The sequence below is a fragment of the Cerasicoccus sp. TK19100 genome (assembly GCF_027257155.1).
GTDB lineage: Bacteria > Verrucomicrobiota > Verrucomicrobiia > Opitutales > Cerasicoccaceae > Cerasicoccus > Cerasicoccus fimbriatus.
The window spans coordinates 114,983-172,653 of record NZ_JAPWDU010000007.1 but is presented as its reverse complement, the minus strand read 5'-3'; the positions used below and the strand labels follow the sequence as shown (position 1 = coordinate 172,653).

Genomic DNA, 57,671 nt, shown 5'->3' with positions numbered 1-57,671 from the left:
CACAGAAGCCGAAATCCCTTATCGCGCCCCAATACATGATCCGCGACAATAGCGATTCCATCACACATCAGCACCATCTATGTCCACGGGTTAAGAAAGCCTACGGAGGTCGCTGTGCATGCAAAAAAAACTCATTTGCCAATACAATCGTAGTAAAAGTGGATATTCTATTCTCTACGTTTGACCGTCTGTGTCCTGCTCTGTGTCCTTGCTTTTGGGAATCGTAGAAAATGCGAGTGCTGCTGGAAAGGCGGCGAAACAGCGCCTTAGCCTGTCACGCTCAATCCGCCTTGCTGGACACAACAAATCACTGCGGCAAGATCGGCCAGGTTAGATGAAAAGTGCTTAGCATGGGGGCTGGATCCGACTATTGAGTGGCAGACCACTTAAAGAAACCAGATTGTCGATCGGGCAGTTCGATGCGTAGAACTTTGTCACTCCGATTCTGGGTGCTGGTTTCCAAATTTCGGTGCTCGATCACGTTGGGATACTCGCTGTCTTCTTCGCTGTACCAATGAGCTAAATCGGGAGACCAAAGGAGTTTCAAATCACTGGTATCCTTCGGATCCAATGAATAGTAAACATGCGCTTGGCCATTCTCAATAGAAGGGAGCGGCAGTTTGTGGGCATCCTGTTCTGTGGGGACCATTCCATTGCGAGCGAATATTGATTCGATGAAGTTCGGGACTCCATCTTTGTCGAGGTCGCCATTTGCGCCAGTTTCGCTCTCGAATGATTGTGGGACGAGCGGATCCATGCCGTATTGCCATTCCCAGCCATTTGGCAACCAATCGGAGTCATCGTCTCCGTGAATATCGTTAACAATGAGGACGGCATTAGTCAGCCAATAGGGTTCGGAATTTGGCGAGGTCACCCAGATGTCGTGCCAGCCTTCCCTTAGCCCGCTTGGTATGGTGATTTGGAGTCCACTCCCAGAAAGGTATTCTGTCTCGCTCTGAATGCTTCCGATCCTTGCAGTCGACCCGGCGAGCAAGCCATAGCCACTGACATCGATCGAGGTGCCGCCTTCAATATCGCCAAGAAATTGCTGCCCGTTCGCAATGACACCCGGTAAAACATATAGGCAGGTATTAGCGGGATTGGCATGCATATGATTGAAGGATGGCGCACTGGGATTTGCGATGGCGCTGGTATTAATGACCTCCAGGTTATCGCCATAGACAGTGACCTCCAAGACGCCATCGCCATCCAAGTCTTTGACGACTGGAGGCGTATAGCATCCAAATTTACCAGGAAGCAGAAATGGGAAGCCCAAGTGTGCAAAGTCGCTTCCATCAACCTGCCACGCATGCACCAGGCGATGTCCGTCGGAGGCGATAATATCGAGTGCACCATCTTGGTTCAAATCCGCCAGACTCGGCGAGTATATGCGGCTGGAAACTGTTTTGGGCCAATTCGGTAACGAAGATCCGTCATGGTGGAGCAAGTGTAATTCACCCGCGAGGGTGCCGATTGCGATTTCCAAGTCGCCGTCACCATCCAAATCAGCGATAGAAGGTGATCTTGGCAGGCTTCCTAAGTGCTTCGGCCAGCCTTGGTGAGCCACGCCGTGAATGTCCAGCACCGTAGTGTAACCATCATAAAACGAAACGATGATATCTAATCGACCATCGCGATTCAAATCCGATAGCGCTACTTCTTGACTAATAGAGGTCCCAGAATTCACCAGGATCGGCCATCCAGGTTTATAACTCCCATCTAGGCTCAGCGCATGCACATAGCCTGCTGAATCCGCAACGACGAAATCTATCTCTCCATCACCATCGATATCGCCTGCAGCAGTTGTGGCGTGGATGAATGCGCCATTGGCAGACGAAGTGAGCAGCTTGGGCCAACCAGGAAGGTTGACACCTGCTCCGTCCACCAAATGCAGTCGTGGCGCGCTCCCTTTATAAGGGTTTGAGGGAAACAGCACTTCCGCACTTCCGTCTCCATTCACATCGACGACAGTGGGCGCCAAAGAGGATGGCACGAAGTCATTGTTCCGCGGGGTGGTCAGCGGCCAGCCTTCACAGGTGCTGCCATCCAGGTTCCAGAAGCGAATTTCGCGAAATTCAGGGTAAGCGAAACTGGTGCCGCTCTTTGAAATAAATCCAACTTCCAGTTCGCCATCACCGTCGATGTCACCGGCGCTGGCAGGGCCCGACGGCCAGACAAGGCTACCTTTAAATAAGCCGCTTTGAATGGGCGATCCATCGGGGCGATACATCCTGAGACCATACCCAGTTGGCAGAAAAATCTCTTGCTCCCCGTCATCATCAAGATCCATGACCGTAATCGCTTCCGCGTTGACTAGACTGATACTCCACCCCGGGCGTAGGGCCGACTCGTTATACCCTATTAAAAGCACGATTCGGTGCTCAACTACAGGTAAGCCATCCGCGAAGGTGGATAGACGTATCGTGTAGTCGCCTGCAGAAAAATTACTGACGTCCAAACTCCCGATCAGGCTGTTGGCGTGAGGCTCACTACCAGTAGAAATTTCTATCCAATTATCTGGGACGCGTCCGACTCCATATTCGAGCAGGTAGTGAAAATCACTCTCGGCTCCGACGTTGCCATAGATGCGCACGGTACCGAAGGCTGGAGTGCCTGTAGCGGGACTCGTGATTCGAGCTGTTGCCGATTTAGGACGCGTATTATACCCAAGCAGTGCCGCATTTAAATTCAGTCTTCCATGGGAGCTCAGTTGATCCCACCCCGGTTGCTCAATGTCATCAGCGGTCTGTTGTAGCGTCAGGCGAATAGTTTCAGGTTTGGAGTCAGGGTTCATTTGCAGGAGCATCGCGGCAGCAGCAGTCACCAGCGGCGCGGAGAATGACGTGCCTGCTGACCTCGTGTGCTTGGCATCCACGATGGTGCCCATGCTTGTCCCGTTGGCCCGGGGGCCGAGCATGGAATTTGCAAAACCCCCGGCGCCACCGCCCGGTGCGACCAAGTCCACCGTGGCGCCATAGTTGGAGAAATAGAGGACCTCATCATTATTGTCTGACGCACCGACCGATATGACTTCTGGATAGGCCGAAGGGTAATGCCCAACCGCATCGAGGCCCGAGTTGCCCGAACTGGCGATGAGAACGACGCCATTGGAGTTTGCATAGCGTATTGCTTGGGCAAACGAATCCGAGTAATGCTTGCCCCCAAAACTCATGTTAACCACTTGCGCCCCATTACGGACTGCATAGTAGAGGGCTTCAATCGAATCAGAGATGTAGCTGGTGCCAGAATTGCCATTTTTGAGCGCCATGATTTGGACATTTGAGGCAATGCCAGCGATGCCATAATCATTGCCTCGCTTCGCGCCAATCAAACCGGCAATCAAGGTGCCGTGGCCATGGTTGTCGGATGAATCCGCATTGTTGCTGGCGAAATTCCAGCCATAAATATCGTCCACGTAGCCGTTCCCATCGTCATCCACACCGTTATTAGGAATTTCGTATGAGTTGGCCCATGCAACCTGACTTAAATCGGGGTGCGAGAAGTCGACTCCGGAATCGATGACTGCGACAATGACCTCGTTCGAGTTCCCATTCAGTTGATCCCAAGCCCCGGGGGCCTGAATAAGGTCCAAATACCATTGATCCCGAAAAGGCTGCCCCCAGGTTCCATAACTGGAGTAAAATGGGTCCCCGCCAATATCCTCAGTCTGGATGTAGTCAGGCTCTGCAATCAATACATCCGGATCCGCCTGCATCTGCTGAATCGCTTCCTCTAATGTAATTTCATCTAGATTGATTTGCTGTCTAAAAAAGGTTTTCAGATATTTATTATCATCCGAATCCTTTAAGCTGACGCCTGCCAGAAGTCGTAGGCTTTGCTGTCCATGTTTCTTCTGCGCACGGTCAATGAATTTCGATAATTTGTCGCCCTTCAATGCTTTTTGCAGCTTTGTGGATGCGCTCGACTCCTCCGCCAAGCCCTCCTCTTCGCTGGTGTCTTCCGTCACTGTGACGACTATGATTGAGTCCGTTGCAAAGTTGTCCGGGATGCCATCATGATTAATATCAACCGTTTCCTGTGCAAAGGAGCTAAGCGGTAGCAATGAAAGAGCTGCGTAGATCGCGAGTCGTACGATGGGAAACACCGGGTAACGTAGGAAACTTGAAGTAATCATTTCAGTATAGGGCACATTGACAATATTAGCCCCAAGATGAGTTTATCCAGAATAAATGTAATAAAATTAGCCAAAACGCTCCTCGAATTGCTTCCAATTGACCACTTAAAACACAAACATGTGTCATGCATTAGCCCTGCTTCTGGTGATCTTCGATAAAGTTTTGTACCAAGCGCGGCCCATATTGCTGCGAAGCCAGCGTCACCACCACCACCATCGTGGAGAGCAGCACGCCCGTCACCGTGATGATCGAGCCCGAGATCGTCGAAATAATCGTCCGCGCCCCCTCGGGTGTTTGCATGAACCAGGCAAGCTTGCTGCTGGTGTTAAACCCGATGGCGTGATCGAGCGCATTCATGCCAACGGCCGCCACAATCGCCGCCCCCGCCAAGAGCGCCGGGATAAACCAAAACGATTGCAGAATGCGTAGCAAGAGTGCCGGTAGTGAAAAGTTCATCATGGAGATTCTACAGAAAGACTATCCAAAAAATGAGCATTGTCAGGCAGGCTCACAAAACCCGCCACCACAATGAATATCGCACAGATAAACGCTACTCCGACCTAGTATGACCCAGCCTATTAAAGAGCTCACAGAAGCCGAAATCCCTTATCGCGCCCCAATACATGATCCGCGACAATAGCGATTCCATCGACACCAAGAAAGCCTATGGATTAAGAAAGTCTGCGTGGATCGCTGAAAGGGCCACGGTGTGCCAACACTATTAAACGCTCATTTCCTGTCATTACATCGGCTTCTTTTCATGGCATATATGCCAAGATTAGTGTTACCGATGTCCTTTAAAATCTTTCACCTATACATTTGGTTCATAGACACATACATACTCGCGCTATAAAATACCTTCATCTTTCAATTCAGTAATAAATTCATAATTAGCCACTTTTCTCAATGCACCTAACAAACCAGAAGTTGATGCGCCCACTGCTATACAAGCTTTAACCATATCCATATCAGATCCCATCGCTGCGATTGTTATTACTGTTTCACCCTGAGATGTCTTTTGATCTATATTATTGCCATCCAAAACAAACTGCTTGAGTCTGTCTATATCTCCTGAGGAAGCTATCTGCGAAATTTTTTCAGGCTCGGGGAGCAATTCACCATAGGAATAGGAAAATAATTTCATAATATCATTCGCTAAAAAGCACAATTCAACGTCATTATATAAATAGATTTTTCCATCTCGTGCGTTGGCGCATAAATCACAGTTATTGATAATTCCAATAATCAAAATCGATTTCTTAAGCAGTTTATCTTCAGTTCGTTCAAGCACATTGGGTTTGACTGTATTAGATATCGGGAAAAAAATCTGCAAATAGTATTTTGAGCCATTTACATTAAGCATTTCCTGCTTGGGCGCCCCCCCCATTATTCTCTGTATAGAACTTCAGCAAAGAGCTATTCAAACCGCATCCCACAGCTCTCATTAAACTTTCAACCTCTGAAGAACAAGGTGCCCTCCTGCTACCGTTCAAGTATTTATTCATCGTTACTAATGTTGCGGAGGGGATGAAGAGGTCAAACGTAGACTTTTGACATAATATTTTATATTTTGGTGACTATGCCTCATCATGCATCACTTTCCTAAGCCAAATACCGGACGAGGAAACCGCTACGATTCAGTTTGCCCATAGGGAAACTCCAGCTTTGTCTGTGTGCGAAAAATGCGCTCGGCCTTGAGCTAGTGGCTGCGGAGTTGGTCTGTTTCGGAGAAGTGTTTGCGCAGCTTTAGCTGGTAGCATGCGCCCGTGGCAGGTCCGCCCCAACAAGGAACGTTGCCACTACAACCAGCTGCCTGAATTTGAAAAACGGCGCTACCCCTGCGCCTCCGCCTCAGACTCGATGCGCTCGATGTATTCGCTGACGTTGCAGGTCAGCAAGCGGCTGCCGGTGGGGCTGATTTCGAGCACCTTGTTGACCACCGGGTCCAGGAAGTCACGGTCGTGGCTGACGAGGATCATCGTGCCCGGGAAGAGCTTGATCGCGTCTTGGAGCACTTCCTTACTGCGCAGGTCCAGGTGGTTCGTCGGCTCGTCGAGAATGATGAAATTCGCCGGCTTCATGAGCATTTTCGCCAGGGCAACACGGTTGCGCTCACCACCGGAAAGCACGCTGATGGACTTCTGCTGCGCCTGCCCGCTGAAGAGCATCGCGCCAAGGGCCGCGCGGGGATTCGCATCGGGATTCGTCGCGTGGTCGATGGATTTCTCCACCTCTTCCTGCACGGTGTTAGCGGGGTTGAGTTCCTCGGCCTGCTGCTGCGCGAAGTAGCCGGTGACGGTGTTAACGCCGCGGTCGATTTCGCCGGAGTCAATCGGCTCAACACCGGCCAAGATGCGAGCGAGGGTCGACTTACCCGCGCCGTTAACGCCGACCACCGCAATGCGGTCGCCCTTGTCGATGCGCAGGCTGAGGCCCTTGAAGACCTGTAGGTCACCGTAGGACTTAAAAACGTCGTGAATTTCGACCACCTTCTGGCTCGCTGCGGGCGGCTCCGGGAAGCGGAAGAACATCTTCTTTTCCTCGCGCTCCACCTCGACGCGCTCGATTTTGTCGAGCTGCTTCAAGCGGCTCTGGACCATGCTCGCCTTCTTTTGGTTGGAGCGGAAGCGGTTGATAAATTCCTTTTGACGGGCGATGTCCTTCTTCTGGTTATCGGCCTTTTTGCGCTGCGTGGCCAAGCGCGAGGCGCTCTCCTTCAGGTAGAAATCGTAGTTACCGGAATAGGTGTTCAGGTTGCCAAACTTCAGCTCGTAGGTGTTGTTCGTGACGGTGTTGAGGAACGCCTTGTCGTGCGAAATCACCATCAGCGCGCCATGGTAGCCGATCAGGTATTTTTCCAGCCAGTTCTGCGAAATGATGTCCAAGTGGTTCGTCGGCTCGTCCAACAGCAAGAGCGACGGGCGTTTGAGGAGCAGCTTAGCCAGGGCGATACGCATTTGCCAACCGCCGGAAAACTCGTCGGTCTGGCGCTGCATGTCCTTCATCGAAAATCCAAGGCCCTGCAGAATGCGCTCGATCTGGGACTTGATCTTGGCCGGCTCAGCGTCTTCGAGCTGCTGCTCCCACTCGCCAATCGCATCAATCAGCTCGTAGTAGGCCGGGTCCTCGGTGTCCATGGTATACATCTGCTCCTCGGCTTCGCTGATCTTGTCCTGCAGCTTGAGGATGTCGGCAAAGGCCGTTTCGACCTCTTCGTAGAGCGTCTTGCCGCGGGCCTCGATGCCGTCTTGTGGCAGGTAGCCCAGGGACACGAAACCGGGCTTTTCAATGGAGCCGCTGTCGTACTCCGCCTGGTCCAGAAGCACCTTAATAAAGGTGGATTTGCCCGACCCGTTCACCCCGACCAGCGCAATGCGGTCGCGCGTCCCAATGGTCGCGTTGATTTCGTTGAAAATAACTTTTTCGCCGTAGGCGAGTTTCAGGTCTTGAATGACGATCATGTTGCTCCTTTTCGATGCGGAGCAAGAAGCCTGCACGCATTACGGCGCTTGGCCAGCATGGAATTCAAGAACCTGCCTCACCTTTGCTAAAGACCTTCTTCACGGCCTCCAAATATTGGTAGCCCCAACGCACGTCGGGAAGCAGATAGCTGTCTTCCGTCCACTCGTTCCAGGAGTTGACCGTGACCAGTGGCGTGCGCTCTGGCCGCGCATCGAGGAAGGCCTTGGCGCGGTGCAGGCTGGCTTCGAACGTCCACGGATTGCGATTCGTGACGCCCTTGTCTTCGCCGGGATTGCGATGCGTGTTGTCCCAACCAATCGAGACATGCGGGAAAAAGCACGGCATGTCCTCATCGGACTTGTCCCACCAGCGCATGGCCTCGGCGGCCCACTGCGCGTAGTCCCCCCACCCCGGCGCGCACTGCACCATTTGGTAATTCGTGCAGCTGTCGAACTGGCAGCCGTTGATGATGTCTGTGATTTCCAAGCCCTTCAGGCGGTCGGCATTGGGGCCGACTTCATGTGGCACCGTCTGCCAATGAATCGCCTGCAGATGCACCCCGGGCAGTCCCGCCTCTTGCGCCGCGGCCTGCAACCATGCAAATGCAGCCAGCGCTTCCTCCACCCCGCCGAGGTCGGCGATCAAGCGCGGCACGAGAAAGATGCTCAGCACCGGTTTGCCATCGATGCAGTAGTAGTTCGGGTGCTTGAAGTATTTCTCGATGTTGCGACGCCAAATCTTTTCAAACTCAGCGCGGTCGACGCCGGCGCTGTAGAGCACGTCGTTATCATCGGTGTGCATGTTCCACAGCGAGGTCGCGTCATGGTTGGCCCACATCAGACAAAAGCGCATATCGGTGCCCTCGACCGCCGGCATGATACCGTCGTTCAACTGCCGCTCAAAGCACGGTCCGCCGTCATACCAATACCAGTCGACGATAAAAACATTTACCGCGTGATCGAGCGCCAGTTGCACATGTTGGCGCATGACGTCCGGGCTCGCCTCATCCTGGAAGCCCAGCAGTGGATGCTTCGGCATGTCGTGCCCGGGCCAGCGTGCATTCGCCCGGCGCACGGTATACCACTCGCCGTCCTTTTCCGGCCACCAATGCTCCAGCCGGGGTTCATAGTGATAGGAGGGCCAAATGTAGGCCGCGACGTCGTAGGGTTTCATAGGGGGTAGTTTGAAGGCTTGGTGTTAGCGGGCTTTTAAAAGCGTAGGAAGTATTCGCTCGGCGGCCCGCCTTCCTATCAGCTCGTAGCCCTCGCCATTCGGGTGCAGGTTATCCGGCAGGAGATTCGCGTCTTCTTCCCAAAGCAAATCGCGACCTTCGAAAATGAATAACTTTGCATCGCAAAGTGAAGTCAGCGCTTCGTGCGCCGCGCGTAATTCTTCACGATAGTTTTCTAGCGTCATGCCAAGGGCATTGGCCTTCGTCTCGCGCTCGCAACCATAGATCGGGGTGATCAAACCAATCGGCGCATCGGGGTTTTTCTCGCGGATAAGTTTCACCAAGCCGATTGCGTTGTGCCGGAATGTGCGACGGCCCAGCGACGCGCCACCATAAACATTGATTCCGAGCTTGAGCGTTATGATATCCGCACCGCGGTCACGAATCATGCGCCCGACCATCGGCTCCAGGTGGCAGTTGCCGCCGTAGCCGAGACAGGTTAGATTCAGGTCCAGCGCCCGCGCGGCCGTAGCTGGCCAAGCACGTGCCGGGGTATGGCTGGCGCGACATTGCGAGATCGAGCTGCCATAGGTCAGCCAGTGAACCCGCTCGTCTTGCGCCGGTTCAAGCGTCGCACCATCGGCTACGCCCAGGGTCTTGATATAAGAATAGGCAAAGGTCGGCAGCCAAATTTCGTAGGTGCGCAGTTCATTGCCGAGATCGGAAAAACGATAAACTTCGGAGTCACCGACGGGTCCATGACTGGCCAAAATTTTGTTTTCGCAAACGAGGTCCACCAACGGAAAGGCTACAGTTTGCAGCTTGGCCTCCAACTCGATGAACGGGCTATTCGTCGTGAACCGCAAGCGCACGCCAGCACTGCGGCCAGCCTTGTCCGGCACCTGATCAAACGGCTCGAACAGCGGCAGCTCCTCGTAGTTTAAGCGCCAGGGGCGGATGTAACCCTCGCCCTTCTCGAAGCTGATGGCACCTTGAAAGTAAGACTCGTCGGGGGATATTTTTTGCATGATAAACTAGAAGCAGTAGGTTTCATCCAGGTCAACCTCTACGCCCGCCGGAGCGGATACCTCGACCACCATGCGACCTTCGCGGCGCTGACCGGTCACGACGATTTCGCCGCACGGATGCGGCATCTCGGCACGGAAATTTTCGAGCGGCCCAGGCATCGGCTGCACACGGATTTTCGCAAACCCAGGTGCCCCGGGGCGCACGCCTGCCACCGACGCATAGCTGTGGAACATCGGGTGCGCGCCCCAGCCATGGCAATCGCTGCGCGACGGCTCCGGTGCCTCGGGCAGCGACACAAAGCCCTGCGCCGGCAAGCCGCGCCAGAACTTGAGCTTTTCAAAGTACGCCTCGCTCTGGCCGTAGCGCGCGAGCACTTCGAGCAGATAATGCGAGAAGTAGATCGTGCAATGCGCGTCGAAATCCGCGTTGAGCAACGCTTCCAAACACGCTGCCTCGTGGTCCTCGCTGAGTAATTCCGTGAGTAACGCCAGGGCATGCGCGTGCTCGCTGGTCGCGCTCGACATACGCGAGTCGAGCAACAGGTTGCGGTCGCTGTCCCAATAGACGCGGATTGTGGCGTCCATGAGTTCCTTGGCTTTTTCCAAATAGCGCTGCTGCATCAGCGGCTCTCCGACGGCGGCTTCGATCTCGGCCGCAGCCTTAAGCGTCAGCACCAAGTGGAGGCTAAGGATCGATGAGTCGCCCTCGCGCACACCCGGACCACAACCGGTGTCCCAGCCACGATCCCAGTCGACAAAAGGCCAACCCGGAATCGGCCCCAGCACGCCTTCGTTCGTAATCAGCGGGAACATCGTTTCGAGGAAACTCCGTATGCCGATCAAGCGCGCGCGGACGAAGTCGAAATCGTCACGCCACATGAGGAAGTCGTGCACCATCCACACCCACATCATTGCATAGGTGCAGCTTTCCTGACGCAGGTGGCAGGGGTAACGTTCGGAAATCAGTTCGCCCACCGAGCCAAGGCGCGACCAGTCAAAGAGCTCAATCGCGCGGCGCGTCAAACGGTCGTCCTCATAGCACGCATAGTTGGACAAGCCGTGCAGCCGCGTATCGCCGACATACATCATCTGTTCGTAGTAGGGGCAGTCCGTCCAGGTCTCGTGCGCGGCGGCTTCGAGCCCGGTTGCCATGAGCTGCATGACGTCGTTCCACTCGGCGTCGCTGGAGTCCCACTTGGCATCAATCTGATACGGGTAACCCGTTGTCACGACCTCCAGGCGCGTCAGCGTTAGCGGCTCACTACCGGTCTTAATCCGCAAGCGAATGTAGCGCCCCGAGCGCCACCACAGCAGCGGGCTCACCACGCTGCCCACCGACTTGGGCAAAGTAAACACATCGCCAAAGCCCAGCCAGAACTTGCCAGCGATCTCACTGCGATTGCCCTTCATGCAATGCGCGTTAAACGCCTTACCTTCTTCGCGATGGTAAAGCGATTCCGCCCATTCGATGTCGATGCTCGCGTCCCCACCCTGTCCTTCAAAGTACGGGTAGCCACAGCGGTATTCCTCGAAATCCCAGAGCACGTCGACTTCGCTGTTGGCCGGAACCACAACTGACTTTGCATCGCAAAGTAACCCTTGCCAATCAGCAGTCGCGTCATCTCCGCCCTCTTGCCAGGCATCATCCGAGGCACCACGCACAGCGCGTATTTTGCCACCGCTCAGGCGTTCGCGTTTTTGCTCAGGCAGGTAAGTCGCATCCAAGACCCAGCCATCGCGAAGCACGCCGGTCTTTTGGTTCTGCAGCGGACTCCGAATGACCACAGCTGGCTTGGGCTCTTGATCGCTCGCCCACGCATCGAGATCCACCGTAAACGATGGCCCAATGTCGTGGTAGCTCAGCCCTTCGACGCGTTTCATCGAAACAGCGGGCGTTACATCGCGGCACAGCCAGTTGGCCTCACCGGTATTGAGAAGCGCGAAATCCTCTAACTCTGCGGCGCAAAGTAAAAAGCCACCACGGTAAGACATCTGTGCCATCGGCGCGATTGCCAGCGGCTTGCCGAGTGGATTCAATTCATCGGGGCTCGGGGTTGGGTCGGACGCCAATGGCAAAGTCCAAACCAACACTTTGAGCACATGACGCCCGGGCTCGACGGGGATGCTTAGCGAAGAGACCGGCCAGTGCGCGACATCACTGCGATCCGGACCAAAGGCGACATCCTTGCCGTCTAAATAAAGCTGGAAGCGCTGGTCTGCCGTTACGTGAAATTCCAGAGGACGGTCGTGCGCCCAATCGAACTCCAGAGAAAATTCAATGAAGGCGGTTTCGCGCCCGGTTTTGCCCGAGGCCCACACCCAGGATGATTGATCAGCCGGATGGCCAATCTGTAAATTGGCGTCTCCAGCCAAGCGCTTGATGGGAGGGATCGTGAAGCGAAAATCGGGGTGGCTCATAGAAAACCTATTCAAACCATTTGCGTTAGATTGCCAGCGAAAAGAACGCTTTCACTCGATTGATGCGAAAAAAGTTTCTGCACCAGTAACGTGTTTACCGTTTTCCAAACTGGTAGAAAAACCAACAGAATCAGCATTATCACTTGTGTGATTATTGAAATCTGTTCATTTTAAGCGGAATTCAACTAAGCACATACGGAGCAACTTGCCCCAAACCAACCCCATGAAGATTCTCCCAACCCTCCTGACTTCCGTGGCAATTGCCACCAGCTTGAATGCCGCCGACGCGGGCGAGCCCTACATCGCACCTTACTTTAACGACAAGCAGGCTGCCATGAGCTTTACCTTCGACGACGGCTTCAAAGGGCAAGTCGATAACACATTGGAGATCATTGACCCGCTCGGCATCAGGGGGACGTTTTTCGTGATCCCCAGCCGCATGGATCAAAACAAGGGCTCAATCAATTGGGAGCAGGCCAAAGCGATGCAGGCCACCGGTCACGAGATTGGCACCCACGATGCCATTAAGCCGCGCCTGCACGAGCTGACGCAGGACGAAGTGCGCCAAAAGGTCAACGGCGGTGCTGACCTAATCGAGCAAAACACGGGCGTGCGCTCGGTCTCCTTTGCCATGCCGGGCGGCTCCAAGGACACCGACGAGGTGATGGCCGTCATCAATGAGCAGCATTATTTTGTCCGCAAATCGGCTTACTTACCCAACGCAAAAACCGCTGGCTACGGCAATGCCGGCAATCGCAAGTGGGAAGATGAAAAGACGCGCAAGGAGATCGAAGATGTCATTGCCAATGGCCAGTGGTATATCCCCGTCGTACACGCTATCGTGAATGGCTACTCGCCGTTTAAGAGCAAGGAAGAGTTTAAGGCGCACTGCGAGTGGGTCGTCTCGCAGGAAGACGTTCTGTGGGTCGCGCCAATGGGCCAAGTCGGTCGTTATGTTTTTGAGCGCGACGCGGCGCAGTTGGAGATCGTTGAAAAAAGCAGCGACAAACTCGCCTTCAAGCTCACGCATACTTTGCCGGACAAAGTTGTTTTCGATCATCCGCTCACGGTGGTGATTCCCGTGGATGGCGTGACCAGCGCCGAAGTCATGGAAGCCAACCGCAACCCCGTGGAGGCATCGGTGAAAGACGGCAAAGTGCTCGTCAACGCCAAGCCAAACGGCGAGGTCATCTGGGTGCGCTGGCAGTAACTAGAGCTTTTTCGGCGCGTAGCCTTCGGGCAAATTCACCGCGTGTTGCGGCGGGTCCTGGTAGATCAGGCCGGCGTCTGGGTTGGCCGGCAATTGCTTGGGCGGCTGCCGCAGAAACTCATCGTTATCGTCGAGAATATCTCCCGCGTGATTTCCGTCGCGAATGTGGGCAACGAGGCGCTGTTTCAGGTTGGTTAGTGGCGCGGCGTATCCCGGCACACCGGCCAGGTCTTTGGTTTCCGGCGAGTCACTGCGCGCGAATAAATACTCCCGCTGATCCGGCGCGCTCCAGGTGTATTTGTAGTCCTCGCCCACGGCGCTGATCAGCGTATCGGAGCCGCGTTGGTACTGCATGAAGACGGTATCACGCGTGCTATTGCCCGTGGCTAAATCAGCCAAGTCCACGCCGTCAAACTGGTCGATTGGCGACTCACCCGCAGCCGCACATGCGGTCGTGGCGATGTCGATCAGGCTGGCCGGTTTGTCGCATTGTTCGCCTGCTTGAAAACGCTCCGGCAAGCGCGCGATGAGTGGCACCTTCGCGGCGGCGTCGTGAAAACTGCGTTTACCGAAGCTGCCGAAATCGCCGAGCAGCTCGCCATGGTCTGACGAATAAAGAATCAGCGTATTGTCGAGCTCCCCACTGGCTTCGAGCGAGGCCACGATGCGGCCCACCTGATAATCGATGAAGCTCACGCACGCATTGTAATACGCGCGCATGCAGCGCAGCAGGTTGAGATCGTAGCCGCGGTCGCGATATTTGTAGCGGTTCTGGAAGCGGTTAATGAAGCACTGCATCGACTCGAAATCCGCCGGCATGTGCGGCAGCGGCATGTCGGGCGCGCGGTAAAGTTTGTGCCACGGATTGGGTGGGTTAAACGGCGGATGCGGGTGAATAAAGCCCGCGTAGCACAGCCAGGGTTGATCGTCGTTGGCTTGGCCGTTGATGAAATTAATCGTGCGGTCGGCGACCCAATGCGAATGGCAAAGCTCGGCGGGTTGCTGCGCAGGCTGCGGCACGTAATACATTTCGCCGCGAATGCCAAGGGGCTCCATCACGTGCCCGTGGCCCTCGTTTTTCACGTAATCAAAGTAGTCGCTTTGGCCGTCGGCATCGATGACTTCTTCCGACGTCTCCCGGGTCTGAAAACCGCGCATCGCCGTGCTGTCCGGCGTGAAGTGGCACTTGCCAATGCCGTGCGTGCGGTAGCCGGCGTCGGTGAGGATGGACATAAACGTGGGCGTCGAATCCTCCGGCGGCATCGCCTGCGCGTTGGACGCGCACCCGGTGTGGTTCACGTAGGCGCCCGTGATTAAGCTGCAGCGCGCCGGCACGCATTCGGGCGACGGGCTGTAGGCCGAGGTAAACGCCGTGCCCTCCCGGCAAAGCCGGTCTAGGTGCGGAGTCTGCATCACGGAATTGCCCAGCGCGCCGATGCTATCTGCGCGTTGTTGATCCGTGAAAAGGAAAAGGATGTTGGGGCGCTTAGGGGCAGTCATTGGATTGATCAAGAGGAAAAGAAAGCCCGGTTTCGATCAAAAAACCGAAACCGGACTAAAGATTAAGCGTTTGCCATCGCCTCAATTAATGAGCGGCAGCGATCTCCAGATGCTTCCACATGATGCAGTTGCTGGAGTCGTCCACGGTGAAGGGGAACCCGATCTTGTCGCCCGATTCGCGCTCCACGGTGATGGTCGAAGCGGTCTCGTTGTCCTTGGCGGCTTCCCAGGTCCACACGTCCTTGAAGTCCTTGCCGGTCACGGTGACCGTGGCCTTGTCCGGACCGTTCGCAGCGAACTCAACGCTGACGTTTTTCTTCCACGGATCATAGACGCTGGTGTAGCGAGTCTGCTCGGCACTGGTCGAGGCCATGAGTTGACGATACCCAAGGAGCTTGCCGCCGTCGTCGGCGGGAGAATCGCGCAGTGAGTTGTCGAGCTCGGTTTCGCAGAACAGTTGCATGTCCATCGTCTGGCCTTCGCTGACGAACTGGAAGCGCCCCTCGGATTCCTCCAGCGGGGTGATGTCATCACCCTGCACAAGCCAGTCGATTTCGACGCGTTCCGGCGAGCGAATGTCGTCGAGCACCAGAATGTAATCACCCTCCACCCAGAGGAAACTGCGGCGGAAACGCTCCAAATCCGGGCGCGACTGGCCTTGCTTGCTGTAGGACAAATATGAACCGGACGACTCGCCCTCGATGGCGGCAATCTTGTCCGTCGTCTTCCACGAAGTCACGTAGGCCATCTGGGTCATTTCCGTGCCCTTGGAGGTCGATGGTTGCGACCAAACGGTGCCTTCCGGGCGGCCCCGAGTCATCTGGCCCATGCCGTTGATGAGGATCGTGTTGTGGTTCTTCGACGCCTTTTTCTTGGAGTAACCGTCGGTCTTAACGAAGGTCACGCCGCCCTTGGCGATCAGGAACTCACCCGCATCGGGATCATCGTGGGCGACGTTCACATAGTCGCGACCACCGTTGGCGAACTTAAGCAAATCGTAGCCACCGAAGGGGCCGCAAATGAAGGATGCCGCGACGACGTCCTGCTCCCAGCTTTCGCGCATGGAAGCAAAGCCGACGTCTTCCCAAAGCGTGTCCGTGGGGAGTTTTTTGAAGTCGCCTCGTTTGAGATCGGGGTCGTCCCAAAGCAGGGAAAACCAGCCGAACATGAAGGCATCGGGCTGGCGTTCCTGCAGGGTCAACAGGCCATCTTTGATGTCAGCTTGCTGGTTGTGAGAAGCACCGGCAAAGAGGAAGTTATTATAGGTGCCGAGCGATCCCTTGCCGCCGTCGCCAAAAGAGAAAATGCCGTCCATCGAAGGCAGCAGCGTGCCCATGCGGAACTGGCCAGCCGCCTTGAAATACTCGGCCGACATGAGGTCGGTGCCCAGGGCGATATCCGCCGCATCAAAGGCGCACGTCAAGTGGTTGCCGCCAAAGGTGAAGTAGTTCGGCCCTTCGTGGCAGGAACCGTCGGTGGGGAGCCACTTTTGAATAAAGTGCAGCTCTTCAACGGTCTTTTGGAGAATCCATTGCTGATCTTCACGCCCCTCATAAACGGCCAAAATGCAGAGCGTCATACCGGCGTTGCGGTGCCAGCGGTGGTTATTAGCCGGGTCGTTCTGCCAGTAATGCAGCGGGGGATTCCCCTTCAGATGCCCGCCGTAATACATCGCGCGGGCGTGCCAGAGGAGCTTCTCGCCGAACTCCTTGCGGAATTCCGGCTCCAACTCATCAAAAATCCAGTCATAGGCCAGCGCCGCACCAACCATGATGTTCGCGGCAGACATTCCGCTATCGCGCTCGTTCCCCAACTCCCAATGTGGCTGCGCGTTAAAATCTCTCAGATGCTGCTTAGTGGCTTCGAGCGATTCTTTGTCTCCGGTCATCAGATAATGCAGAGCCACGGTCGGCACGCGCCAAAACCCCTGACGCTGGCTATCAGTTGGATTTTTGAGCCATTTATCGCCGACACTGACACGGGAGGCACCGACATAGCCCTCGATCTTCTCGCGGTAAACGGCCCCCTCCGGGCTGTTATAAAATTTGCGCAGCTTGGGCAGCTCTTCGGCGGTAAGCATGAGGCGCGGGTGCTTGCCCTGTAGCTCGAGCTTGAGGGAGTAAACCTTCGTCGCCTTCGGATCGCTGTCCGGAACAACCGGCGGCGGGGGCGGTGGAGGCGTCGGCTTGGCGACCATCGCCGGGCCGACAGTATATTGAATGTCGCCCACGTAGAGCGTTTGCGCATTGGGCTTACCGGTCTCATCACCGTAGATGACGATGCCGTCCATGCCGTCGAGTTGCGTGGTATTCCAGTCGAAGCGCTTTTCCTCGACGGGCTTGCCGTTAAAGTCGATATGCAGGCCGGTTTGCGCGTTGAAGTCGAACTTCCAGGTCTGCCAAGCGTTGGTTTCCTTGCGCGCGCCCAAGTAGTTGAGGCTATACCAGCTGCCAGGTTCGCTGGGCTTCGCGTCGATGATACACAGCGAGCCGCCCTCGGCCAGATAGCGCGCATACATGATGCCGCCAACGATTACCTGGCCATTGCTGCTGCTGACGCCCCAACGGGGGCCTATGCCACTGGGGCCCTTTTCTTTGATGACTTTCGTGCCGTCGTCCCAAACCGCCATGCTCACAGAGCCCGAGGTGGTTGAGTCGCTTAGCTTGAGGATGGCGCTGCCGCCCGGTTCGATTTTCAAAGCAGGTTTGCCATCGGGGCCGAGCTTGGAGTCGTCAAACGACGCCTTGTTCAGCTGCCACTCAAGATCGGCCGACAAAGCCGGACTGAGCAGCGCCGCGCCTAGGAAAGCGGCGGTGGTTAAGATCTTCGCTGATAGGTTTCTCATGGTGTCACAGGGGGATTGGGTTGTCGTAAAGTTAATTCAGTGGAGACAGGACTGGGTTCCAATTATCGCAGATCCAACAAGAGGGTGCGACACAGACGCCGGCGGTTATTGGGGCAACTCTTCATGATGGGAGATCACTCGAAATATCTAATATGAACAATCGTTAATCAAGCAAGTTAGGTTATTAGCTTTGAATTTATCACCTCCCGGGCAGATAGCCAGACCTTGACAGATGAAAAGATTAGATAACTATAACACGTATGCCCCTATCAAGCCATAGATTTTTGCTTACAATAATTGTTCTTTGCGCAGCAAGCACGCTGTCGGCCTTTACCGTTAAGCGAAACGTAAACGACCCGACGCCGCCGGAAGAAGTGGTCGTCATTTTCGATAAAGACGCCAGCCACGATCACATTGAGTTGATCCCCAACGGCAAGGAGTGCCGCATGGACTTCGCGGAGGACGGCGCAATCCAGATCCATTTTGACGGCAACGCCGAGGCCAATCCAGAAATCCGCTGGGAAGCCGGTGAAAACCGACCCTCGCCCTTCAACGCGCGCGACTACAATTACGTCATTCTCCGCTGCCAGTGGAGCGGCCAGCAAACGCGCACCTTTCCCAATGGACGCACCCGTGAGGAGCAACCCGACAACCCGTGGTTTACCACGACGCTGCTCGACACCGAAGGCGTTCGCACGAGCGGGCTGAACATTGCATCCATCACCGGCAATGAGGCCGTTCCGCGCGAGATGGTCACTCTCAAAATCCCCATGGCGCTCTACCTCCAAACCGCTTTCAACGACCCGAGCCAATTGGAGGCCGTAGCCTTCAAAATGGCCAAGACCCACGATTACAATCAACGCGATTATACCTTCACCATCGAGCGCATTGCCCTCGCCAACTAAGCACCCCCGTATGAAAACGCTATCCGCCATGACCGTCGGCGCGGCTCTGTTTGCCGCCGCTTTTACCGCCCAAGCTGCGCCCAAGGGCGGCGACATTGACTACGAGGGCAACCTCGCCTTCGTGCCCGCAAGCGACCCTGCCCCCGCTGGCACGATCAAGCTGAAGCCAGACCTCGTCGGCGTGCACCCGCGCCTCGTCCACACCAAGGAATCCCTGCTGGCCCTCAAGCAATTCCTTCCCGACAACGACATTCTCCGTGTCAACTGGGAGGGAGTCCTGGACCAGGGCAAAAAACAAAAGGCAGACAAAAGCGATCCGCCCAAGGTCGTCACCAACGACACCCCGGCCCTGGTCACCGCCGGTGGCCGCTATCCGACGCTTGCCTACGCCTACACGATGGAGCCATCGCCGGAACTGAAGCAGCAGATCGTCGAAATTCTGGAAATGTATCATGAGCAGGAGTTCTGGAATCGCGCCAAAGAAGTGGACAGCAACATGGGCGCGGCCAACAACATGATCGCCGCCGCCCTGCTTTTTGACGCCGTCGCCAACGACCTCGACCCGGAATTCAAGAAAGCCTTCGCCGAAACCCTGCTCGAAAAAGCCCGTCGCATGTACTACATCGGCCACAAGCAGAACGCGCTCGATGTCCATAAATACTGGCAGCAGGACCCAGCCAATAACCACCGCTGGCACCGCGCCGCCGGCACCATCGCTTGCCTGCTCTCCATCCAGGATATCGAGGGCATTGAGGCCGAGTGGATGCTCGAGCAAATGAAGGCCGAAATGGACTTTCTCGTCAAATGGTTCCCCCACGATGGCGACTGCCACGAGGGCACCGGCTACCAGGTGTTTGGCTTCCACTTCCTCGCGCTGGCCGCAACCATGATGGACCGCTGCACCGGCACGGATTACCTCTCGGCACCCGGCTTCAAAAACGCCTGGACGCAGCAGATTTACTCCAACATCCCCGGTGCCAAGGGCTTCATGACTTATGGGGACAACCCGAACCGCGTCGGTGGCAAGCCCGGCTTTGGCAGCTACCAACCGGCGTTTTTCCTTTGCCCGCGCCTGAGCCGCGACGCCGACGTGCAAGCGATGCTTGAAGCCTGGTATTACCGTGACGCCATGAGCGACAACGGCCTCGTGGCTTCGGACTATCCGTGGATGATGCTCCTTTACTACGACCCGACGCTCAAGCCGGGGGCCTACAAAAACCTGCCCACGCACAAATTGCTCGCCGACATGGGCGTGGCCTACATCCGCGAATCGTGGGACCCCGATGCGACATTGCTCCTCTTCAAGTGCGGCCCCTACGGCGGTTACACGCTCAACCAATACCGTAACGAAAACGACTTTCACTACGTCAACATCGCCCACGACGACCCCGACGCGAATTCCATCTCCATCGCCAAAGGAGACGACATCGTCCTCCACCCGGGTGTGTATTTTACCAACAAAGTCACGGCCAACCACAACACCATCCTCGTCGACGGCAAGGGCCAGATCAACGAAGGCTCCAGCTTCACCCAGCCCGTCCCCAATGTGGACATGACTACCCTCTCCTACCTCACTGGTTGGAAAGTCGGCCCGAAAAACCGTATCATCGTCGAAGGCGAGGCGGGCAATGCCTACGAAGGTCTCAAGCAATACCGCCGGAGCGCCGTGTGGATGCCCGGCGAATACGTTCTCCTGCTCGATAACGTCGTGGCCGAGAAAAAGTCCAACCTCGCCTTCCAGCTCTTTTCAGAGGACGCCAATTTCGAGAACCCGACCACTGGCCAAGGCTTCATCGCCACCGACAAGGGCAACCGCATTGACTACCAAATCTCAGCTGACCAGCCCTTTGCCGGCGCGATCGACAATTACATGTTCTACGGACGCTGGGGCCACAAGCTGATGGACCGCACCACGTTCGACGTCGACGCCGAAAAGGTGAAATTCGCCACCGTCCTCGATCCGTGGGGAAAGCAGGCCACCGCCACGCTCAAGGAAAACGCCGATGGCACGTGCACCATCTCCGTCACCGGCCAGGGCATTAGCGATACCTGGACCTGGACCCCCTCCCAGGACCTCGAGACGCCGTCCGAAATCAGCGGCCAGCGCGGCAGCGAAAAGCTGATTGCCTTGACCGCCAGCGATAAGGCACCACACGGTGATGCGTAATTCCAAACGATGATTTAAATAAGGTAGGGCGCAGTCTCCAGACAAGCCGCCAGCATCCTGCCCTGGGCTGAGCACGTCGAAGCCTGGACCGTTAGATTTGCACACTGTGCAAATACCACTCCTCGGTGGCGGCTTGTCTGGAGACTGCGCCCTACCACCACCAACGACCAGCCCCCATGCAAACCGCCTTCCAATTCCACCCCACCAGCCGCGCCGGGGCTCTGCGTCAGCCTGACTACTGGGTGTGGGGCAGCAGCGCCATCAAAGGCGAGGACGGCCGTTACCACCTATTCACCGCTCGCTGGTCGAAGCAAGTCAGCTTCCTGCACTGGGCAGCGAACTCGGAAATCATTCGCTCCGTCGCCGACCAGCCGGAGGGCCCTTATAAGTTTGAGGAGGTCGTCTTCGGTCATGAACCGGACTCCGGGCGCTGGGATGCCGGTGCCGTGCATAACCCCAACATCCACTACCACGACGGCACTTACATCCTGTTTTACATTGGCGTAAATTACCCGGGGCCACGCCCGTCCACGCCGGACAACCCCATGACCCAGCAGTGGGCCGACGCCTGGAACACCAAGCGCACCGGCATCGCCACGTCGAAGTCCATCTATGGCCCGTGGAAACGCCTGGATGCCCCGATCATGCAGCCGCGCGCTGGCCAGTGGGATGCCGCCATCATTTCCAACCCCGCTGCCTGCGTTCGCGAGGATGGCAGCGTGACCGTGCTTTACAAAAGCGCCGATGTGCTCCACCCGGTGGGCCAGTTCCCCGGTCGCTTCCGCCTGGGCGTCGCCCATGCGCCGCACTGGAGCCAGCCTTTTACCCGCCTGAGCGACCAGCCTATTCAGGTCGTTGGCTACCCCGATCAACACATCGAAGACCCCTACCTGTGGCACACCGGCGAGCGTTACGAAATGGTCTGTAAAGACATGGGCGGCGAAGTCGTTGGCCAGCCCCAGGCCGGCATTTTCATGCACTCGGAGGACGCCATTCACTGGCATCTCGGCGAACCGCCGATGTCCTACTCCCGCACGGTGGACTTCGACGACGGCACCCAAACGACGTTCCCCAAGCGTGAACGTCCGCAAATGCTCATTGAAAACGGCAAACCCACCCACCTCTTCAATGCCATCCTCGAAAAAGACGCCAACGGCAACATCGCCGACAGCTGGAACTTGGTCTGCCGCATACGGTAGGCAATTTTCATTGGCAGATGCTGGCGGATCGCGAATGCTGGCGGAACGCGAACCTCTGTGTTCGCATACTGTCTATCTGAATAAAAGTGATGGATTAATATGCGAACACAGAGGTTCGCGTTCCGCCAGCATCCGCATTCCTATCTTCCAACTATAAATCCCGTCGCCGATTATAATTCCCATCGCGGGCGTGGTTTGCTAATTTAGCCAACGAACCTCTACACAGGCATTTCATATGATAGGATGGATTATTCTTGGTGTTATCGTGCTGATCGCAATCGGCGTGGTATTTTTTGTCATCGGGCTTTACAACAAGCTCGTTCAACTTCGTAACCGCTTCAAAAATGCGTTTGCGCAAATCGACGTACAGCTCAAGCGCCGCTACGACCTGATCCCAAATCTGGTCGAAACCGCTAAAGGCTACCTCAAGCATGAGCGCGAAACGCTGGAGGCCGTCATTGCCGCGCGTAATACCGCCCAGAACGCCAATCAGAAGGCCGCCGCCAATCCCGACGACCCCAGCGCCATGAAGGGCCTGATCGGCGCGGAAGCCATGCTCGGCGGTGCCATGGGCAAACTCTTCGCCCTGGTCGAAAGCTACCCGGACCTGAAGGCTAACCAGAACATGATGCAGCTCACTGAGGAGCTGACCTCCACGGAAAACAAGATCGCCTTCGCCCGCCAGGCTTACAATGACTCCGTCATGGTCTATAACACCGAGCGCGAATCGTTCCCGACGGTGATGATTGCCGGCACCTTTGGCTTCCAGCAGGCCGAACTGTTCGAGATCACCAACCCGACCGAGCGCGAAGCGGTGAAGGTGGAATTCTGATTCGAATCCCGTGCACTCGTTCTTGGTGCCTGGTGCTTAGTTATTGCCAGTAACGGCACACCGCACTTTCAACCAAGAACCAAGCACTAAGAACCAGAAAACAACATACGCATGGACTTTTTCTCGGCCCAGGACGAGGCACACTCGCGCACCAAGCTGCTGGTGATCTACTTCATCATGGCAGTGCTGTGCATTATCGCGGCGCTCTACGCGCTCTGCATGGTGTTTTACAGCTATGGCACCACTCCGGAAAATCAGCCCGTGCAATGGGTGCTGTGGCAACCCGCAGTCTTGGCCGGAGTCGGCGGCTTCGTGGTCCTGCTTGTTGGTGGTGCCAGCCTGGGCAAAATCGCCGAGCTTAAGGGCGGCGGCGGCGTGGTCGCAAAAAGCGTCGGCGGGCGGAAAGTCGACCCCGGCACGAGCGACCCCGACGAACGCAAGCTAATGAACGTCATCGAGGAAATGGCCATCGCCTCGGGTACGCCAGTGCCGGAAGTTTACCTGCTCGACCGCGAGGACGGCATCAACGGTTTTGCCGCCGGCTACACGCCGGACGACGCCGCCATTGCCGTGACCCGTGGCTGCGTGCAACGCCTCTCGCGTGACGAGCTGCAGGGCGTGATCGCCCACGAATTCAGCCACATTCTCAACGGCGACATGCGCATGAACATCAAGCTCATGGGCGTGCTGTTCGGCATTTTGCTGATCTCCATCATTGGTGAGGGCATCATGCGCGCGGGCTTCTGGTCGAACGTCGGTCGCCGCCGTGATGACAAAGGCGGCAACGCAATCATGCTGTTCGGCATCGGCATGATGGCCATTGGCTGGATCGGCGTGTTCTTTGGTCGGCTGATCCAAAGTGCGATTTCCCGTCAACGTGAATATCTGGCAGACGCCTCCGCGGTGCAGTTTACGCGCAACCCGAACGGCATTGGCGGCGCGCTGATGAAGATCGGTGGCGCGGGTTCCGTCGTCAACCACCACCATACTTCAGAGACCGCTCACTTCTTTTTCGCCAATGCGCTCAAGAGCAGCTTCGGCGGTGCTTTTGCCACGCACCCGCCACTGCCGGACCGTATCAAGCGCGTCATGCCAAATTGGGATGGCAAATTCGGCTCAGTTGCTGCCGCGCCCAAGCGCGAGGCAACCAAACCGCCCCCCATCCCCTCCGGCCAAGGCAAACACAAGGTCAACCCGGCGGAATGGGTTGCCGGCGTTGGCGTGATTGGTGCCTCGCAGCTTGCCTACGCCCAGCAGTCCCGCGCACAGGCCGAGGAATCGCTCGGTGAGCAAATCCACGACTCAAGCCAAGCCGGCGCACTGGTCCTCGCCCTACTGCTCGACCGCAATAGCGAAGTCCGCCAAAAGCAACTCAACTGGCTGGAGCAAGACGGCGGCAAAGAGCTGGCCGATGCCGTCGCAGAAAACTTCCCGAAGGCGCAGGCCCAAGGCATCCGCCAACGTATTCCGCTCATCGAAATGACGCTGCCCGCGCTGGCGCAGATTTCCCGGCAAGACTACGACGCCCTGCTCAAGCGCATCGTTAAGCTGTCGGAGGCCGATCAGGAAATTTCCTTTTTCGAGTTTGCCGTGATGCGCTTGGTAAAGCGCCATCTGGGACGCAAATTTGAAGGTGCCCACGCCAAGACAAACGTCATCACTTCCACCGGTCCGCTACGCGAGCATTTCTCCATGCTGCTGAGCACGATGATCTGGGCGGGCGAACCGGCCAACGACGCCGAAGCAAAGCAAATCTTCGATCAGGCGATCCAACAGGCACCGCTTTTCCATGGCCAAATCCAGCTCAAGCCAGTGGACCAGCTTAGCTTCAACGACCTCGATAAAGCCCTCGATGTGCTGGCCGACGCGCGCTTCGGCACCAAGCGCCAAATGCTCGCCGCCTGCGCCACCGCCGTCGGCCACGATGGCGAAGTCACGACCGACGAGGCCGAGCTAATCCGCGCCGTCGCCGTGACACTCGATTGCCCCATGCCGCCACTCGTTTAAGCCCTTCCCCTTGGACTATCTCCGGATCCGGAGCTCTTCAAACCAGACTTTTTAGAGCGATTTTAATGCCGCCTGCAGGAAGCATTCGCGCCCGCTATTTCCTCATAATTATTGGCTTGTAAAGCAGCACGAGTCAGCGATGGTTCTGCACAATGGAGTACTCCACGAAAGTCAAATCTCCCTCCAAGACCAAGTGCCGCATGTGTCATGGCGACACTTTTGAGCTGGCCCAGATCAAATCCCGTGACGAGAAGCCAGACCTCGATTTGGTTCAGTGCAAAGACTGCGGCACCATTACCTACGAAGGCGATGACCCTGTTTTTGGTTACACGAGCGATAAATTTATCCACGAGTACTGGATCCATTACGCACAGTGCGGTGCCGGCATTAGCAGCATGGCCGAGCCCCTTCACCAGGCCAATTGCGCGGGCAGCTTCCTGGACGTTGGTTGCGGGTTTGGCTTCATGGTGGACTATTGGCAGACGACCACCGGCGCATCCAGCGACGGCATGGAGCTCTCGAAATATGGCCACATCGGCAAAGAAAAGCTGAATATCACGATCCACCATGCTCTCCTGGGAGAATGCCCAGAGGTGGATAACCGCTATTTCGACATTGTTTACGCCTCCGAGGTTATTGAGCACGTAACCGACCCGAAAGCTTTCGTGATGGCGCTAAAGGAGCGACTGGCTCCGGGTGGCAGAGTTGTGCTGACGACCCCCTCCTCCAATGCGGTAACCGATAGCGAGGTCAACGACACCACACGCATCGCCGCGCTGAGCCCATATTTCCACTACTTCATTGCCAGTCGAAAGAGCCTGGAAGACCTCCTCAAAGCCGCTGGCTTCGCACATGTAATCGTGCAGGACTCCGGCACCCGGCTGTTTGCATGGGCTTCCGATGAGCCGATCGAGCTACAGCCCGACTACTCCTTTAATTGGGACGTCTATCTGGATTACCTCGATAAGCTGAGCCAAAACCCCGACCGGCACATTCGCTCCGGGGCGCTCTATCGACGTTTCAAGGACATGTGGAACCTCGGCAAGCATGAGCAGGCACGTGAATGCTTTGCGCGATTCGAGCAAGTATGCGCGGATGAATATCAGATCGACTTACGCTCATTCACGATCCCCAGCGATATCAGTAGCTTCACCTCAGACAGCTACGACACCCATCCCGCCTGGCTGCCGATGAGCCTGTATATGGGCGCTCAGATTATCGAAAAATACGAGAAGGACTCGTTTACCCCGCTAAAGATGCTGATCAATAGCTACGAGCTTGGTCAAATGCACCTGAGCAACCAAAACTTCCGCCAGTTTTCACAGGAAATTGAGCACTTCCTACCCGTCATTAAAATCAGGCTCCATGAAACGCTCAAACTCAAAGCCGCGGAAATCGAGCCTCCCAAAGAATACGATGAGCCGGAACCGGACTTCTTTGGCCGGATCGTCAAGCACCTCAAGGAATCCTTAAGCTAATTCTCTTCGCGGAATATGATCTCCATGTCGGTTTTGCCCGGAATCGCCTTTTCGGAAATGTAGCTGGACACCCAGTCACACTTCATCTCCGAAAGGTATTTTTCCAACCGAGCCAACGTCACCGCCCGGCATCGTTGCTTGGTCACGATTTCCTTTTTCACGAAGGGGAATTTCAGCACATAAAATAACTGATGCCAGCAGTGAATGCTGGGATTATACTTCCAGCGGTGCGCCATATCGATCTCACTGATCTGCGAATAACTAACCGACAATAGCCGATCAAAGCTGTATAAGGCGCGAATACTGAAGCCTGACTTCACCACTAAACGGGAAAAGCCCACTTCGTAACGCTGGATGAGACCAGGCTTACCCCGCATACAGCGAATATTTTTCCAGAAGCCCTTGATCTCGGGGTGGCGGTAAATGCCGATTGGCATAAACAGAAAGTAGCTTTGCAAATGATGAAAATGCAAGTAGCAGTCCGTCAGCCCCAGAACTGTGTTCACTGGACAACGATCTACCTCTGCAAAGATTTCCGCCAGTGAAGGTGCGGGCCCGAGCACGCTGTCATTGGCAAACAATACCCCTTTGGCCCAACCCGAGATATCCTCATCCACCGACACCGCAGCGCCCCAGGAGCCAAAATCCAGACCTGAATTCTTGCGGAACACGATTTTACAGCAGCGCTGCTTTAACTGCTCCAAGACCGGCGAGGGAAACATGCCCGACGTTGTTGAGAATACGATCTCACCGCCATAAGCCAGCAGCTCATCCAAATAGCGAAACACGTACGGCTGCACGGTATCTTCCGGATCGAAGTGCGCAAAATACACCCGATACCGCGCGGTTCGACGAGAGCCATCGACCACCTGCTTGACAGTAGCATCCGCCCTCCCGGAAAAAAAGTAATCGAAATCCAGGTGCTTCGTAATCGGATTGTTCAGGACCAGGTTACGATAGGGCCAGCGTAAGGTATATTTGTATAGCACCCACACCAAAAAGTGCGGCCAGCTCAATGATCTCAAATATGGCGTCGTTCGTAGCTCCATGAGTAGACGGCGGCCAGTGGGCATTCCGACCAGCCTTGCGAAAATTCCTATAATCCTGGTTTGAGTGCACTTCGTTAAAAATGCAGCCCTGAAACTGATCAAAAAACGCCAGCCGGATCAAGTCGGGATTTCTCCTCTCTCCGCGTCGCCTGTGCCAGTCTGACACGATTAAACTAAGAGCGCCCAAATGTTGTAGATCATCAACGCTCAGTTTTTTGAGCCACTTATGACCTTCATGCATAAATTAAATTACCAATTACACTTGAATATTTATAACGACCTTCTCAGGATAAGGAAAATACTGGGGAGGGAGACTAATATCCATTACGAAGTAATGGGCCTCAATTACTCATCCCAATACAGATATCAAATGTGCGACTTCTCGAGTTTATCATTTTTAGGAAATATTATCGCCAAAACTTGCTCTCATATAAAACCACCACATCCCATAGCTGGCATTATTTTCAAATAAACAGAGCTTGCTTATATAAAGATCATACCCATGATTAAACAAACAGTTCGCCGTAAAGTCATTTTTCTACTTAATAGAGAATGACTCAAATCAACACTTGATTCAATTCTCGACCAAACTTCTTCCACGACGAGCACTGAAATTTATAGAAATCCAACCTGCCTTTTAAACAACCAACCCATTACCACACCTCGCCTTGAAAACATCAAAAACACCATCTCTTAAAGGCTCCATCCTCGCCAGTGCGCTGGCCCTCGGCAGCCCCATGCTAACAGCTCAAGTTGGCTCCGTTGGCATTAATCCAGACGGCGGCATCACCGTTCAACCGATAGCACCGCCGGTGGTCGTAGAAGACTTTGGCGCAGTCGACCTCCTACTTGGCGAGACCAGCTACTTTGTAGGCAATGAAAGCCGCGCGCTCACCTACCAGGGAGCCCTAATGGCCGAAGTTGCCGGTTGGACTTATATCGGTGTTGAAACCGGCCAATCATTCGCTTTCGAGCTCATCCTGCGCAATGAAGTCACCGGAGAATATGTCCTCTGGGGCATCAACAACAGCGGCCAGATCATTCACGGCGAATACCTTACGCTGACTCAGGTCCGCAATCGCGAAGCTCAGTTCCAGCAAGACCTTGACGGCGATGGCGAGATGGGCAACCCGCCGGCGCAAATCGTGGAGTCCTTCGGCGTAACCTCGCTGCTACTCGGCACCGATGGCTACTATGTGGACAACGAAAACCGCCCCCTCACCTACCTGGGCACACGCATGGCGGAAGTGGCCGGATGGACCTATCTGGGCGCAGAAGCGGGCCAGGCCTACCCATTCAACGTTATTTTGCGCAACGACATTACCGGAGAGTATGCCCTCTGGGGCGTCGATGACAGCGGAGCAATCATCTACGGTGAGTTTTTGATCCCGGCTCAATTGCGCGGCCGCGAAACACAATTCCAACAGGACTTGAATGGCGACGGCACAATCGGCAACCCACCGGCTCAAGTCGTGGAATCCTTCGGATCGACCAATCTCTTGCTCGGGGCTGAAGGCTACTATGTCGGCGACGAAGGACGTCCAATTATCTACCAGGGCAATCAAATGATGGAAGTTGCCGGCTGGACTTACCTCGGAGCCGAAGCAGACCAGACATATGCCTATGCGGTCATCCTCCGCAACGATGTCACCGGAGAATACGCCCTCTGGGGTATCGACGACAGCGGCAACATTGTCTACGGTGAATTCCTGAGCTCCGTTCAACTGCGCGGGCGTGAAAGCCAATTCCAACAAGATCTGGATGGCGATCAAACCATCGGATTTCCTCCCGCTCAGACCATTGAATCGTTTGGCCAAACCACTCTTCTCCTTGGCGAAACCGGTTATTTCATTGGCGACACCAGCCGCCCCGTCACCTACCAAGGCAGCCAAATTAATGAATCCAATGGTTGGAGCTATCTCGGTGTCGAAGCCGGGCAAGACTACGCCTTCAACTTCATTTTGCGCAACGAAACGACCGGTCAGTATGTGCGTTGGGGCATAAACAGCAGCGGCGCGATCATACACGGCGAATACCTGACAAGCATTGTTCAGGTTCGCAGCTATGAGGCACAATTCCAACAGGACTTTGATACCGATGGCTATATCGGCACCAATCCCAATGACCACGCCTTAGAAGTGGTACCGGTAGGCACCATGCTTGTAAATGGCTACGGAGAAGAACACACATTCATCCGGCATAACGGCCAAATGATTACTTTTAATGAAGATTATGAAACGGTAGAATTTGGTAGCTACGGCTACGCACGCCAAGGCGTCAACCAAGGTCTGCTCTATCGGGGCGCAAGCTCATGGTTCAGCCCAACCTCCGTAGGCACCGAACAAGCTGAGTATGTCACGGTCAATTACACCTCAAGCTATACGTTCAAACTGAGCGATAGCAACGCAACCTTCGAGATATACCCGAGCGAGGATACAGCCCCAAATGCGATTGGCAACGCATTTATCTGGTTCCCCAGCATGGAAGGCTACAACACTAGTAGCGGCCATTTCAGCGACTCAGTCGAGATAAACCTCGGTTATTCCAGTAACGAAATCCCCCACTACTGGGGTAACGAGCTGTACTCTTATACCAGCTATAGCTACCAAAAAGTGGGCCCGAGAGAAGCGGTTATCAGCACTCAAGGCATCAGTATCTTTGGCCAAGTAAGCTCACAAGTGCTACTCTTCTTTGTCGAAGACTACTGGGGCTACGGCTTGATCGTTGAAAGCTTTCCGGGTGTCGGAGCTACGGAATACGAATGGGGCTATTTCTACCTGTATTGATAGCCACGTATAGATATTGACAAAAAAATATCCTGTAAGCAAAACCACCCAATGCTTCAAAACGATCCGGCACAAGCCTACCTGACACTTCTCAAGCGCACATTAATCGACCTGATTTACGCCGATAACGAACTAAGGATCTACTACTTGATCGATTGCATTCGCAACGGCAAGAAAGTCGATCCGTCGGTATTGCACAGTCCGGTCGAGCGCCTGCAGAGCGAGTATGAAGAGCTGGTAAAAACGAAGACCGAGGGTCAGTTCTATGGAGAGGTAAACAACTTTCCCCACTCCATGATCGGGCAAAAGCGCTTGGACAACATCCAGTTCTGCGCTGAGCAGATCTTTCAGGATGGCATCACGGGTGATTTTGTAGAAACCGGCGTATGGAACGGAGGCGCGTGCATCTTCATGCGCGGCCTCCAAAACATCTACAACCAGCGTGAGCGAAAGGTATGGGTTTGTGACTCCTTTGAGGGCCTTCCCGTCCCCACGCACCATGAGGATGAAGGCATCGATCTCAGCAAAGGGAACTTCCCCATGCTGGCGATCTCCCAGGAAGCCGTCATGCGAAATTTTTCGCAATACGGCTTGCTCGATGAAGGCGTAAAATTCCTCAAGGGCTGGTTCAAGGATACACTTCCGAACGCGCCTATTGAAGAGATTGCGCTGCTGCGTCTGGATGGCGACCTATACGAATCCACCATGGATGCCATGAAAGCTTTGTATCACAAAGTTCCCTCGGGTGGTTATGTGATCGTGGACGATTATTACGCCGTGAAAGGCTGTGAAAAAGCCGTGCAGGACTACTTGCGTGAAAATAATGCCAAGGCCGAAATCCATCAAATTGATTGGACCGGCGTCTATTGGCGCAAACCGTAAGTCACGCCCCTTTGATACGCGGCCCGGTGGCTCGTTGCCACCTGCCGTATTTCATCCGCCAGGCGACTGCCTTTAGCACTAGCCCGGGGTGCAGTTTCCACCAGTGCCGAGCATATCGCTGGAAATATTCGCCCGGCCATTCAACCTGAGCCCATTCCGCAATCTGCGTCCCCCACTGCTCTCGCAAGCGGCTCTCGTTAGCGGAAACATGGTTGCCACGCCCCGGCGCGGAGCTGACGTGGTGCGTGATCACCGATTCATTGGCCACAAAATGCCGATAGCCCGCCAACTTTAGACGCACGGCTAAATCCGCATCTTCTGAACCATTGCGGTAGGCTTCATCAAAACCGCCCACCGATAAAAACACCTCGCGCTTGACCAACACGCAGGCTGCGGTCACGCAACTCCACTCCAGCCAGGCCTCGCGCGGAGCATGCAGGCGGTTCTTTCGTGCTTGCCGGATCGAGCCATCCGGCCAGCAGACCATGCCGGCGTGATCAACCAACCCCGTCGCGGGGTTGACCTGAACATTCCCCACCAAACCGGCTTGGGGCTGCGACTCCATCAGCGAGACCATCGGCGCGAGCCAGCCGGGAGTCAGCTCCACGTCGTTATTTATCAAACAAAGCAACGGCGCGCTCGCTTCGCGAGCCGCCTGGTTGTTATTGATCGCAAAACTACCTTTCTCGGACCGAAGGATCACCTTGAAACCCGGCCGGTCCTTGAGCGACGCCACGTATTCACGCGCGCCGTCAGTGCTAAGGTCGTCAACGAGTATTACCTCCAGCGGCAAATCGTCGCTCGAGGTGGCCAGAAGGCTATCCACACACTTCCGGGTCAGCTCAAGGCTGTTATAAACCGGAATAATGATCGAAACCCTGCTCGCTGGTCGATCCACCGCCAGCCTCGCTTATGCGGAAACGGCAGGCCCTTTGAGGCTCGCCTTTTTGGCAACCGACAAAAGGTATTTCCCGTAAGGCGTCTTGGCCAGTGCCTCGCCCGCCTCGTTCAGCTGCTCACGGTTGATCCAGCCAGCGCGGAACGCGATCTCTTCGAGGCAGGAAATTTGCAGCCCCTGCCGCGACTGGATGACCTTCACGTATTGCGCTGCTTCCAGCAGTGCGTCGGGGTTACCTGTGTCAAGCCAGGCGACACCACGCCCCATGACTTCCACCTTCAGCTCACCCTCCTCTTGATAGCGGCTAATGAGATCAGTGATCTCCAATTCGCCGCGCTTGGACGGCTTTTGCGCGCGGGCAAAACCAGATGCGCGTTCGTCGAAGAAGTAAATGCCAGGAATCGCGAAATTGCTCTTTGGCTCGGTCGGCTTTTCTTCGATGGAGACCACGTTGCCCTCCGCGTCGAACTCAACCACGCCGTATTCGGACGGGTTGCTGACTTCGTAGCCAAAGACCGTGCCACCACTCTCGCGCGCATTGGCGCGGCGAAGGTTTTCCGGCAGGCTGTGGCCATAGAAAAGATTGTCGCCGAGGATCAGCGCAGACGGACCGCCAGCCAGGAAATCTTCCGCGATGATAAATGCCTCCGCCAAACCGCGGGGCGCATCCTGAATCGCATACTCCAGCTTCAGCCCGTATTGCGAGCCGTCGCCAAGCAAGGCGCGAAATGCCGCCTGATCATGCGGCGTGGTGATGATCATGATTTCGCGAATGCCGGCCAGCATGAGGACCGACAGCGGGTAGTAAATCATCGGCTTGTCATAGACCGGCATCAGTTGCTTGCTGACCGAAATTGTCAGCGGATAAAGCCGGGTGCCACTGCCGCCAGCGAGCACAATCCCTTTGCGGTTCTTACTCATAGCGTATCGAGTCCCAGGCGTTGGCGTTGATAGTTGCCACTGGTGATTGCGTCACACCAAGCGCGGTTTTGCAAATACCAGTCAATGGTTGAGGCAATGCCGGCCTCGAAGGCCATTTCGGCGCGCCAGCCCAAGTCACGCTCTGCCTTGTCGCAATCGATGGCGTAGCGGCGGTCATGGCCCGGGCGATCCTTAACAAAGGTTATTTGCTCGCGGTAAGATTTGCCGTCCTCGCGGGGGCGCAACTCATTGAGCGAGTCGCACATGGTGTGCACCAAGTCCAGGTTGCGCTTTTCGCTGCGTCCGCCAAAGAGGTAACTTTCGCCCGGCTTTCCGCGGAGAGCCGCAGCAATAATGCCCCTGGCGTGGTCGTCAACATAGAGCCAATCGCGGATATTCGCGCCGTCGCCATAGACTGGCAGCGGTTTTCCCTCCATTGCATTGAGCAGCATCAGAGGGATCAGTTTTTCCGGGAATTGGCGTGGGCCGTAGTTGTTCGAGCAATTGGTAATGATCGCCGGCAGCTTGAACGTCTCGATAAAAGCGCGCACGAACATATCCGACGCCGCCTTGGAAGCTGCATAGGGGCTGTTGGGCGCATAGGGCGTGGTTTCGCAGAATTTCGGGTCTTCCCAATCCAGAGAACCGAAAACTTCGTCCGTCGAGACGTGAACAAAGCGGAAGGCCTGGCGGGCCTCTTCCGTCAGTTCACGCAGATGATTGCGCACCGCCTCCAGCAACGCCACCGTCCCGCGCACATTGGCGTCGACAAAGGGCAGCGCCGAGTCAATCGAGCGGTCTACGTGGGATTCCGCAGCCAGATTGAGCACCCAATCCACCGACTCCTTGGCCAGAAGCTCGGCCACGAGCTTTCCATCGCCAATATCGCCCTGGACGAACTGATAGTTGGAGGACTCCGGGAGCGCCTCCAAGTTCTGCGGGTTGCCCGCGTAAGTTAGCGAATCCAGGTTGATTATACGCGCCCCGGGGAACGCCTCAACCAGCTGATAAATTAACGCCGAGCCTATAAAGCCACAGCCGCCGGTAACGAGGACCGTCTTGGGCGCCGGGTTTTCGGGTAGGATACTGCTCATCTTTAAACGAGGGTTTGGGATGTCCAATTAAGCAGGCAATCACGCAATGCGTCGTGCACCAGCGGAAGCTCAATCCCGACGGATGTCAGCTTGTCGCTGCTCATGACGCAGTTCGATCGGGGCGTCTTCGCCGCGATTTGCATAAACTCTGCCTCATCGGCGAAAAACTCGTATTCACGCACCGGCAAACCAGTCTCTGGGTGCTCGCGCGCAATTTCCTGCATCAGCGAAACCACCTCACGGGTCGTCACCGAGCCGGGGTTCGTAACGTTGTAAACGCCATACGGCACGCGTTTTTCCCAGCAAGCAAAGCAGCCGGCCACGAAATCTTCGAGTCGCGAAATGGAATTTTCGGCCTCCAGCAGGCTGGCGTAGCGCTGGAGCTTCGTCAGGTAATTGCGCGGGCAGTCAACGTTACTAAAGGGAATGCGCAAACGCCAGATGTAGACCGGATCGTTCGATTCGAATGACCAAACGCGCTGACCATCCTCACCCACGATTTCCTCGCAGCCGAGCGCTTCTTCCCCCAGCGCCTTGGTGCCGCTGTAGAAACTGCTCGGGCCATCCCGGAAGGTAAAGTTCGGCACGTCGGTCTCAAGGAAACCCTCACCCTTCTCGTTGCGACCTGAATAGATGCAACCGCTGGAAACATGGCCCCAAGGGATACCCGCAGCGGCGCACTCTTTGGCAATCAGGCCCGGCAGGACCGCATTGCCCAGGAGCGTATCGGCCTTGGCCAACTCACACGCATCGACATTGGGCTTACCGGTGTAGCCTGCGCAATTGATCAGGAATTCCGCCTTGGATCGCTCGATCAGCTGCCGCAACTCGCCTTCAAGGTAGTAGTTACAGTCGCTTCGCGACACTGTTTCAAATGCGACGCCGCGTTTCTGGAGATACGATGAAAACGCAGCTCCCACATAGCCAGTAGCTCCTAGCAGTAAAACCATTACAATTTTTAAAGGGTTATTAAAAAGTCAGGTGTTTATCTCTCGGCGAAGCAGGTATTTTGCAATAGTGAAATTCCCCACCGCCCGCTACACCAACGACCAACCCAAGTGCGGCGCACACATGCCCCCACGACGCTGGGTCCAGTAAGGCGAGTCCGATAATCCACCCGCGACTTCAAATTTAATGGTGGCCGGGCACGTGCCGACCTCGGTGATATTGGGCCCCTGGTGGATTCGTGCAATGAACTCCACGCGGTGGGTCCGCTCGTTCAGAAGATGAGGCGGGATCTCGCAAACCAGCGTCTGAATGCCCTCCTGCATGCGCGACGGCAACTCCGGGTCGACATCCGTGCCGAACGAAATTGCGATAAGCGCATTCTCATCGTTGAAAATGGCGATTCCGATCATCAGCCGCGGATCCGGCTTGATCAGGTTCAGCTCTATCTCGATGCGGATGGGGTGATTGTTCGGGAAGCGCCGCTTGGCACCGACCGTCCGCAAATACTGTAATTCAAAGAACTCGTTTTGAACCTCTTCCCCCGAATTACGCCACTCGGCATTGATCAGCATCTGATCCACCGTCGATTCCAGGTAATTGTGGACGATGTTTTGCACATCGTAGCTGTCCGCTTTGAGCTCTCCACCTTCGAGCAACAGGGCGCGATTACAGAGCGCCTCCACAAAGCCCATCGAGTGCGTCACGAAGATGATTGTGCGATTGGAAGAGTTCGCGACCTCGTTCATCTTGCCGATGCACTTCTTTTGAAAGCGCGCATCGCCAACGGCCAGCACCTCATCGATGATCATGATTTCCGGGTCCAGGTGCGCGGCAACCGAGAACGCCAGGCGGACCTGCATGCCCGATGAATACCGCTTAACCGGCGTATCCAAAAAACGCTCTACCCCGGAAAATTCCACAATCTCGTCGTACTTCTCCAGGATCTGATAACGCTTGAGCCCAAAGACGGAACCGTTGAGGAAAATATTTTCGCGGCCGGTCAGCTCCGGGTGAAAGCCGGTCCCCACTTCCAGCAGGCTGGCCATCTTACCGGTTATCGAAAACCTTCCGGTGCTAGGTGAAATCGTCCGGCTAATCAGCTTGAGAAAGGTGGACTTCCCTGCGCCATTGCGGCCGATCAACCCGACTCGCTCACCACGCTTGATGTCGAGGCTGACATTTTTTAGCGCCCAAAATTCCTCGGTCGTCGTGTGGGAGCCGATTGGTGGCTTTCCCATCACCCGGCGGATCGGGTTCATGATCATCCGGCCTAGCTCTTCATTCACGCGGCTGTATTGCGCGGCATTCAGCCCGGAGCCCTGATGAACGAGCTTATAGCACTTCCCCAGGTCTTCGATGGTAATTACAGTGTCACTCATTGCGCAAAATTAGATAACGTCGTTGAGCCACTTCTCCGAACGACGGAAAAAACGGCTGCCGGTATATAATACGGCAATAATGAAGGCCAGGCTCACGAAAATACTCGGGCCAAAAAATTCATAATCCGGAATGACGGCCCAGCGGCACCCCTCGACAATTCCGGTTAATGGATTCAGCGAAAGTAAGGCCTTGATCGTCCAATCCTTATCCGCCAACTGGAAGCCCACGGGAGTTACCAGCAGACCGATTTTCAAGACAAACGGCAGGATAATCTTAAAGTCGCGGTATTTCACGTAGAGGCAGGAGACGAAAAGCCCAATGCCGAAGGCCACCATCATGCCAAGGAGCGCAATCGGCACCACCAGCAAGAACTTCCACGAAAAAGAGTAGTCGTAGATAAGCATGAGCACGGCCAAGATCACGTAATTAATAAGCAGATCCACAACGTTCACCGTCACCGAGCTCGTGGGCAGGATAATGCGCGGGAAGTAAATTTTCGATAAGATCGCCGCATTATTCATCAGGGAGAAAGAGGAGTTCGTCAGCCCGAGATTAAACATCTGCCAAGGCAACATCCCGGCGAACACGACCACAGGGGTACTCCCGGGCATCTTGGCGATCACCCCAAAGACCAGCACCAGCACCAGCATGCTAAGCAAGGGGTCAAGTATCGCCCACATCACGCCTACCGCGGTTTGCTTGTAGCGCACTAATAAATCACGCCAAGCCAGAGCCAGAAAAAGCTCCCGAAACCGCCACATGTCCGCCCAATCAATCGCGCCCATGCGGTCAGCTTCTACGGTAACGGTGTTGTCACCCTTGAGCCCTTCAAAGAATTTCATAAAAAAACCTTTACCCAGTTTGAAAACCAATGCCCTGTCAAGCATCCGATGCCATGGCCCCATTGCTCGCAATCTACGAGGCGTGACATTGCTCTATTTGGCCGTATCACGCTGCCGCAGAAAGGCCTCATGCTGGCGGAGCATTTCCAACTGATCCAGATCACCAGAGCAGGAGTTATCCAAGGCCTCCACCAAAGACTTAGCCTCCGCGATCCGGTTCATCAACAGGAAATACGGAATCACCACCCGCACATAGAATCGGCATTCCTCGGCAGGGTGCGGCTCCATGCTCAGCAATTGCGTCAATAGCGGGTCCAACTGCTCCATGTTTCGCTCGATTAGATATACCTCCGCCATTCGTTCACCAATGACCCAGCTTAGATAACCATTGGCCTCCGTGTGCTGCAGCAGCACCTCGATGGCTTTGTCATTCTGCCCCTGCACACGGTAGCTATAGGCAGCGTAGGTATAAGGCTTCAAAGTCCATGGAGCCAACTGCTGCGCTTGCTTCAACTGCTCGGTCCCCGCGTCATGCTGCCCATTCTTAATCCAGCGAATCGCCTGCAGCGTCAGCGCATGATAATTATCTGGGTAATTTTGAACCGAAAAATCAATGAGTGAGGCCTCGTTTTCCCAGGCAAATACACGCACCCGCGTTTCCCACAAACCACCGACCAAAACGCCCATCAGCACAACGCCAATGAGGCCGCGCACCCAGGCTGCCCGCATATTCCAAAGTATCCGTAAAAGCTCAATGACGGCGATCACCAAGCCAAGCCCGGGTATCAACAGATAGTAGTTGCAAATCGGCCCGTTCCCCAGAGCGAGGAAATTGCACAAAGGCACCATGCCCCCGAGATAAATTAACACGCCCGCCGCGACCAAACGATACTGAGTAAACAGCAAGCGGAGCAACACAAGGGTTAAGCCCGCAAGAATACCCCAGCCGATCAAACCAGACATCAGGCGATCGCGCGGGTCATCATCCAGAAATACGCCCCCACGCCCCCAAGGCTCGACCCACAGCATAAAGTGCGTGTAGGCATAGTATGGCGCGCGTAATATTAGATCCATCGACGTAACTTCGCGCGGCAATGACGGGCTGATAAACTGCATGCTGGCGGTATCGGTTCGGATGAAGAGATAAGCCACGATTATCAGGACTGAACCTCCCCACAACCGCAGTCCGTGCCTGGATATACAAAAACTCCAGCCATGCCGCACCAGTAACAATAATATCAACATGCCAAACGCCGTAATTGCCGCTTCATAGGCGATGAGAGCCAGCATCAGGCAGAGCAAACAGAGACTGAAGATCGCGCGCGGCCACTCATTTTTCGGCTTATCGGCAGTCCGCTCACCGTAGATCAGCCCCAGCCAGAGCATCAACATGATGAACGAAAGACAGATCAAATTATTACAAGCGCTCAGGAATTGGACACTAGACACCATTGTCGGGTGAAAAGCGAAAACAGCAGTGCCCAGCAATGACCAGAGCCCGGATTTGAAAAGCTTATCCAGCAGCAAATAAATGATGTATATGTTCAGAACAAAAAGAGCTAAACATACTTGCTTTAAGGCCTGCACATTAGCCCCTTCGCCAAGGGCTAGATAAAAGACGACGTTTTTAAACGGGCGATACCAATTAGCACTGTCCGGGATGAAACAATCCCAAATAGAATCCATGCCCCATATGAATTCAATTTGTCTGGGGTCGTCTAAAACGGGTTCATGCCCAAACATAGGCCAGTAAATACTAACGACCGGCACCACCACCAACGCGGTGAGTATTAAGAATTTAACCCATTGCTGCTGAATCCAAAGACGAGTCATTTAAACTTCCCCCAAGTCAATGTGCTGCTCACTGCGTAGTTCCACACTGCACCGATCCCGGCACCAATCAGACCAGACAACCACCAGGCAATGCCATGATCGAAAAGCGTAGCCGCAACCACGAGGTTCGTTACAGCACCAACGCTGCAAATTAATACGAATTTTATTAGAGCCGGCAACAGACTGAGCCCAGACACTTTCTGGTCATGATAAGTGAACTTGTTATTAACGATAAAGTTCACTATCATCGCCATCCCAGAAGCAAACAACTGGGAATAAACAAAGCCTAAACCTAAACTATAAAGAGCTGACGCAAGGATCACCAAGTGCATTAAAGCTCCCAAGCTACCGCTCAAAATAAACATAATGAACCGTGCTGGCACGAACTTACCCACGGATTTATCGAGCAGCATAAGCACGTACTCTGCAGCTACATTGGTGTCGAGCTTGCTGTCCCCTGCCATCCGTTCACGAAACGAATAAGACACTTCTCTATAGCGCAGCGGCTCACGGTTGGATGTTATTAGATCGAGTAAAATCTTATACCCCTTGCCGGATACATTTCGCACCGTGCGCTCAAGGAATGGGCGACTCATCGCAAAGTAACCACTCATCGGATCCGTTACCGATTCCCTCATGACTAAAGTGCTCATCCGTGTCGCAAACTGACTGGCAAAAACACGGCCTTTGCTGGACAGCCCATCGGCACTGCCGTCCCCCGTGTAGCGGCTACCAATGACCATATCCAAAGATTCATCGCGCAAAATACGCAACATTTCCGGCAAAATACCTTCATCGTGCTGACCATCGGCATCCATCAAGACGATATATGGAGCAACGCTGGCCATGAATCCTTCAATACTGGCCGAAGATAGGCCACGCCGACCAATACGGCGGATCAATCGAACACGAGAATCTTCATTGGCAAGCTTCGCAACCATGTTGCTAGTGCCATCGGGCGAGTCATCGTCGACGAAAATTAACTCCCATTCCCAATCGCCAAGTACGTCCTTCAACTTTTCCCACATGACGCGAACGTTATCGGCCTCGTTGAAAGTGGGAATGATGACACTGACTTGCGGCATGCTCATTTCACTCCTACACCCAATATTAGCAGTTCGCTGAAATACGCAGGCATCGCGTTGAAAATTCCCTGAATGCGCTCTGGCATTTTCCAGCTCATGACTGCCGTTAAGAAAGCGTATCCTTGAAATCCGGATACCGAGACGTTGGTAAAGCCCACTTCAGCAAACAGTCGTTCAACCATCGGCTTTTTATAAAGAACGATATGCTGATCTACGTAACTCACTGTAGAATATCGGTTTACAACACGCTCCAACAAGGGCCAACTGCTGGAATAATTCGGAGTGGTTACCATTAACCGACCACCAGGCTCCAAGACACGATACGCTTCTTTCAGTAAGGATACTGAATATTCGTACGTGAGGTGTTCGATAACCTCAACGAGCGTGATGCAATCAAATGAATTGTCCGAGTATGGCAATTTTTCTGAAGTTACCGTTTCAAAACGATGCTTCGCGGTAGCGTAATTTTCCGTTGCATAGGCAATTTGAGCAGCAGAAATATCAACTCCGATCGACTCCTTGTCTTTAGATAAGGTCCCAATAAAGGTTCCGGGACCACAACCGATATCCAGATGTCGGCGGTAATCTGCCATTCGCGACTGAACGTGCTGAAATTTCAAGTCATGCCATTTACCGCGCGGCCCTCCGTTTTCACGGAAAATGACATCATAGTATCCAGCCGGAATCGTGTTGTAGTCAAAATCGGTCATGTAAGAAGCAGAATTCAGTAAATAAGTGAAAGCCAACGATTTGACCAGCATCTTTACCGTAAGAACAACGTTAAGATATTGAAATCATGGCCAATTATTTCTGCTGAGTCCTGGTATTTGGGCAAAAAAAGACCCGCTTCTCCTATTCGGAAAAGCGGGTCATAACCTGGCAATAACCTACTCTCGCACCACATCGGGGCGGCACTACCATCGGCGGTTGAGGGCTTGACGAGCGTGTTCGGGATGGGAACGTGTATTTCACCTCACCTGTGGTCACCAGTTCTGGGAATTTTACCGTAGCTATGATGAATTCCTCGGAATTCAGCTAGGTATTTCCTAGTGTAGCGAAGGTGACCAGCATGTTTGCTTGGTTTTGCTACTTATAAAAGTGAAGTCTGATGTATGGGACCCGGGCGAATGCCCGATCCAGCATTTTGAGTAGTTGTAAAGATTGGTTAATCGATAGACTAAACCAATTGGATCATTAGTATCAGTTAGCTCAATGCATTACTGCACTTACACATCTGACCTATCAACCTGGTGGTCTACCAGGATCCTTAGGGAGATCTTATCTTGGGAATCGCTTGGCGCTTAGATGCTTTCAGCGCTTATCGGTTCCATGCTTAGCTACCCGGCGCTACTGCTGACGCAATAACCGGAACACCAGAGGCATGTCATTCACGGTCCTCTCGTACTGATGAATGAACCCCTCAAATCTCCAACGCCCACAGCGGATAGAGGACCGAACTGTCTCACGACGTTCTGAACCCAGCTCGCGTACCACTTTAATAGGCGAACAGCCTAACCCTTGGGACCTTCTCCAGCCCCAGGATGTGATGAGCCGACATCGAGGTGCCAAACTCCACCGTCGCTGTGAACGCTTGGGTGGAATCAGCCTGTTATCCCTAGAGTACCTTTTATCCTTTAAGCGACGGCCGTCCCACTCTGGACCGCCGGATCACTTGGACCTGCTTTCGCAACTGCTCGACTTGTAGGTCTCACAGTAAAGCCACCTTATACCCATGTGCTCTTTGGCCGATTGCCAACCGGCCTGAGGTGACCTTCGTAATCCTCCGTTACACTTTAGGAGGAGACCGCCCCAGTCAAACTGACCCGCAAGCACTGTCCCCCGCCCGGCTAACGGGATCGGGGTTAGATATCTAACAAACATAGAGCGGTATTTCACCATTGGCTCCACCACACCCTGGAGTGCGGCTTCAAAGCCTCCCGCCTATCCTACGCAATGAAAGTCAAATACCAATACCTGCTTACAGTTAAGGTTCATAGGGTCTTTCCGTCCTGCTGCGGGTACGCTGCATCTTCACAGCGACTACAATTTCACTGGGCACCTCCTTGAGACAGCGTGCAACTCATTTCACGATTCGTGCAGGTCGGAACTTACCCGACAAGGAATTTCGCTACCTTAGGACCGTTATAGTTACGGCCGACATTCACGGGGGCTTAGACTCGAAGCGTTAACAACAAGTGTTCACCTTTCCGCATTGGTCACGTGTCACTCCCTATACGTCCACTTGCGTGTTGGCAGAGAGCTGTGTTTTTGCTAAACAGTTGGTTGCACCTCTTCACTGCGGCCCGCCGAAGCGGGCACCCCTTATACCGAAGATACGGGGCCAATTTGCCGAGTTCCTTAAGGAGGGTTAACCCACGCGCCTGAGAATACTCATCCCGGATACCTGTGTCGGTTTGCGGTACGGCCTAAATGTAGAAGCTTTTCTTGGAACCGGTCCAACCCCTGCGTATCAAGCCGTAGCTATCAACTCCCAATTCAATAAGATAGGGGGTCTTTCCAATCCGTCCTTTCTACTCGGTGCAGGAATATTAACCTGCTTTCCATCCACTACTCCTTACGGCCTCGTGTTAGGAGCCGACTAACCCTGGGGCGACGAACGTTGCCCAGGAAACCTTATCCTTACGGCGACAAGGATTCTAACCTTGTTTATCGTTACTCATGTCTGGATTCTCACTTCTAACCGCTCCACCACCCGTTACCAGATGACTTCGATGCTGTTAGAACGCTCGCCTACTGATCCTTCGATCCCGCGATTTCGGCAAGTAGCTTAGTCCCGATCATCTTCGGCGCAAATCCTCTCGATAGGTCAGCTATTACGCACTGTTTAAATGGTGGCTGCCTCTAAGCCAACATCCCTATTGTCTGTGAAGATTCACATCCTTCCATCCACTTAGCTACTATTTAGGGGCCTTAATCGGCGGTCTGGGCTGTTTCCCTCTCGACTACGGAGCTTATCCCCCGCAGTCTGACTGCCTTGTTACACCTCTCGGTATTCGGAGTTTGATAAGGTTTGGTACCCCGGTATGGGGCCCTAGCCTTTTCAGTGCTCTACCCCCGAGAGTCAGCACAAGACGCTATACCTAAATATATTTCGGCGAGAACCAGCTATCACGGGGCTTGATTAGCCTTTCACTCCGACCCTCAGCTCATCGCCACACTTCTCAAGGTGTGTGCGTTCGGTCCTCCACTTTGTGTTACCAAAGCTTCAACCTGGCCAAGGGTAGATCGCCTCCGCTTCGGGTATCATGCCCGCAACTCATCGCCCTATTCAGACTCGGTTTCCCTGCGCCTACGGCACGTAATGCCTTAAGCTTGCTACGAACATGAACTCCCAGACCCATTATGCAAGAGGTACGCCGTCACTCTACAAGAGAGCTCCGACCGCTTGTCAGCAATAAGTTTCAGGTACTCTTTCACTCCCCTAACAGGGGTGCTTTTCACCTTTCCCTCACGGTACTGGTTCACTATCGGTCGACACCTAGTATTTAGGCTTATGCAGTGGTCTGCACACATTCACACCGGGTTTCACGTGTCCGGTGCTACTCAGGAATTCCCTAGGCCTAACGCAGTTTTCGCATACGGGATTTTCACCCTCTATGATGCAGCTTTCCAGAAGCTTCTGCTAACATTGTTAGTACCACAACGGGCTCCATACCCCGAGAGGATAAATCCTCCCGGTTTGGCCTGTTCCGCTTTCGCTCGCCACTACTTACGGAATCGAATTCTCTTTCTTTTCCTCCGCTTACTGAGATGTTTCACTTCGGCGGGTATCGCTTCATACACCTATGTGTTCAGTGTATGATAACAGTCGAAACTGCTGGGTTGCCCCATTCGGAAATCTCCGGGTCAAAGCGTCTTTGCCGCTAACCGGAGCTTATCGCAGCTTGGCACGTCCTTCATCGCCTGGTGTCGCCAAGGCATTCACTTATTGCTTTAATTTATTTAGTCTATCAATTCACCGTCTTTATAAATTTGATTCTCAAAACGCTAGATTAACGTGTTTATCAATGAAGATATTGTAATCGCCAGATCACGTAGTCATGTGATCTAGCTGCATATACGTACGTTTAATCCGCATACATCAGACTGTCAAAGAACGAACATCTTACGAATTGTAAGATAGAAATTCGTTTTGGTTTATCCCGAAAATTACTTCGTATACATTCCCAATGGTGGGCGATACTGGACTCGAACCAGTGACCCTCGCGTTATCAACACGATGCTCTAACCAACTGAGCTAATCGCCCTTATTAGGTTGGAAAGTTCTGAGTTTGAAGGTTCGAAAGTAGTTAACCTTCGAACATCCGAACTTTCGAACGTTCGAACTTGTAAACTGGTGGAGCTGGACGGGCTCGAACCGACGACATTCTGCTTGCAAAGCAGACGCTCTTCCAACTGAGCTACAGCCCCAAAAGGGAGTCGCTTAATCTGGCGACGAATTTTCTGAAATCAACAGAAAACTTCTAAAAAATGTCGACGGGGTTATTTTAAATAATAACTAGCCCGACGCGAACCGGTCGGTTCGAGAAAATAATCGGAATAAACTATCAAAGAACGATAAACGCCGGTTTCCCAGCGGAGTGGTTGTCTCTTGTATTATCGATCATAAAAACTACTTTGTACGATGCGCAGGCGCTCACTTCCAAACCCCCTTGCGAGGGTTCGACCTCATCTCTACAGACTCGCGAGAGTCTCGAGATTTCTCCTTAGAAAGGAGGTGATCCAGCCGCAGGTTCCCCTACGGCTACCTTGTTACGACTTAGTCCCAATCACCAGCCCTGCCTTAGGACGCTGTCTCCGAAGTTAACTCACGTACTTCGGGCAGAACCGGCTTTCATGACTTGACGGGCGGTGTGTACAAGGCCCGGGAACGTATTCACGGCGTCATTGCTGATACGCCGTTACTAGCGATTCCGGCTTCATGGAGTCGAGTTGCAGACTCCAATCCGAACTGGGCCCAGCTTTAAAGATTTGCTCCACCTCGCGGTATTGCGTCTCATTGTACTGGGCATTGTAGCACGTGTGCAGCCCTAGGCGTAAGGGCCATACTGACTTGACGTCATCCCCACCTTCCCACTTCGAATAGAAGTTTGTCTCCTTAGAGTCCCCAACTGAATGATGGTAACTAAGGACGAGGGTTGCGCTCGTTGCCGGACTTAACCGAACATCTCACGACACGAGCTGACGACAGCCATGCAGCACCTGTGAATCGGCCCCGAAGGGAAGACTGCTTTCACAGTCGGTCCAATCCATGTCAAGCCTAGGTAAGGTTCTTCGCGTTGCATCGAATTAAGCCACATGCTCCACCGCTTGTGCGGGCCCCCGTCAATTCCTTTGAGTTTTAACCTTGCGGTCGTAGTCCTCAGGCGGCACACTTATCGCGTTAGCTTGGGCCCTAAGAGGGTCGAATCTCCTAAGACCTAGTGTGCAACGTTTACGGCGTGGACTACAGGGGTATCTAATCCCTTTCGCTACCCACGCTTTCGAGCCTGAGCGTCAGAACTTGTCCAGTAAGCTGCCTTCGCCATTGGTGTTCCTCCTGATATCTATGCATTTCACCGCTACACCAGGAATTCCGCTTACCTCTCCAAGCCTCAAGATTGGTAGTTTCAGGCGCAGTTCCAGAGTTGAGCCCTGGGCTTTCACACCTGACACACCAATCCGCCTGCGCTCCCTTTACGCCCAGTGAATCCGAGTAACGCTCGAGGTCTCCGTATTACCGCGGCTGCTGGCACGGAGTTAGCCACCTCTTCCTCTATAAGTTAGTTCAAGCACGCTCTTCACGTGGTTTTATTCCTTATTGACAGGGGTTTACAACCCGAAGGCCGTCATCCCCCACGCGGCATTGCATGGTCACGCTTTCGCGCATTAGCCAATGATTCGAAACTGCTGCCACCCGTAGGTGTCTGGACCGTGTCTCAGTTCCAGTGTGACTGATCATCCTCTCAGACCAGTTACCCGTCTTAGCCTTGGTGAGCCGTTACCTCACCAACAAGCTGATAGGCCGCGAACCCCTCTTAAAGCGCCATTGCAAGCTTTAGCGAGATCTTCATGCGAAGATCTGCCACATGCGGTATTAATCTTCCTTTCGGAAGGCTATCCCCCACTTTAAGGCAGGTTGTTCACGTGTTACGCACCCGTTTGCCACTTTCTGCCCCGAAGGGCTTCTCGTTCGACTTGCATGTCTGAGCCATGCCGCCAGCGTTTACTCTGAGCCAGGATCAAACTCTCCGAAAGTATTTAAAGCTTTCGTGAGTCCGATAATCCTATGGATTAAATGGACTACGTGTCGGACCGAAATCCGACAGTTAACGTAATGTTGTGTTTTTAAATGTTGGAATTGTTGAGTGCCTACGCACTCGCACAAAGTAATTTTCAAAGAACGATTTGAAAGTTCCGTTCGCTCGTTTGAGCGATTTGGGAAAGACGCCCATAAAGAAGATTCATCTTCGGTTCGTCAACCCCTTTTTTCAAAAAACTTTCAGAAAGAACAAATATTCTTTTTCGCGTCGCTCGGTCGAGCTAGGCGAAAGGCCGTGGAAGCTAGATTAGTTTCGCGGCTCGTCAACAAAAAGTTTTCACTTTTTTCACATTAACGAAACTTAAATTTCACAGTGCCTTTTGAAGAACAAAAACAACGCTCACCCGATTGGGTTTTGGCTGTCTCGCTGACCGCTTTTAGCGATGAGCGAAAGACTGCGAAAAGTGCCGAGACAATGTCGAGTCGTCAACAAAAAAGTTTAACTTTTTTCGGTGACGTGACAAATTTCACTAAGCCTTTTGAAGAACAAAACAACCTTTACCCGATTGGGTTTTGGTTGTTTCGCTGACCGCTTTAGCGATGAGCGAAAGACTGCGAAAAGTGCCGAGACAATGCCGAGTCGTCAACAAAAAAGTTTAACTTTTTTCGGTGACGAATCTCGTCGCTTCTCAAACCTTTTAAAGAACGTTTCGAATTAGATTCCCGAAGGAATCTTTTTCGGTTCCGCTTACCACTCAGTGGTGTGCGAAAGGTTGCGAAGACTGCCTCAATAATTTCAGTTGGCAAGAAAAAGTTTAAACTTTTTTTCAGCCTCCCGAAACCACTAACTTAGACCTTTTAAAGAACGTTTTCGCTTCCGACCGGCGAGGCCAGTCATCAGGGAAAGATGACGGAAGCTACAGTTTAGATTCACTTCGGCAAGGAATATTTTCGAAAAAAGCGAAATAGTTATCCACAGGCCCCAAAGCCCCATGAATAAAGGGCTACAGCACGAGTCGATTTATCGCCTCCTTCGATTTAATGACGCGCTGAATCTGAATTTTCCGCGTTTTCGCTCATAATCGGGTCGACCAGAGCCTTAATTTGAGGGTATTTCCATGGATATGCTATATCTCCAACGCGTTTTTCAGCTACTTATCGCACTTCTTGTAATCTCCAGCCGCACATTTGGTATCGATGCGGGCATGCCCAACCCGCCTTCCAGCCCCACAGTGGTGACCGTTGGCGTCTTTGTGGCCGATATTATCAGACTAGCCGAAGTGGATGAGACCTTTGAGGCGGAAGTTATCCTCTATGCCCGCTGGAAAGACCCCCGCCTGGCCTTTGACGCCGAGGAATACGGCGCGGACGTAAAGATTTTCCAGGGCGAGTTTCAGTTCAATGAAATCTACTCCGGCTGGTGGCCGCAGTTTGTCGTGCTAAACCGCATTGGGGCCGGCGAAGCCGACGGTATTAAGGTAGAAGTCTACAGTGATGGCCGCGTGCGCTACTTGGAGGAGCGCAACATCACCGTTCAAAGCACGATGAACCTGAGAAAGTTTCCTTTCGATCAGCAGGAGCTTAGCGCCATTCTCATTCCGTTCGGCAACAGCACTGAGCAGGTTATTTTAAAGGATGATCCGGCGATTACCGAAGCCAGCGAGGACTATGTGCAGCTAAACAATCAAATAAACATCGCCGAATGGAAGCTGCTCGATGTCCGCAGTGAAGTAATCACCGTCAAACATCGTTTCTTTGGCGAACCCCAGGAAGTCTCTCAACTAAAAGTCTATTTTACCCTGCAACGTGAGCCCGGGCACATTATCTGGGACATCCTTTTTCCGCTCTTTATACTAATCATATTGATGTGGTCGATTTTCTGGATCGATTCCAACAACCTGACCGACCGCCTGAACATCGCCTTCATCGGCATTTTGACGATTGTCGCCTACCAATTCCTGATCGACGGCTCCCTACCACGCATCCCCTACTTCACCTTCACGGACGCCATTGTCTTCCTGTCCTTTATTATTATGGCGGGCGTGGTCTTCCAAAGCCTGCTGCTCTGGTATCTCCACAAGAAAAAACGCGAACAGCTAGCCGACCTCATCGACAAGCTATCGCTCTGGGGCTTCCCGTTTGTCTACCTCGGTGCCATCATCGCCTCCTACTATATCTATATAAGATAGGAGCAGCGGGGAATTGCGGATTTGGGAATGCGGATTGCGGATTTTTTAACGCGATGGCCGTCAAAGATACCCAATGAGATGCGAAATAAGGGCTGCGCTAAAATTTTCTTAGCATCCCTTCGTGCCACTTAGCGGACAGTCTCGTTTGCAAAATCCGAACTCCGAACTCCGCATTCCGCAATCAACCGCGCCAGTCGAGCACCTCGGCCTGAGGCTCGCAGCGGCCTTGCCAACGGTTCCAGCCCAGCTTGACCGCTAGCTCGATCTCCCGGCCCATTGGCGGCGGGCGGTCGCCCATCCCCCAGGCAACGGCGGAAAACGCATCCCCGCCATTACACTGAAAACGAAAACGCGCGTGCCGGCCGCCAAAGACAAAGGCGGAATCCATCAAGCGCACACCGCGCAGGCCAATGACCGGCGTCGGGTGAGACTGGCCGTAGGGCTGCAGCTCGTCCAAGGCATTGACCACGTCGCCGCGCAGTTCGGCGGCGTCCATCCAGGCGGCAATTTCCAGTTCCGGCTCCAGCGGCTCGGGAACGACGGTCAATACCGCCTGCGAAAAGGCTTTGCGCAGTTCGTCAACGCGGGCGGCTTCCAGGGTCACACCAACTGCCATCGGATGCCCGCCCCATTCTATAAAGAGAGAGTCGCACAAATGCAGCGCCGCCTGTAGGTCGATGCCCGCCACGCTGCGACCGGAGCCCTTTGCCAACTCCCCCTCACCGCCAAGGGCGATGCAGGGGCGATAAAATTCCTTAGCCAGCTTACCCGCGACAATGCCTACCACGCCCGGATGCCAGTCCGCGCCATACACCACGAGCCCAGCCGCATCGCCCTGAGAAAGGGCCTGCTCGCGGGCTTCATCGAAAATCGCGCGTTCGATCGTCTGCCGCTCGCGGTTACGGGTGTCCAGCTCGCGCGCGATGTCCAGGCATTCGCTGTATTCTTCGCTCAGTAAAAGATTCACCGGGACGGCCGCGTCTCCCAGACGGCCACTGGCGTTAATCCGCGGTCCGAGGCGAAAGGCGATATCCGTCGTGGCCAGCGGTTGCTCCAGCTCCAGCCCGGCCACCTGCATCAGTGCGAGCAAGCCCGGGCGCTCCGTGCGGCCGAGGCATTGCAGGCCAAATCGCGTAAAAATGCGGTTTTCATCACGCAGAGGCACGAGGTCCGCCACGGTGCCCAGCGCCACGAGGTCCAGATAATCGCGGAGTTTGATTTCTTTCGCGATCGGATTGCCCTGCTCGCGGAGGCGCTTCACCAGCGCGTGAACAAATTTAAAGACCAACCCCACCGTGCAGCTATCGCCCCAGGCGGCCTCACTTTGGCCGGAAATATGCGGATTGATCAAAATCGCGTCTGCCGGCGTCTCGTCCTTGGACTGGTGGTGATCGATAATCAGCACATCGACGCCCTGTTTGCGCAGCGCCGCCACTTCGTTGACCGAGTTCGTGCCGCAATCCAACGCGATAAACAGGTCCGGCACGCCATCGCTCAGGACGCGCTCCAGCGCAGCATCGCTCAGGCCGTAACCTTCATCCAGGCGGCGCGGCACGTAAAAACGCGGGCTCACGCCGAGGCGGCGGAGAATCATCACCATCAGCGACGTGCTCGTCACGCCGTCTACATCGTAATCGCCCACAAGGCAGATTTCCTCGCCGTTGCCCATGGCGGCGATCAGGCGATCCACCGCGGCATCCATATTATTAATAGAAAAGGGGCAATCCAGGTGCGAGAGACGCGGATTCAGGTGGCGGTCCGCATCCTCCGGATCAATGAAGCCCCGCTGCGCCAGCAGCGTCGCGACAACATTACAGACGCCTAATTCGCGCCGGAGTCGCTTAATTGCTTCGTGAGGTGTGTCAATTGTCCGCCAGAACATGAATAAGATAATCGACCAAAAACGCGACGTCTTGGCAACGCTTTTGCGACATTGAGCAAGAAAGCGCAGCGTAAACACCGTAAACAAGCGGCTGGAACCGATAAAATTAAAAAAACAGGAAAATCGGAAAGAACGGGAAGCGAGCGCCAACTTTCCGGTCTTCCCGATCTTCCTGTTTGAGAACTACGCCTCACCAGTTGCCTACATTGTTTTTTTGAGGTTACAATTCGGCAATGCTTCATGCCACTTGATTTTCCACCACCAATGGCCGATTATATACATCTTTATGCAACCTTACTCGCTGACCGGCCCCAAAGGGCACGACATCCAAATCCGCCCAGCCAACGCCGCTGACATTCCCACCCTCGTGGAGCTGAATAAAAAGGCTTACCCGACTCTAGCCGAGGAAAACGTCGTCTGGAGCGAGGGTCACTTGCGCAGCCACCTACGCTATTTCCCGCAGGGCCAGCTCGTTGCGGAGATCGATGGAAAAATCGTTGGCGCGATCTGCAGCCTGATCGTCGATATGGGCGACGACCCCTTGCGCCCCCACACCTACGCGGGCATCACCGATGGCGGATATTTTCACAACCACAACCCACAGGGCGACACCCTTTACGGCGCGGATGTCTATGTGGACCCCGATGCGCGCGGCCAGGGCGCGGGCGCCGCGCTCTATGAAGGCCGCCGCCGCCTCTGCCAACACCTGAACCTGCGCCGGATTCTGGCCGGTGGCCGCTTGTGGAACTACAGCGAGCACGCCGATAAAATGTCGCCCGACGAATATGCCCGGCTCGTCGTCGAAGGCGAGCTGAAGGACCTCGTGCTCAGCTTTCAACTCCGCGAGGGCTTTGTGCTGCGGGATATTTTACACAATTACCTGCCCGACCCCAACAGCCTCAACAACGCCAGCCTCATCGAATGGCTCAACCCGGACTATGACCCGCCCGAAGAAGGCCAGAGCAGCAAAGTCCGCGTTTCCGCAGTGCAATACAAGGTGCGCGGCGTAAAAGATTTTGCCGACTTTGCCGCGCAAACAGAGTATTTTATCGAAACAGCGGCCGACTACAGTAGCGAGTTTGTGCTGTTTCCCGAATTTTTCTCGGTGCAACTGCTCTCAACGATGCCAAACCTCGCCGCCCTGGAGGGCATTCGCCGCCTATCGGAAATTACCGATAAGTTTGTCGAGCTCATGTCGGGCCTCGCGCGTAAATACGGCTGCTACCTCATTGCCGGCAGCCACCCGATCCCAGCTAGCGACGGCAGCGATAAAATCTATAACAAGAGCCTCGTTTTCTCGCCCGACGGCGAATACATCGCCCAGCCAAAGCTCCACATCACCCCGGCTGAGCGCAAATACTGGGGCATCTCCGGCGGCAGCGAGCTCTACGTGGTCGATACGCCCAAGTGCAAAATCGGCGTGCAAATCTGCTACGATATCGAATTCCCCGAGGCCACGCGCTACTTGGCTGACCAGGGCTGCGAAATTATTTTCGTCCCCTATTGCACCGATAACCGCCAGGGCCATCTTCGCGTAAAATACTGCGCGCAGGCCCGTGCGATCGAAAACCAGATCTACGTCGTCACCGCCGGAATCATTGGCAATCTGCCCAGTGTGCCCGCGATGGACGTCCATTACGGCCAGGCCGCGGTTTACACACCCAGCGATTTCGAGTTCGCCCGCGACGGCATTCAGGCCATCGCCGATAGTAACGTGGAAACCCTGCTCATTACCGACCTCGACATTTCGGACCTCCACCGCGCCCGCAACAGCGGTGCCGTCCGCCCGCGCTTCGACCGCCGCACGGATTTGTTTGAAATCCGCGCCAAGCTCAAGAACGCCCCCGCCCCACACGCCGACGCCACGAAATCCGTCCCACTGGAACTGCCGAAGTAAATTCCTCCGGCCACCATGCGCGGCAGCCAATTGAGTTGCCGCGCTACTGCGGGAACTGCGAACCGTAATCGCCAGGTAAGCGGCCGTCGCCGTCGTTGCCACCACCTAGCTGCCCAGGCGGGCGATTCGGGTCGATACCGGTGTCGGCGGGGCGTCCGCCGCCCATGGCACCACGACCCGGCTGAGTTTCCCAGCGGTCCTCGTAGTCGACCTGCGCCATGTGGCGCGCCACTTGGCCGTCCAGGTAAAGCGTGCGCGTTGGGAACGCCACCGACAGGCCACGCTTGTGGATGGCGCGCATGATCTTACAGTTCACTCGCTGGCGCACGTCCATGTATTCCAGCCACTTCGTCGACAGGGTGAAGTAGTAAACCAGGATGTCCAACGAGCTACTGCCGAAGTCGGTAAAATTGACCAAAATAAACTCCTGGTTGACGCCCTCATCGTTGCCAAGAATCTGCCGAATGTCCTGCACCAGCGCCTCCATATCCTCCGCGGTCGCCTCGTAGGTGATGCCGATCACCTGCTTCACGCGGCGCTTGGGCATGCGCGTCCAGTTGTTAATATATTCGTTGGCCAGGACGCCGTTCGGGATGGAAATGACGGTTTTCGGCCAAGTGCGCACTTTGGTCGAACGCAGGCCAATTTCTTCCACATCGCCGTCTACTTTGTCACCCACCATAATCCAGTCGCCCACTTTAAACGGTCGGTCGAGCATGATCATGAACGTGCCAAACAGGTTCTTAATCGTGTCCTGCGAGGCAAAGGCAATCGCCGCACCGCCCAAGCCGAGGGTGGCCAGAATGCCACCGACGTTATAGCCCAAATTATCGATCACCAGCAGCACGCCCACGATCACGATAAAGATTTTCAGCGACTTATTAATCGTCGGCACGAAGCCATGGAGCGCTGAGTTGCGCGCGGCCAGTTGATTGCTGAATATGTTAGTAAAGATGTCTGTGGCGCGCAGCATACCCCACACTGCGAGCACCATCGTGAGCCCACGGAATAGATCGCCCACCAGCCCCTCGAGCATCGAGCTCAGCGGCAGCGCCAAAATCGCCAAATAAATACCGAGCGCAAGCAGGAAAAGAGAGAACGGCTTTTCAAGGACTTTCAGCAGTTCGTCGTCGTGCTCGAAGGCAGTCTTGCGCGCCATCGCCTGCAAACGCTTGAAAAAGACGCGTGTCAGGAAGTTGCGCATCATCATGGCCACGAGCAAAATGAAGAAACTCAGTGCGAGATCCTTCATGCGGAAACTGCCGATCTTAAAATTCAGAAACGTAGAAATCTCGGAGCGGAAGCCCGTGGCATCCACCGCATCATGGGCGATATCGAGCACCGACGTGCGCAGCGAGTCTCCGAGGTCCGAGGCGGTCTCACCCACCAGCGTCGCGGCCTCGTCGACTGGCGTGGGATGCTGTGCCTCGGTTGACTCCTTGGTAGCCGCGGCCTCGGCTGGGGCGGGCTTCTCATCGGCAGAATCTGCCGGAGCCGACTCCTGCTTAGCCTCAAGCTCCCGAGCAACGGTTGTCTCCTGAGCGGGGGCAACGACAGAAAACCAGGCGATGGCCGTGGCGACCAGCAGCACAAAGCTGAACAATTTTCGCATGCGCTTTGTTAGCAGACCCCGACCGATTAATACAAGCCGCAGTTTACGACATTTCTCCGCAGCCCGCACCACGCCTGGCATTTATTTGGTTGGCAATGTGGCCACGAGCCCAACAATAGCGGCATGTCCGTAATCGTTGCCGTGGAAAAAGGAAACCGAGTCGCCATCGCGGCGGATTCACTCTTCACCGCTGGCAGCATGCGGGTGCCACCCGAGCACAAGGTGAACCACCACAAGCTCTACAAATGGGGCCCATGCTGGCTGGGGCTGATCGGCTGGGGCGCGCTGGGCAACATCGCCGAAACCCTTATCCGCGATTACCCTGACGCCATGGACGACTATTCGCGCCAGGGAATTTTTGACACCCTTCGCGGCCTGCACACCATTTTGCGTGACGACTTCTTCCTCGAAACGCATGAGGACAAAAGCCAGCCGGTGGAGTCCTCGCAACTCGACGGCCTACTCATCACACCGAAGGGCATCATCGGGATCAGCAGCTACCGCAACGTCAATGAATACAGCCGCTACTGGGCGATCGGCGCTGGCCGCGAATACGCGCTCGGCGCGATGCACGCATGCTATGATCGCCTGAAAGACCCGGCCTCGATTGCCAAACACGGCGTGGAGGCAGCCATCCAATTCGACGATTCCTGCGGTGCCCCGGTGCAAATGCACACCATGCGGCTGAAGCACTGAAGTCGGTTTGCCTTAAGTTCCGTTTACTTCCCGGAGGGCAACACTCCGTTGTTGCCACCACTCGCCGCGAAGGTCGGATTCACGGAGTTTGGACAATGGCGGAATGTAGGGCTCGCGCTCGCGCGACGCAGCATCCTGCTGGTAGGCGGTGAGGCAAAGGCGGCATCGCGCGAGCGCGAGCCCTACATTCCGACGTTGATCGGTTCCGCTCATTGAGGGAACGGCGTTGTCGGTTACATGGGGTGGCAACGACAGAGCGTTGCCCTCCGGTTCAGCTTAACCGCTACGAACCAGCCAACCGACGGGCACTCTCACTTACTCTGCGCTACAAAGCAAAAGTCCAACCCGATCGGGTAATGATCACTGCCGAGATCGGGACCCGTCCATTGCGTTATCGGACCAAGGCCATTGGACAGGAAAAAGTGGTCGATGGGGATCCACAGTAGCGGATTGCGCGTGGGCCAAGTGCGACGCGGCAAAAAACTCGTTACCACCGGATGCAATTCACTTTGCGATACAAAGTCTCGGTAAAACGGCGACCAGGGGGTGGTATTCATATCCCCCATGACAAGCATGGGCGCACGGTCAGCATTTGCTTGGGCAAACTCCGCAATCGAGGCCAGCGCGTTACTGCGGTAATTCCATGAGCGCTCATTGGTCGGCGAGAGCGGGTGTATCAGCAGCACGATCAGCGGACCGTCAGGCGTCATGACTTCCATTGGCACTGAACCCACGCCCGCATAGCCCAGCGCTGCGCCCTGCGCGGTGGGTGGATACTTCGAGAGCACGATGGCTCCGTAACGCCCGCCCCACATCTGCTTGCGCTGGTAGGGGAAGATGTCTTCGAGCGCATCCAGGTCGTCCTCCCACTCGGCGGTGATTTCGATCAAAGCAACGAAGTCCGGCTCCTGCTGGCGAATCCACGCAACGGTGCGGTCCACCTGATTGTTGCCGGTATAGACATTGGCACTGATCGCGCGATAGACCCGCGGCTCCGGGTCGACACTTTGCGGTGCAAAGTTAAATACCTCCACGCCATTCCACAGCAGCAATGCAAGCCCGAGAAAAAAGATCACGCGGAAGCTGCGCCAGGCGGCAATCACGCACAAGATGAGTGCGCCAAGGTAATACTGCATCTTGAAGTTCGACAATATGTCCAACTGCCACTCATCGCGGCCCCAGTAGCCCGCAGCGCTGACAACGAGGATCACCAACCAAAGGAAGATCAGCGCCACACGCTCCACATTGCGCCAACTAAGGATCGGCCGTCGCGCACGATTGTGCTGGCTAGCCATGGCGCAACGCCCTCCCCCCGGCCTCCGGGAAAAAGCTTGCCGCAGCGGTCGACCCGCCAAGGCTATTGCCCATGATTCGCGCTTGTTTCATCGCAATGGGTTTATTCATGACGTTGACCGGGTGTCAAACCATGCCGTCAGCAGATTTACCCAGCAGCGGTCTGGTCTACCATTTCGTAGCCGTATGGCTGAAGAACCCCGACGACACCAGCGCCCGCGAACGCATCGCCGCGCAAACCGAGGCCTGGCGCGACTTCCCGGGCGTCGTCGATGTGGCCTATGGCGACGGTTTGGCCGGCGAGCGCAAGATCGTGCAGGACTACGACTACGGCGTGCTCCTCATTTTCGAGAGCGAGGCCGCCCTGCGCCACTACGAACAAGACCCCGAACACCAACGCGCAATCAAAGAAGTACTGGCCCCGCTGGCGGCCAAAGTGCAGGTGTTTGATTTCGTGGTACCCGAGGGAACCACGAGCGGCTTGGGCCGGTCTGAATTACGCAAACGCCAGTATCGGCACTACGCAGTTTTCGCCAACGATTGATTTCACCCAACCGCGAAGGCCGATCAGCACTGGCAATTTCTACTTGCTTTTACAAAGTAACTTTGCCATACAAAGAGAATGTCTTTCGGCCTGCACCATGCACTGCGTGAAGTGCGCGAACTCAAGCGCCACATCCTGACGAAGCAGCGCTTTAAGGGGTATTCTGGCCGGGCGCGCGCCCTGGGAGGCTGCACTGCGCTCGCGGCGGCGCTGGCAATTCACCGCGGCTATGCCCCGGCAGACTTGGCCAGCCTACTCGTTGCCTGGGGCATCGTCCTGGCGGTTAGCTTGGTTCTGAATTATGGCGCGCTGGTTTACTGGTTCCTCTACGATGAGGAAGTCGGTCGCGATTGGCAGAGCCTTAAGCCCGCACTGGAAGTCGTGCCCGCCTTTGCGGTGGGCGCGGTGGCGTCCTTTGCCTGCATCCGCATGGGTGCCGTGGCGCTGCTCCCCGGCCTGTGGATGTGCCTCTACGGCCTGGGTAATCTAGCCTCACGCCACGTGCTACCACGTAAAATCAGCTGGGTCGGTGCGTGGTATATTGCCGCAGGTGCCGTTTGCCTCCTCTGGCCGCAGTGGGCGTGGAGCCAGCCGCTGGTGATGGGCTCGGTATTTTTCATCGGAGAGTGGCTAGGTGGCCTTGTTTTACACTACGACGAGGCCGAAGGCCGCACCATCTGGAGCTTTTTTGGGCTCCCCAACCTGTCCCAAAGTTATGAATAAGAAATCGGACAATCCCTACGAAAACCTGGAACGCATCTTCCACGAGCCCAAGCGCCTAGCCATGATCGCCGCCATTGCGGAGTCGGAAGCAGGCCTGAGCTTTAGCGAAATCAAGGAAGCCTGCGAGCTGACGGATGGCAACCTGAACCGCCACCTCAAGCTGCTCGAGGAGGAAAAGATCGTCATCGCGAAGAAAGCCGTCAGTGGCAACCGCGCCCGCACCATTGTGCGCCTGTCCGCCGCTGGCCGCCGCAAGTTCGTGAAGTATCTGGAGGCGTTGGAGCTGGCGCTCACGCAGGCCGCGCAATCAATGGGCTCGAAGTCCAAATCAAAGGCCAGCGTGCTCAAGGGCGTCACCGCCTAGTTTTCGGCAACGTTTTTTCAGCAAGCCTGTTGGCCATGTGCCGACAGGCTTTTTTATGTTTATAGCGCGTTGGCCGACCGGAGTTTTTCCATCAGCTCCACCGCCGCCGCTGAGCGATTCAGAATGTAGAGGT

The 57,671-nt window shown here is 54.8% G+C and carries 41 protein-coding genes, 2 tRNA genes and 3 rRNA genes (1 of these 46 cut by a window edge); 17 read left to right on the top strand and 29 right to left on the bottom strand.

What is annotated here, in order from left to right; genetic code table 11:
- Window positions 1-367: 367 nt before the first annotated feature.
- From O3S85_RS18145 to O3S85_RS18115, 7 genes are all read right to left on the bottom strand, one after another.
- On the bottom strand, window positions 368-4,135 hold the full coding sequence (locus O3S85_RS18145) for a S8 family serine peptidase (RefSeq protein WP_269542243.1): 3,768 nt from the start codon (window positions 4,133-4,135) through the stop codon (window positions 368-370).
- A 130-nt stretch (window positions 4,136-4,265) separates the two neighbouring features.
- On the bottom strand, window positions 4,266-4,595 hold the full coding sequence (locus O3S85_RS18140; RefSeq protein WP_269542242.1) for a DUF2254 family protein: 330 nt from the start codon (window positions 4,593-4,595) through the stop codon (window positions 4,266-4,268).
- Between the two features lie 388 nt (window positions 4,596-4,983).
- Window positions 4,984-5,523, bottom strand: a complete 540-nt coding sequence (locus tag O3S85_RS18135; RefSeq protein WP_269542241.1) for an ankyrin repeat domain-containing protein — start codon at window positions 5,521-5,523, stop codon at window positions 4,984-4,986.
- 445 nt (window positions 5,524-5,968) lie between these two features.
- The gene (locus O3S85_RS18130) at window positions 5,969-7,597 is read right to left on the bottom strand and encodes an ABC-F family ATP-binding cassette domain-containing protein (RefSeq protein ID WP_269542240.1); all 1,629 of its coding nucleotides are present in this window, start codon (window positions 7,595-7,597) and stop codon (window positions 5,969-5,971) included.
- Between the two features lie 64 nt (window positions 7,598-7,661).
- The gene (locus O3S85_RS18125; protein WP_269542239.1) at window positions 7,662-8,771 is read right to left on the bottom strand and encodes a glycoside hydrolase family 99-like domain-containing protein; all 1,110 of its coding nucleotides are present in this window, start codon (window positions 8,769-8,771) and stop codon (window positions 7,662-7,664) included.
- Between the two features lie 24 nt (window positions 8,772-8,795).
- Complete coding sequence (locus tag O3S85_RS18120) at window positions 8,796-9,797, bottom strand: GDSL-type esterase/lipase family protein (RefSeq protein WP_269542238.1); 1,002 nt, start codon at window positions 9,795-9,797, stop codon at window positions 8,796-8,798.
- Between the two features lie 6 nt (window positions 9,798-9,803).
- Window positions 9,804-12,215: an alpha-L-rhamnosidase-related protein gene (locus O3S85_RS18115; RefSeq protein ID WP_269542237.1), complete on the bottom strand. Its 2,412-nt coding sequence runs from the start codon at window positions 12,213-12,215 to the stop codon at window positions 9,804-9,806.
- Between the two features lie 223 nt (window positions 12,216-12,438).
- Between O3S85_RS18115 and O3S85_RS18110 the strand changes: the two genes are divergently transcribed.
- Complete coding sequence (locus O3S85_RS18110; RefSeq protein ID WP_269542236.1) at window positions 12,439-13,425, top strand: polysaccharide deacetylase family protein; 987 nt, start codon at window positions 12,439-12,441, stop codon at window positions 13,423-13,425.
- On the opposite strand, the gene O3S85_RS18105 is transcribed toward O3S85_RS18110, so the two are convergent.
- Together O3S85_RS18105 and O3S85_RS18100 are read right to left on the bottom strand one after the other, a co-directional pair.
- A complete protein-coding gene (locus O3S85_RS18105; RefSeq protein WP_269542235.1) occupies window positions 13,426-14,925 on the bottom strand; it encodes a sulfatase family protein in 1,500 nt (499 codons plus the stop codon).
- An 85-nt stretch (window positions 14,926-15,010) separates the two neighbouring features.
- A complete protein-coding gene (locus tag O3S85_RS18100; protein WP_269542234.1) occupies window positions 15,011-17,770 on the bottom strand; it encodes a hypothetical protein in 2,760 nt (919 codons plus the stop codon).
- Window positions 17,771-18,054: 284 nt separating this feature from the next.
- On the opposite strand from O3S85_RS18100, the gene O3S85_RS18095 reads away from it, so the two are divergent.
- The 6 genes from O3S85_RS18095 to O3S85_RS18070 all read left to right on the top strand — a co-directional run bounded on the left by O3S85_RS18095 (window position 18,055) and on the right by O3S85_RS18070 (window position 26,358).
- Complete coding sequence (locus O3S85_RS18095) at window positions 18,055-18,675, top strand: hypothetical protein (RefSeq protein ID WP_269542233.1); 621 nt, start codon at window positions 18,055-18,057, stop codon at window positions 18,673-18,675.
- A 10-nt stretch (window positions 18,676-18,685) separates the two neighbouring features.
- Window positions 18,686-20,842 (top strand): DUF4962 domain-containing protein, encoded by a 2,157-nt coding sequence (locus O3S85_RS18090; protein ID WP_269542232.1) that lies wholly within the window; start codon window positions 18,686-18,688, stop codon window positions 20,840-20,842.
- Between the two features lie 176 nt (window positions 20,843-21,018).
- Window positions 21,019-22,041, top strand: coding sequence for a glycoside hydrolase family protein (locus tag O3S85_RS18085; RefSeq protein ID WP_269542231.1), 1,023 nt, complete (start codon window positions 21,019-21,021; stop codon window positions 22,039-22,041).
- Between the two features lie 235 nt (window positions 22,042-22,276).
- A complete protein-coding gene (locus O3S85_RS18080; protein ID WP_343218965.1) occupies window positions 22,277-22,873 on the top strand; it encodes a LemA family protein in 597 nt (198 codons plus the stop codon).
- Between the two features lie 111 nt (window positions 22,874-22,984).
- Window positions 22,985-24,880, top strand: a complete 1,896-nt coding sequence (locus O3S85_RS18075) for a M48 family metallopeptidase (RefSeq protein ID WP_269542229.1) — start codon at window positions 22,985-22,987, stop codon at window positions 24,878-24,880.
- Window positions 24,881-25,032: 152 nt separating this feature from the next.
- Entirely contained in the window at window positions 25,033-26,358 is a 1,326-nt protein-coding gene (locus O3S85_RS18070; RefSeq protein WP_269542228.1) for a class I SAM-dependent methyltransferase, read from the top strand.
- On the opposite strand, the gene O3S85_RS18065 is transcribed toward O3S85_RS18070, so the two are convergent.
- Window positions 26,355-27,431 (bottom strand): rhamnan synthesis F family protein, encoded by a 1,077-nt coding sequence (locus O3S85_RS18065; RefSeq protein ID WP_269542227.1) that lies wholly within the window; start codon window positions 27,429-27,431, stop codon window positions 26,355-26,357. The two genes, O3S85_RS18070 and O3S85_RS18065, sit on opposite strands and share 4 nt — an antisense overlap.
- 644 nt (window positions 27,432-28,075) lie before the next feature.
- Here O3S85_RS18065 and O3S85_RS18060 point away from each other — a divergent pair.
- On the top strand, window positions 28,076-30,193 hold the full coding sequence (locus O3S85_RS18060; protein ID WP_269542226.1) for a hypothetical protein: 2,118 nt from the start codon (window positions 28,076-28,078) through the stop codon (window positions 30,191-30,193).
- 51 nt (window positions 30,194-30,244) lie between these two features.
- Window positions 30,245-31,075 carry a TylF/MycF/NovP-related O-methyltransferase gene (locus O3S85_RS18055; protein WP_269542225.1) on the top strand — a complete coding sequence of 277 codons (831 nt, stop codon included), beginning with the start codon at window positions 30,245-30,247 and terminating at the stop codon, window positions 31,073-31,075.
- Window position 31,076: 1 nt separating this feature from the next.
- On the opposite strand, the gene O3S85_RS18050 is transcribed toward O3S85_RS18055, so the two are convergent.
- From O3S85_RS18050 to O3S85_RS17985, 14 genes are all read right to left on the bottom strand, one after another.
- On the bottom strand, window positions 31,077-31,973 hold the full coding sequence (locus O3S85_RS18050; protein WP_269542224.1) for a glycosyltransferase family 2 protein: 897 nt from the start codon (window positions 31,971-31,973) through the stop codon (window positions 31,077-31,079).
- Window positions 31,974-31,985: 12 nt separating this feature from the next.
- Window positions 31,986-32,894 carry a glucose-1-phosphate thymidylyltransferase RfbA gene (rfbA, locus tag O3S85_RS18045; protein WP_269542223.1) on the bottom strand — a complete coding sequence of 303 codons (909 nt, stop codon included), beginning with the start codon at window positions 32,892-32,894 and terminating at the stop codon, window positions 31,986-31,988.
- Window positions 32,891-33,988 carry a dTDP-glucose 4,6-dehydratase gene (gene rfbB, locus O3S85_RS18040; protein WP_269542222.1) on the bottom strand — a complete coding sequence of 366 codons (1,098 nt, stop codon included), beginning with the start codon at window positions 33,986-33,988 and terminating at the stop codon, window positions 32,891-32,893. Before rfbB ends, rfbA begins: the two co-directional genes overlap by 4 nt.
- A gap of 2 nt (window positions 33,989-33,990) precedes the next feature.
- Window positions 33,991-34,938, bottom strand: coding sequence for a sugar nucleotide-binding protein (locus tag O3S85_RS18035; RefSeq protein ID WP_269542221.1), 948 nt, complete (start codon window positions 34,936-34,938; stop codon window positions 33,991-33,993).
- Between the two features lie 87 nt (window positions 34,939-35,025).
- On the bottom strand, window positions 35,026-36,315 hold the full coding sequence (locus O3S85_RS18030) for an ABC transporter ATP-binding protein (protein ID WP_269542220.1): 1,290 nt from the start codon (window positions 36,313-36,315) through the stop codon (window positions 35,026-35,028).
- A gap of 9 nt (window positions 36,316-36,324) precedes the next feature.
- Entirely contained in the window at window positions 36,325-37,158 is an 834-nt protein-coding gene (locus O3S85_RS18025; protein WP_269542219.1) for an ABC transporter permease, read from the bottom strand.
- Window positions 37,159-37,251: 93 nt separating this feature from the next.
- On the bottom strand, window positions 37,252-38,991 hold the full coding sequence (locus tag O3S85_RS18020; RefSeq protein ID WP_269542218.1) for a tetratricopeptide repeat protein: 1,740 nt from the start codon (window positions 38,989-38,991) through the stop codon (window positions 37,252-37,254).
- Window positions 38,988-40,076, bottom strand: coding sequence for a glycosyltransferase (locus O3S85_RS18015; RefSeq protein ID WP_269542217.1), 1,089 nt, complete (start codon window positions 40,074-40,076; stop codon window positions 38,988-38,990). Before O3S85_RS18015 ends, O3S85_RS18020 begins: the two co-directional genes overlap by 4 nt.
- Before the next feature lie 2 nt (window positions 40,077-40,078).
- A complete protein-coding gene (locus O3S85_RS18010) occupies window positions 40,079-40,786 on the bottom strand; it encodes a class I SAM-dependent methyltransferase (protein WP_269542216.1) in 708 nt (235 codons plus the stop codon).
- A gap of 164 nt (window positions 40,787-40,950) precedes the next feature.
- Window positions 40,951-41,067 (bottom strand): 5S ribosomal RNA (rrf, locus tag O3S85_RS18005).
- Between the two features lie 182 nt (window positions 41,068-41,249).
- Window positions 41,250-44,045: ribosomal RNA gene (locus O3S85_RS18000) — 23S ribosomal RNA — on the bottom strand.
- 222 nt (window positions 44,046-44,267) lie between these two features.
- A tRNA-Ile gene (locus O3S85_RS17995) sits at window positions 44,268-44,344 on the bottom strand.
- 87 nt (window positions 44,345-44,431) lie between these two features.
- Window positions 44,432-44,507, bottom strand: a tRNA-Ala gene (locus O3S85_RS17990).
- A gap of 300 nt (window positions 44,508-44,807) precedes the next feature.
- Window positions 44,808-46,334, bottom strand: a 16S ribosomal RNA gene (locus tag O3S85_RS17985).
- The 16S, 23S and 5S rRNA genes sit together here with 2 tRNA genes alongside, the layout of an rRNA operon.
- Window positions 46,335-46,711: 377 nt before the next feature.
- Here O3S85_RS17985 and O3S85_RS17980 point away from each other — a divergent pair.
- Window positions 46,712-46,927, top strand: coding sequence for a hypothetical protein (locus O3S85_RS17980; protein ID WP_269542215.1), 216 nt, complete (start codon window positions 46,712-46,714; stop codon window positions 46,925-46,927).
- A gap of 529 nt (window positions 46,928-47,456) precedes the next feature.
- The gene (locus tag O3S85_RS17975; protein ID WP_269542214.1) at window positions 47,457-48,527 is read left to right on the top strand and encodes a ligand-gated ion channel; all 1,071 of its coding nucleotides are present in this window, start codon (window positions 47,457-47,459) and stop codon (window positions 48,525-48,527) included.
- A 181-nt stretch (window positions 48,528-48,708) separates the two neighbouring features.
- Here O3S85_RS17975 and recJ read toward each other — a convergent pair whose 3' ends face one another.
- Entirely contained in the window at window positions 48,709-50,409 is a 1,701-nt protein-coding gene (recJ, locus tag O3S85_RS17970) for a single-stranded-DNA-specific exonuclease RecJ (RefSeq protein WP_269542213.1), read from the bottom strand.
- Window positions 50,410-50,460: 51 nt separating this feature from the next.
- On the opposite strand from recJ, the gene O3S85_RS17965 reads away from it, so the two are divergent.
- Together O3S85_RS17965 and O3S85_RS17960 are read left to right on the top strand one after the other, a co-directional pair.
- Window positions 50,461-50,589: a hypothetical protein gene (locus O3S85_RS17965; RefSeq protein WP_269542212.1), complete on the top strand. Its 129-nt coding sequence runs from the start codon at window positions 50,461-50,463 to the stop codon at window positions 50,587-50,589.
- A 106-nt stretch (window positions 50,590-50,695) separates the two neighbouring features.
- Window positions 50,696-52,306, top strand: a complete 1,611-nt coding sequence (locus O3S85_RS17960) for a bifunctional GNAT family N-acetyltransferase/carbon-nitrogen hydrolase family protein (RefSeq protein ID WP_269542211.1) — start codon at window positions 50,696-50,698, stop codon at window positions 52,304-52,306.
- Window positions 52,307-52,349: 43 nt separating this feature from the next.
- Here O3S85_RS17960 and O3S85_RS17955 read toward each other — a convergent pair whose 3' ends face one another.
- On the bottom strand, window positions 52,350-53,918 hold the full coding sequence (locus tag O3S85_RS17955) for a mechanosensitive ion channel family protein (RefSeq protein WP_269542210.1): 1,569 nt from the start codon (window positions 53,916-53,918) through the stop codon (window positions 52,350-52,352).
- Between the two features lie 123 nt (window positions 53,919-54,041).
- Here O3S85_RS17955 and O3S85_RS17950 point away from each other — a divergent pair, with 123 nt between their 5' ends.
- Window positions 54,042-54,614, top strand: coding sequence for an Ntn hydrolase family protein (locus tag O3S85_RS17950; RefSeq protein ID WP_269542209.1), 573 nt, complete (start codon window positions 54,042-54,044; stop codon window positions 54,612-54,614).
- A gap of 12 nt (window positions 54,615-54,626) precedes the next feature.
- Here the strand turns inward: O3S85_RS17950 and O3S85_RS17945 are convergent, their stop codons facing one another.
- Both O3S85_RS17945 and O3S85_RS17940 read right to left on the bottom strand, forming a co-directional pair.
- Entirely contained in the window at window positions 54,627-54,827 is a 201-nt protein-coding gene (locus O3S85_RS17945) for a hypothetical protein (protein ID WP_269542208.1), read from the bottom strand.
- Between the two features lie 98 nt (window positions 54,828-54,925).
- On the bottom strand, window positions 54,926-55,909 hold the full coding sequence (locus O3S85_RS17940) for an endonuclease/exonuclease/phosphatase family protein (RefSeq protein WP_269542207.1): 984 nt from the start codon (window positions 55,907-55,909) through the stop codon (window positions 54,926-54,928).
- Window positions 55,910-56,040: 131 nt separating this feature from the next.
- Between O3S85_RS17940 and O3S85_RS17935 the strand changes: the two genes are divergently transcribed.
- The 3 genes from O3S85_RS17935 (at window position 56,041) to O3S85_RS17925 (ending at window position 57,538) form a co-directional block, all read left to right on the top strand.
- Entirely contained in the window at window positions 56,041-56,451 is a 411-nt protein-coding gene (locus O3S85_RS17935; RefSeq protein WP_269542206.1) for a Dabb family protein, read from the top strand.
- Window positions 56,452-56,529: 78 nt separating this feature from the next.
- Window positions 56,530-57,174, top strand: a complete 645-nt coding sequence (locus O3S85_RS17930; protein WP_269542205.1) for a hypothetical protein — start codon at window positions 56,530-56,532, stop codon at window positions 57,172-57,174.
- Window positions 57,167-57,538, top strand: a complete 372-nt coding sequence (locus O3S85_RS17925) for a transcriptional regulator (protein ID WP_269542204.1) — start codon at window positions 57,167-57,169, stop codon at window positions 57,536-57,538. The genes O3S85_RS17930 and O3S85_RS17925 overlap by 8 nt, the downstream gene beginning before the upstream one ends.
- Before the next feature lie 59 nt (window positions 57,539-57,597).
- Here O3S85_RS17925 and metF read toward each other — a convergent pair whose 3' ends face one another.
- On the bottom strand, window positions 57,598-57,671 hold the 3' end of the coding sequence (gene metF / locus O3S85_RS17920; protein ID WP_269542203.1) for a methylenetetrahydrofolate reductase [NAD(P)H]. Its footprint extends 811 nt past the window's final position; 74 of the gene's 885 nt are visible here — the last part of the coding sequence; the start codon falls outside the window, past its right edge; its stop codon occupies window positions 57,598-57,600.

Excerpts from the sequence above, each read along its gene's own strand:
- O3S85_RS18025 (WP_269542219.1), bottom strand. The coding sequence starts at position 37,158 with ATGAAATTCTTTGAAGGGCTCAAGGGTGACAACACCGTTACCGTAGAA.
- O3S85_RS18125 (WP_269542239.1), bottom strand. The coding sequence starts at position 8,771 with ATGAAACCCTACGACGTCGCGGCCTACATTTGGCCCTCCTATCACTAT.
- O3S85_RS18120 (WP_269542238.1), bottom strand. The coding sequence starts at position 9,797 with ATGCAAAAAATATCCCCCGACGAGTCTTACTTTCAAGGTGCCATCAGC.
- O3S85_RS18140 (WP_269542242.1), bottom strand. The coding sequence starts at position 4,595 with ATGATGAACTTTTCACTACCGGCACTCTTGCTACGCATTCTGCAATCG.
- O3S85_RS18030 (WP_269542220.1), bottom strand. The coding sequence starts at position 36,315 with ATGAGTGACACTGTAATTACCATCGAAGACCTGGGGAAGTGCTATAAG.
- O3S85_RS17940 (WP_269542207.1), bottom strand. The coding sequence starts at position 55,909 with ATGGCTAGCCAGCACAATCGTGCGCGACGGCCGATCCTTAGTTGGCGC.
- O3S85_RS18115 (WP_269542237.1), bottom strand. The coding sequence starts at position 12,215 with ATGAGCCACCCCGATTTTCGCTTCACGATCCCTCCCATCAAGCGCTTG.
- O3S85_RS18035 (WP_269542221.1), bottom strand. The coding sequence starts at position 34,938 with ATGGTTTTACTGCTAGGAGCTACTGGCTATGTGGGAGCTGCGTTTTCA.
- O3S85_RS18020 (WP_269542218.1), bottom strand. The coding sequence starts at position 38,991 with ATGACTCGTCTTTGGATTCAGCAGCAATGGGTTAAATTCTTAATACTC.
- O3S85_RS17975 (WP_269542214.1), top strand. The coding sequence starts at position 47,457 with ATGGATATGCTATATCTCCAACGCGTTTTTCAGCTACTTATCGCACTT.
- O3S85_RS18075 (WP_269542229.1), top strand. The coding sequence starts at position 22,985 with ATGGACTTTTTCTCGGCCCAGGACGAGGCACACTCGCGCACCAAGCTG.
- O3S85_RS18065 (WP_269542227.1), bottom strand. The coding sequence starts at position 27,431 with ATGCCCACTGGCCGCCGTCTACTCATGGAGCTACGAACGACGCCATAT.
- O3S85_RS17930 (WP_269542205.1), top strand. The coding sequence starts at position 56,530 with ATGTCTTTCGGCCTGCACCATGCACTGCGTGAAGTGCGCGAACTCAAG.
- O3S85_RS17950 (WP_269542209.1), top strand. The coding sequence starts at position 54,042 with ATGTCCGTAATCGTTGCCGTGGAAAAAGGAAACCGAGTCGCCATCGCG.
- O3S85_RS18110 (WP_269542236.1), top strand. The coding sequence starts at position 12,439 with ATGAAGATTCTCCCAACCCTCCTGACTTCCGTGGCAATTGCCACCAGC.
- O3S85_RS18085 (WP_269542231.1), top strand. The coding sequence starts at position 21,019 with ATGCAAACCGCCTTCCAATTCCACCCCACCAGCCGCGCCGGGGCTCTG.
- recJ (WP_269542213.1), bottom strand. The coding sequence starts at position 50,409 with ATGTTCTGGCGGACAATTGACACACCTCACGAAGCAATTAAGCGACTC.
- rfbB (WP_269542222.1), bottom strand. The coding sequence starts at position 33,988 with ATGAGCAGTATCCTACCCGAAAACCCGGCGCCCAAGACGGTCCTCGTT.
- O3S85_RS18090 (WP_269542232.1), top strand. The coding sequence starts at position 18,686 with ATGAAAACGCTATCCGCCATGACCGTCGGCGCGGCTCTGTTTGCCGCC.
- O3S85_RS18135 (WP_269542241.1), bottom strand. The coding sequence starts at position 5,523 with ATGGGGGGGGCGCCCAAGCAGGAAATGCTTAATGTAAATGGCTCAAAA.
- O3S85_RS17960 (WP_269542211.1), top strand. The coding sequence starts at position 50,696 with ATGCAACCTTACTCGCTGACCGGCCCCAAAGGGCACGACATCCAAATC.
- O3S85_RS18105 (WP_269542235.1), bottom strand. The coding sequence starts at position 14,925 with ATGACTGCCCCTAAGCGCCCCAACATCCTTTTCCTTTTCACGGATCAA.
- O3S85_RS18055 (WP_269542225.1), top strand. The coding sequence starts at position 30,245 with ATGCTTCAAAACGATCCGGCACAAGCCTACCTGACACTTCTCAAGCGC.
- O3S85_RS17925 (WP_269542204.1), top strand. The coding sequence starts at position 57,167 with ATGAATAAGAAATCGGACAATCCCTACGAAAACCTGGAACGCATCTTC.
- O3S85_RS18010 (WP_269542216.1), bottom strand. The coding sequence starts at position 40,786 with ATGACCGATTTTGACTACAACACGATTCCGGCTGGATACTATGATGTC.
- O3S85_RS17945 (WP_269542208.1), bottom strand. The coding sequence starts at position 54,827 with ATGAGCGGAACCGATCAACGTCGGAATGTAGGGCTCGCGCTCGCGCGA.
- O3S85_RS18015 (WP_269542217.1), bottom strand. The coding sequence starts at position 40,076 with ATGCCGCAAGTCAGTGTCATCATTCCCACTTTCAACGAGGCCGATAAC.
- O3S85_RS18145 (WP_269542243.1), bottom strand. The coding sequence starts at position 4,135 with ATGATTACTTCAAGTTTCCTACGTTACCCGGTGTTTCCCATCGTACGA.
- O3S85_RS18130 (WP_269542240.1), bottom strand. The coding sequence starts at position 7,597 with ATGATCGTCATTCAAGACCTGAAACTCGCCTACGGCGAAAAAGTTATT.
- rfbA (WP_269542223.1), bottom strand. The coding sequence starts at position 32,894 with ATGAGTAAGAACCGCAAAGGGATTGTGCTCGCTGGCGGCAGTGGCACC.
- O3S85_RS17935 (WP_269542206.1), top strand. The coding sequence starts at position 56,041 with ATGCCGTCAGCAGATTTACCCAGCAGCGGTCTGGTCTACCATTTCGTA.
- O3S85_RS18080 (WP_343218965.1), top strand. The coding sequence starts at position 22,277 with ATGATAGGATGGATTATTCTTGGTGTTATCGTGCTGATCGCAATCGGC.
- O3S85_RS18100 (WP_269542234.1), bottom strand. The coding sequence starts at position 17,770 with ATGAGAAACCTATCAGCGAAGATCTTAACCACCGCCGCTTTCCTAGGC.
- O3S85_RS18070 (WP_269542228.1), top strand. The coding sequence starts at position 25,033 with ATGGAGTACTCCACGAAAGTCAAATCTCCCTCCAAGACCAAGTGCCGC.
- O3S85_RS17955 (WP_269542210.1), bottom strand. The coding sequence starts at position 53,918 with ATGCGAAAATTGTTCAGCTTTGTGCTGCTGGTCGCCACGGCCATCGCC.